Source organism: Mesorhizobium sp. B2-4-3 (genome assembly GCF_006442815.1).
Classification (GTDB): domain Bacteria; phylum Pseudomonadota; class Alphaproteobacteria; order Rhizobiales; family Rhizobiaceae; genus Mesorhizobium.
The window spans coordinates 1-54,324 of record NZ_VFVL01000033.1 but is presented as its reverse complement, the minus strand read 5'-3'; the positions used below and the strand labels follow the sequence as shown (position 1 = coordinate 54,324).

Annotated in this window: 62 protein-coding genes, 2 pseudogenes and 1 riboswitch (1 of these 65 only partly in view); of the genes and pseudogenes, 35 read left to right on the top strand and 29 right to left on the bottom strand. The window is 64.0% G+C overall.

The window, feature by feature from the left end; translation table 11 throughout:
• The 6 genes from FJ956_RS30905 to FJ956_RS25150 all read right to left on the bottom strand — a co-directional run.
• Window positions 1-1,507, bottom strand: partial view of an alpha/beta hydrolase gene (locus FJ956_RS30905; RefSeq protein WP_246672162.1) — the 5' portion only. It extends 44 nt beyond the left edge of the window; the window shows 1,507 of its 1,551 coding nt (coding positions 1-1,507); the start codon lies at window positions 1,505-1,507; its stop codon lies off the left edge, out of view.
• Window positions 1,508-1,697: 190 nt separating this feature from the next.
• Window positions 1,698-2,654 (bottom strand): EamA family transporter, encoded by a 957-nt coding sequence (locus FJ956_RS25170; protein ID WP_140681378.1) that lies wholly within the window; start codon window positions 2,652-2,654, stop codon window positions 1,698-1,700.
• 101 nt (window positions 2,655-2,755) lie between these two features.
• Entirely contained in the window at window positions 2,756-3,037 is a 282-nt protein-coding gene (locus FJ956_RS25165; RefSeq protein WP_140681376.1) for a hypothetical protein, read from the bottom strand.
• A gap of 209 nt (window positions 3,038-3,246) precedes the next feature.
• The gene (locus tag FJ956_RS25160) at window positions 3,247-4,398 is read right to left on the bottom strand and encodes an FAD-dependent oxidoreductase (protein ID WP_140681374.1); all 1,152 of its coding nucleotides are present in this window, start codon (window positions 4,396-4,398) and stop codon (window positions 3,247-3,249) included.
• Window positions 4,399-4,415: 17 nt separating this feature from the next.
• The gene (locus tag FJ956_RS25155) at window positions 4,416-5,735 is read right to left on the bottom strand and encodes an aspartate aminotransferase family protein (protein WP_140681372.1); all 1,320 of its coding nucleotides are present in this window, start codon (window positions 5,733-5,735) and stop codon (window positions 4,416-4,418) included.
• 125 nt (window positions 5,736-5,860) lie between these two features.
• A complete protein-coding gene (locus FJ956_RS25150; RefSeq protein WP_140681370.1) occupies window positions 5,861-6,838 on the bottom strand; it encodes a GlxA family transcriptional regulator in 978 nt (325 codons plus the stop codon).
• A gap of 209 nt (window positions 6,839-7,047) precedes the next feature.
• On the opposite strand from FJ956_RS25150, the gene FJ956_RS25145 reads away from it, so the two are divergent.
• The 8 genes from FJ956_RS25145 to FJ956_RS25110 all read left to right on the top strand — a co-directional run bounded on the left by FJ956_RS25145 (window position 7,048) and on the right by FJ956_RS25110 (window position 15,909).
• Window positions 7,048-7,584: a DUF1629 domain-containing protein gene (locus tag FJ956_RS25145; protein ID WP_140681368.1), complete on the top strand. Its 537-nt coding sequence runs from the start codon at window positions 7,048-7,050 to the stop codon at window positions 7,582-7,584.
• A gap of 299 nt (window positions 7,585-7,883) precedes the next feature.
• Complete coding sequence (locus tag FJ956_RS25140) at window positions 7,884-8,744, top strand: xanthine dehydrogenase family protein subunit M (RefSeq protein WP_140681366.1); 861 nt, start codon at window positions 7,884-7,886, stop codon at window positions 8,742-8,744.
• Complete coding sequence (locus FJ956_RS25135) at window positions 8,744-9,220, top strand: (2Fe-2S)-binding protein (protein ID WP_140681364.1); 477 nt, start codon at window positions 8,744-8,746, stop codon at window positions 9,218-9,220. The genes FJ956_RS25140 and FJ956_RS25135 overlap by 1 nt, the downstream gene beginning before the upstream one ends.
• 1 nt (window position 9,221) lies before the next feature.
• Complete coding sequence (locus tag FJ956_RS25130) at window positions 9,222-11,486, top strand: xanthine dehydrogenase family protein molybdopterin-binding subunit (protein ID WP_140681362.1); 2,265 nt, start codon at window positions 9,222-9,224, stop codon at window positions 11,484-11,486.
• 173 nt (window positions 11,487-11,659) lie between these two features.
• Entirely contained in the window at window positions 11,660-11,905 is a 246-nt protein-coding gene (locus FJ956_RS25125; protein ID WP_140681360.1) for a MoaD/ThiS family protein, read from the top strand.
• 200 nt (window positions 11,906-12,105) lie between these two features.
• Window positions 12,106-14,109 (top strand): AAA family ATPase, encoded by a 2,004-nt coding sequence (locus tag FJ956_RS25120; protein WP_140681358.1) that lies wholly within the window; start codon window positions 12,106-12,108, stop codon window positions 14,107-14,109.
• Window positions 14,110-14,114: 5 nt separating this feature from the next.
• The gene (locus FJ956_RS25115) at window positions 14,115-14,813 is read left to right on the top strand and encodes a hypothetical protein (protein ID WP_140681356.1); all 699 of its coding nucleotides are present in this window, start codon (window positions 14,115-14,117) and stop codon (window positions 14,811-14,813) included.
• A complete protein-coding gene (locus tag FJ956_RS25110; RefSeq protein ID WP_140681354.1) occupies window positions 14,803-15,909 on the top strand; it encodes a hypothetical protein in 1,107 nt (368 codons plus the stop codon). Before FJ956_RS25115 ends, FJ956_RS25110 begins: the two co-directional genes overlap by 11 nt.
• Here FJ956_RS25110 and FJ956_RS25105 read toward each other — a convergent pair.
• From FJ956_RS25105 to FJ956_RS25085, 5 genes are all read right to left on the bottom strand, one after another.
• On the bottom strand, window positions 15,906-17,195 hold the full coding sequence (locus tag FJ956_RS25105; RefSeq protein ID WP_140681352.1) for a site-specific DNA-methyltransferase: 1,290 nt from the start codon (window positions 17,193-17,195) through the stop codon (window positions 15,906-15,908). The genes FJ956_RS25110 and FJ956_RS25105 overlap by 4 nt on opposite strands.
• Before the next feature lie 457 nt (window positions 17,196-17,652).
• On the bottom strand, window positions 17,653-18,075 hold the full coding sequence (locus FJ956_RS25100) for a DOPA 4,5-dioxygenase family protein (protein ID WP_140681350.1): 423 nt from the start codon (window positions 18,073-18,075) through the stop codon (window positions 17,653-17,655).
• A gap of 239 nt (window positions 18,076-18,314) precedes the next feature.
• The gene (locus tag FJ956_RS25095) at window positions 18,315-19,289 is read right to left on the bottom strand and encodes a nucleoside hydrolase (protein WP_140681348.1); all 975 of its coding nucleotides are present in this window, start codon (window positions 19,287-19,289) and stop codon (window positions 18,315-18,317) included.
• A 139-nt stretch (window positions 19,290-19,428) separates the two neighbouring features.
• Window positions 19,429-20,190, bottom strand: a complete 762-nt coding sequence (locus FJ956_RS25090) for a Stf0 family sulfotransferase (RefSeq protein ID WP_140681346.1) — start codon at window positions 20,188-20,190, stop codon at window positions 19,429-19,431.
• Between the two features lie 98 nt (window positions 20,191-20,288).
• Window positions 20,289-22,433 carry an ABC transporter ATP-binding protein/permease gene (locus FJ956_RS25085; protein ID WP_140681344.1) on the bottom strand — a complete coding sequence of 715 codons (2,145 nt, stop codon included), beginning with the start codon at window positions 22,431-22,433 and terminating at the stop codon, window positions 20,289-20,291.
• Between the two features lie 213 nt (window positions 22,434-22,646).
• Here FJ956_RS25085 and FJ956_RS25080 point away from each other — a divergent pair, with 213 nt between their 5' ends.
• The 4 genes from FJ956_RS25080 (at window position 22,647) to FJ956_RS25065 (ending at window position 24,960) form a co-directional block, all read left to right on the top strand.
• Window positions 22,647-23,795 carry an amidohydrolase gene (locus tag FJ956_RS25080; RefSeq protein ID WP_140681342.1) on the top strand — a complete coding sequence of 383 codons (1,149 nt, stop codon included), beginning with the start codon at window positions 22,647-22,649 and terminating at the stop codon, window positions 23,793-23,795.
• Window positions 23,796-23,837: 42 nt separating this feature from the next.
• Window positions 23,838-24,395, top strand: coding sequence for a DNA-3-methyladenine glycosylase (locus tag FJ956_RS25075; RefSeq protein ID WP_140681340.1), 558 nt, complete (start codon window positions 23,838-23,840; stop codon window positions 24,393-24,395).
• 78 nt (window positions 24,396-24,473) lie between these two features.
• The gene (locus tag FJ956_RS25070; protein WP_140681338.1) at window positions 24,474-24,773 is read left to right on the top strand and encodes a DUF2934 domain-containing protein; all 300 of its coding nucleotides are present in this window, start codon (window positions 24,474-24,476) and stop codon (window positions 24,771-24,773) included.
• Between the two features lie 7 nt (window positions 24,774-24,780).
• Entirely contained in the window at window positions 24,781-24,960 is a 180-nt protein-coding gene (locus FJ956_RS25065; RefSeq protein WP_140681336.1) for a hypothetical protein, read from the top strand.
• 55 nt (window positions 24,961-25,015) lie between these two features.
• Here FJ956_RS25065 and FJ956_RS25060 read toward each other — a convergent pair whose 3' ends face one another.
• Entirely contained in the window at window positions 25,016-25,444 is a 429-nt protein-coding gene (locus FJ956_RS25060) for an EthD family reductase (protein ID WP_246672161.1), read from the bottom strand.
• Window positions 25,445-25,534: 90 nt separating this feature from the next.
• Here FJ956_RS25060 and FJ956_RS25055 point away from each other — a divergent pair, with 90 nt between their 5' ends.
• Complete coding sequence (locus FJ956_RS25055; RefSeq protein ID WP_140681334.1) at window positions 25,535-25,894, top strand: hypothetical protein; 360 nt, start codon at window positions 25,535-25,537, stop codon at window positions 25,892-25,894.
• 22 nt (window positions 25,895-25,916) lie between these two features.
• On the opposite strand, the gene FJ956_RS25050 is transcribed toward FJ956_RS25055, so the two are convergent.
• From FJ956_RS25050 to FJ956_RS25035, 4 genes and pseudogenes are all read right to left on the bottom strand, one after another.
• Window positions 25,917-26,528: a dihydrofolate reductase family protein gene (locus FJ956_RS25050; protein WP_140681332.1), complete on the bottom strand. Its 612-nt coding sequence runs from the start codon at window positions 26,526-26,528 to the stop codon at window positions 25,917-25,919.
• Between the two features lies 1 nt (window position 26,529).
• The gene (locus FJ956_RS25045) at window positions 26,530-27,060 is read right to left on the bottom strand and encodes a cupin (RefSeq protein WP_140681330.1); all 531 of its coding nucleotides are present in this window, start codon (window positions 27,058-27,060) and stop codon (window positions 26,530-26,532) included.
• A 56-nt stretch (window positions 27,061-27,116) separates the two neighbouring features.
• A complete protein-coding gene (locus FJ956_RS25040) occupies window positions 27,117-27,560 on the bottom strand; it encodes a hypothetical protein (protein WP_140681328.1) in 444 nt (147 codons plus the stop codon).
• 207 nt (window positions 27,561-27,767) lie between these two features.
• Window positions 27,768-28,064, bottom strand: a pseudogene (locus FJ956_RS25035) (metalloregulator ArsR/SmtB family transcription factor); the annotation flags it as partial.
• 157 nt (window positions 28,065-28,221) lie between these two features.
• Here FJ956_RS25035 and FJ956_RS25030 point away from each other — a divergent pair.
• The 3 genes from FJ956_RS25030 to FJ956_RS25020 are packed head-to-tail and all read left to right on the top strand — an operon-like array spanning window position 28,222 to window position 29,735.
• The gene (locus tag FJ956_RS25030; RefSeq protein WP_140681326.1) at window positions 28,222-28,734 is read left to right on the top strand and encodes a hypothetical protein; all 513 of its coding nucleotides are present in this window, start codon (window positions 28,222-28,224) and stop codon (window positions 28,732-28,734) included.
• Between the two features lie 12 nt (window positions 28,735-28,746).
• On the top strand, window positions 28,747-29,304 hold the full coding sequence (locus FJ956_RS25025; RefSeq protein ID WP_140681324.1) for a hypothetical protein: 558 nt from the start codon (window positions 28,747-28,749) through the stop codon (window positions 29,302-29,304).
• Between the two features lie 20 nt (window positions 29,305-29,324).
• Window positions 29,325-29,735 (top strand): hypothetical protein, encoded by a 411-nt coding sequence (locus FJ956_RS25020; protein ID WP_140681322.1) that lies wholly within the window; start codon window positions 29,325-29,327, stop codon window positions 29,733-29,735.
• A 160-nt stretch (window positions 29,736-29,895) separates the two neighbouring features.
• On the opposite strand, the gene FJ956_RS25015 is transcribed toward FJ956_RS25020, so the two are convergent.
• A complete protein-coding gene (locus FJ956_RS25015; RefSeq protein ID WP_140681320.1) occupies window positions 29,896-30,258 on the bottom strand; it encodes a hypothetical protein in 363 nt (120 codons plus the stop codon).
• A 208-nt stretch (window positions 30,259-30,466) separates the two neighbouring features.
• Between FJ956_RS25015 and FJ956_RS25010 the strand changes: the two genes are divergently transcribed.
• The 4 genes from FJ956_RS25010 (at window position 30,467) to FJ956_RS24995 (ending at window position 34,152) form a co-directional block, all read left to right on the top strand.
• Entirely contained in the window at window positions 30,467-31,045 is a 579-nt protein-coding gene (locus FJ956_RS25010) for a TetR/AcrR family transcriptional regulator (RefSeq protein WP_140681318.1), read from the top strand.
• A gap of 38 nt (window positions 31,046-31,083) precedes the next feature.
• On the top strand, window positions 31,084-32,376 hold the full coding sequence (gene fabF / locus FJ956_RS25005; RefSeq protein ID WP_140681316.1) for a beta-ketoacyl-ACP synthase II: 1,293 nt from the start codon (window positions 31,084-31,086) through the stop codon (window positions 32,374-32,376).
• Window positions 32,377-32,433: 57 nt separating this feature from the next.
• Window positions 32,434-33,249 carry an oxidoreductase gene (locus FJ956_RS25000; RefSeq protein WP_140681314.1) on the top strand — a complete coding sequence of 272 codons (816 nt, stop codon included), beginning with the start codon at window positions 32,434-32,436 and terminating at the stop codon, window positions 33,247-33,249.
• 144 nt (window positions 33,250-33,393) lie between these two features.
• Window positions 33,394-34,152 (top strand): sulfotransferase, encoded by a 759-nt coding sequence (locus FJ956_RS24995; protein WP_348641096.1) that lies wholly within the window; start codon window positions 33,394-33,396, stop codon window positions 34,150-34,152.
• Between the two features lie 25 nt (window positions 34,153-34,177).
• On the opposite strand, the gene FJ956_RS24990 is transcribed toward FJ956_RS24995, so the two are convergent.
• The 3 genes from FJ956_RS24990 to FJ956_RS24980 all read right to left on the bottom strand — a co-directional run bounded on the left by FJ956_RS24990 (window position 34,178) and on the right by FJ956_RS24980 (window position 35,908).
• On the bottom strand, window positions 34,178-34,510 hold the full coding sequence (locus FJ956_RS24990) for a hypothetical protein (protein WP_140681310.1): 333 nt from the start codon (window positions 34,508-34,510) through the stop codon (window positions 34,178-34,180).
• A gap of 156 nt (window positions 34,511-34,666) precedes the next feature.
• A complete protein-coding gene (locus tag FJ956_RS24985) occupies window positions 34,667-35,413 on the bottom strand; it encodes an SDR family oxidoreductase (RefSeq protein WP_140681308.1) in 747 nt (248 codons plus the stop codon).
• 33 nt (window positions 35,414-35,446) lie between these two features.
• The gene (locus tag FJ956_RS24980) at window positions 35,447-35,908 is read right to left on the bottom strand and encodes a VOC family protein (RefSeq protein WP_140681305.1); all 462 of its coding nucleotides are present in this window, start codon (window positions 35,906-35,908) and stop codon (window positions 35,447-35,449) included.
• Window positions 35,909-36,041: 133 nt separating this feature from the next.
• Between FJ956_RS24980 and FJ956_RS24975 the strand changes: the two genes are divergently transcribed.
• The 10 genes from FJ956_RS24975 to FJ956_RS24930 all read left to right on the top strand — a co-directional run bounded on the left by FJ956_RS24975 (window position 36,042) and on the right by FJ956_RS24930 (window position 44,905).
• Window positions 36,042-36,929 (top strand): transcriptional regulator GcvA, encoded by an 888-nt coding sequence (locus FJ956_RS24975; RefSeq protein WP_140681298.1) that lies wholly within the window; start codon window positions 36,042-36,044, stop codon window positions 36,927-36,929.
• A 64-nt stretch (window positions 36,930-36,993) separates the two neighbouring features.
• Entirely contained in the window at window positions 36,994-37,221 is a 228-nt protein-coding gene (locus tag FJ956_RS24970) for a hypothetical protein (protein ID WP_140541733.1), read from the top strand.
• Window positions 37,222-37,538: 317 nt separating this feature from the next.
• On the top strand, window positions 37,539-38,537 hold the full coding sequence (locus FJ956_RS24965) for a L,D-transpeptidase (protein ID WP_140681290.1): 999 nt from the start codon (window positions 37,539-37,541) through the stop codon (window positions 38,535-38,537).
• 150 nt (window positions 38,538-38,687) lie between these two features.
• On the top strand, window positions 38,688-41,126 hold the full coding sequence (locus FJ956_RS24960; RefSeq protein ID WP_140681283.1) for an FAD-dependent oxidoreductase: 2,439 nt from the start codon (window positions 38,688-38,690) through the stop codon (window positions 41,124-41,126).
• 56 nt (window positions 41,127-41,182) lie between these two features.
• Window positions 41,183-42,292 (top strand): mandelate racemase/muconate lactonizing enzyme family protein, encoded by a 1,110-nt coding sequence (locus tag FJ956_RS24955; RefSeq protein ID WP_140681276.1) that lies wholly within the window; start codon window positions 41,183-41,185, stop codon window positions 42,290-42,292.
• 205 nt (window positions 42,293-42,497) lie between these two features.
• Window positions 42,498-42,827 (top strand): DUF2934 domain-containing protein, encoded by a 330-nt coding sequence (locus FJ956_RS24950; protein WP_140681269.1) that lies wholly within the window; start codon window positions 42,498-42,500, stop codon window positions 42,825-42,827.
• A gap of 435 nt (window positions 42,828-43,262) precedes the next feature.
• Window positions 43,263-43,580 carry a metalloregulator ArsR/SmtB family transcription factor gene (locus FJ956_RS24945; protein WP_140681262.1) on the top strand — a complete coding sequence of 106 codons (318 nt, stop codon included), beginning with the start codon at window positions 43,263-43,265 and terminating at the stop codon, window positions 43,578-43,580.
• Window positions 43,577-44,062, top strand: a complete 486-nt coding sequence (locus FJ956_RS24940; protein ID WP_140681254.1) for an SRPBCC family protein — start codon at window positions 43,577-43,579, stop codon at window positions 44,060-44,062. The genes FJ956_RS24945 and FJ956_RS24940 overlap by 4 nt, the downstream gene beginning before the upstream one ends.
• A 62-nt stretch (window positions 44,063-44,124) precedes the next feature.
• Window positions 44,125-44,538: an MAPEG family protein gene (locus FJ956_RS24935; RefSeq protein ID WP_140681246.1), complete on the top strand. Its 414-nt coding sequence runs from the start codon at window positions 44,125-44,127 to the stop codon at window positions 44,536-44,538.
• Between the two features lie 82 nt (window positions 44,539-44,620).
• Window positions 44,621-44,905, top strand: a complete 285-nt coding sequence (locus FJ956_RS24930) for a PRC-barrel domain containing protein (RefSeq protein WP_140681239.1) — start codon at window positions 44,621-44,623, stop codon at window positions 44,903-44,905.
• Between the two features lie 148 nt (window positions 44,906-45,053).
• Here the strand turns inward: FJ956_RS24930 and FJ956_RS24925 are convergent, their stop codons facing one another.
• The 4 genes from FJ956_RS24925 to FJ956_RS24910 are packed head-to-tail and all read right to left on the bottom strand — an operon-like array spanning window position 45,054 to window position 47,729.
• Entirely contained in the window at window positions 45,054-46,241 is a 1,188-nt protein-coding gene (locus FJ956_RS24925; protein WP_140681232.1) for an MFS transporter, read from the bottom strand.
• Window positions 46,242-46,655 carry an arsenate reductase (glutaredoxin) gene (gene arsC / locus FJ956_RS24920; RefSeq protein WP_140681223.1) on the bottom strand — a complete coding sequence of 138 codons (414 nt, stop codon included), beginning with the start codon at window positions 46,653-46,655 and terminating at the stop codon, window positions 46,242-46,244.
• Window positions 46,652-47,344 (bottom strand): MIP/aquaporin family protein, encoded by a 693-nt coding sequence (locus FJ956_RS24915; protein ID WP_140681221.1) that lies wholly within the window; start codon window positions 47,342-47,344, stop codon window positions 46,652-46,654. Before FJ956_RS24915 ends, arsC begins: the two co-directional genes overlap by 4 nt.
• Before the next feature lie 34 nt (window positions 47,345-47,378).
• Window positions 47,379-47,729, bottom strand: a complete 351-nt coding sequence (locus tag FJ956_RS24910) for a metalloregulator ArsR/SmtB family transcription factor (RefSeq protein ID WP_140681220.1) — start codon at window positions 47,727-47,729, stop codon at window positions 47,379-47,381.
• A gap of 42 nt (window positions 47,730-47,771) precedes the next feature.
• Here FJ956_RS24910 and FJ956_RS24905 point away from each other — a divergent pair, with 42 nt between their 5' ends.
• Both FJ956_RS24905 and ade read left to right on the top strand, forming a co-directional pair.
• Window positions 47,772-48,311, top strand: coding sequence for a DUF6428 family protein (locus tag FJ956_RS24905; RefSeq protein ID WP_140681213.1), 540 nt, complete (start codon window positions 47,772-47,774; stop codon window positions 48,309-48,311).
• Between the two features lie 79 nt (window positions 48,312-48,390).
• Window positions 48,391-50,100: an adenine deaminase gene (gene ade / locus FJ956_RS24900; protein WP_140681205.1), complete on the top strand. Its 1,710-nt coding sequence runs from the start codon at window positions 48,391-48,393 to the stop codon at window positions 50,098-50,100.
• Between the two features lie 551 nt (window positions 50,101-50,651).
• On the opposite strand, the gene FJ956_RS24895 is transcribed toward ade, so the two are convergent.
• Together FJ956_RS24895 and FJ956_RS24890 are read right to left on the bottom strand one after the other, a co-directional pair.
• Window positions 50,652-50,924 (bottom strand): PilZ domain-containing protein, encoded by a 273-nt coding sequence (locus FJ956_RS24895; RefSeq protein ID WP_140681198.1) that lies wholly within the window; start codon window positions 50,922-50,924, stop codon window positions 50,652-50,654.
• Between the two features lie 150 nt (window positions 50,925-51,074).
• A complete protein-coding gene (locus tag FJ956_RS24890; protein WP_140681191.1) occupies window positions 51,075-51,647 on the bottom strand; it encodes a histidine phosphatase family protein in 573 nt (190 codons plus the stop codon).
• Window positions 51,648-51,732: 85 nt separating this feature from the next.
• Window positions 51,733-51,876, top strand: a riboswitch (adenosylcobalamin (AdoCbl) riboswitch).
• Between FJ956_RS24890 and FJ956_RS24885 the strand changes: the two genes are divergently transcribed.
• The 3 genes from FJ956_RS24885 to FJ956_RS24875 all read left to right on the top strand — a co-directional run bounded on the left by FJ956_RS24885 (window position 51,877) and on the right by FJ956_RS24875 (window position 53,566).
• A complete protein-coding gene (locus tag FJ956_RS24885) occupies window positions 51,877-52,086 on the top strand; it encodes a CbtB domain-containing protein (RefSeq protein WP_140681183.1) in 210 nt (69 codons plus the stop codon).
• Window positions 52,087-52,192: 106 nt separating this feature from the next.
• Complete coding sequence (locus tag FJ956_RS24880; protein WP_140681176.1) at window positions 52,193-52,933, top strand: CbtA family protein; 741 nt, start codon at window positions 52,193-52,195, stop codon at window positions 52,931-52,933.
• Between the two features lie 6 nt (window positions 52,934-52,939).
• Window positions 52,940-53,566, top strand: coding sequence for a hypothetical protein (locus tag FJ956_RS24875; RefSeq protein ID WP_140681168.1), 627 nt, complete (start codon window positions 52,940-52,942; stop codon window positions 53,564-53,566).
• A gap of 5 nt (window positions 53,567-53,571) precedes the next feature.
• On the opposite strand, the gene FJ956_RS31065 is transcribed toward FJ956_RS24875, so the two are convergent.
• From FJ956_RS31065 to FJ956_RS30640, 3 genes and pseudogenes are all read right to left on the bottom strand, one after another.
• Entirely contained in the window at window positions 53,572-53,706 is a 135-nt protein-coding gene (locus FJ956_RS31065) for a hypothetical protein (protein ID WP_281405634.1), read from the bottom strand.
• 5 nt (window positions 53,707-53,711) lie between these two features.
• The gene (locus FJ956_RS24870; RefSeq protein ID WP_181170304.1) at window positions 53,712-53,873 is read right to left on the bottom strand and encodes a hypothetical protein; all 162 of its coding nucleotides are present in this window, start codon (window positions 53,871-53,873) and stop codon (window positions 53,712-53,714) included.
• A gap of 110 nt (window positions 53,874-53,983) precedes the next feature.
• A pseudogene (locus tag FJ956_RS30640) lies at window positions 53,984-54,324 on the bottom strand (hypothetical protein); the annotation flags it as partial.

The window sequence follows — 54,324 nt, the reverse complement described above, 5'->3', positions numbered from 1 at the left end:
TGAACTCCTCGAAGGCGGGCTCGCCTTCGAGGAGGATGTGGTTCTGGCTCTCGAGCTCGATGAAGCGCGCGCCGGGAATGCCGGCGGCCATGGTGCGCCCGGATTCGACGGGAGCGACGTTGTCGTCCCGCGCGTGCAGCACCAGCGTCGGCACGCGCACCTTCTCCAGCAAGTCGCTGACATCGATCACGGAAAAGGCGCTCTGCAGGCGCCAGGCATCGTCAGGCGAGACGGTGCGCAGCATCAGATCGTCCATCCAGGCGAAATGCTCGTGCGTGGCGCCGGGGATGAACATGGAGCAGAACGCCTGGCGGAACATCGGGTTCGGCTTGCCCCAGCTCTCGCGCATCAGCGTCGCGGCGGCCTCGCGCGTCGCGATCTCGCCCGCGTCGCCACGCGCCCGCCAGCCTTTGACGTAGCCGCCATAAAGGATCATGCCCGAGACGCGCTCGGGATGCCGGATGGCGTAGGCGATCGAAACCGCGCAGCTCTGCGACAGGCCGAGCAAGGTGAAGCGATCGAGCGCCGTTGCCTCGACCACGCATTCGAGGTCCGACAGCATGGTCTCGAACGAGATATCGACGACATGCCTTTGCGACAGGCCGTTGCAGCGCTCGTCATAGCGCACCAGCCGGTTCCGGCGCGACAGTTCCCGCATCCAGTGCCGCCAGATCGGGCTGTCCCAGTCGAAGGTGAGATGCGACATCCAGTGCGCGGCGCGCAGGATCGCAGGGCCGCTGCCGGTGCTGGCATGGGCGAGCCTGGTGCCATCGCGAGCACGGCAGAATTGCACGGCGCGGCCGGGATCCTGCGATGACGCGGATTTCAACGGGACTTGCGGCGGCCGGGCGGAACCGGACTGCGATGCGCGACCCGTGGCTTGAGCAGCGGCCGACCGGACCCTGTCCTCCAGCGCCTCGGTCTCGGCGGCGAGCCTCGTATCGTCGGGCACGAGGCTGCGCAGGCGCTGGGCAAAGGGCAGCGCCCGCCGCGGCTGGTCCGCCAGGCGCTCGACCAGCTCGCGCAGGATGCCGAGCTCGACGATCTCCACCTCGCTGGCGATGGCCTGCCGCCAGGCTTCATAGTCGAAGCAGCGCTCGAGCGAGAGGTCGGCAAGAAAGCCGCCACGGATCGAGGCCAGGACGGCTTCGAGTTCCTCGGTCGAGCGGGAGGAAAGGTCGGCCTTCACCAGCGGCGCCAGCCGCGCGTAATCCGTCGCGACATTGAGCGCGACCGCGTTGCGATCGGCGGCAAGGGCTGTTTCAACACCGCCCAGGACCTGGCGGATCTTGGACAAGCTCCAGCGCAAGGCACCGCGCGGATCGTCGGGGACGTCCCAGAATATCTCGCACAACCGTTCGCGCTGGTGCTGCCTGGCGGTGACGGCAAGGTAGGCGAGCAGCGCCCGCGTCTTGCGCGACGGCGGCAGGTCAAGCGGCTGGCCGTCGCGCATAACCTGAAAATCGCCAAGCACGCGCAGTTCCAGCATGTGCTGATCGCCGTTCATGCGTCCACGCGCTTGTCGATCGCCATGATCCCCCTTCGGCCTTGGCCGGCGCCGCCAAAGGCAGCCGCTCGCCATAGCAAAATCGGCTAATTTAGGGAAGCGTGGTCCGGACGGCTCACGGCCCGAGGAACCAAATCTACTTGGCGGCGCGGACAGCCGCTTATGTCAATCAAGAGATGTGGCCGCTCGTTCACGCCTTTGCCGGAACCGGCCTCGACTTGATCGCTGTCGCCAGCACGACCCCGGCGACGATGAAGGCCGCGCCGAGCAGATCGTAGTCGTGCAGGCTCTCGCCGAGCAGCAGATAGGCAAGCACCGCGACGAACAGCGTCTGCAGGTAGAGCAGCATGCTCGCCCGGCTTGCACCCAGCGCCTCCACGCTTTTATTGTAGAGATAATACATCAGCGACCCGCCTGGCCCCGCCAGATAGGCGAGCGCGAGCAGGCCATTGCCGTTCAGGGCAGAGCGCTCGTCGTTGAAGATTTCCCACAGGTGGAACGGCAGCGCGACCAGCGCGCCGGCGCCGAGCAAAAGCACGACCAGCGGCAAGAGCTCAAGGCCGAACTTGGAGCGGCGCAACAGCACCGTATAGAGCGCCCAGCAGAAGGCGCTGCCGACGATCCACAATTCGCCGATGTTGAACCGCAGTTGCACCAGCGCATCCAGCTTGCCATGCGCGACGATCACCAGCATGCCGGCAAGTGCCGCAACCGCGCCGAGCGACTTCCAGAGTCCGAGCGGCTCGCCAAGCACCAAGCGCGCCAGCACCATGGTCATGATCGGCGACATCGCCATGATGATGCCGGCCGTGGTGGCGTCGGTGTCGTTCAGGCCATGGTAGATCATGCCCTGGCAGAGCGTGAGGCCGATCGCCCCCACGGCGACGATCTCCAAGGGCCGGGATTTGAGAAGCGCAATCATCGCGCCGTGATGGCGGTGCACGATCGGCAAAAGGATGGCGCAGGCCAGCAAGAGCCGCCAGAAACACAACCCCCATGGCGGCATTTCCGGCGCCACCCATTTGGCCGCGATGTAGACGCCGGCCGAGAGCAGCCAGCACAGCACGGCGGTGGGATAGCCGCCCAGGGATGATACCGCGGCGATGGCCGGCGGTTCCGGCTGATGGACTATCGGTATCGCCTGCATCGCATGCCCCCCGTTCGATGAACGTCAGCCCAGACGTAGCCGGTATTCTACCTCATCCTGGGGGTGTTACATACGGCTCCGACAAAGCCGTCCGGCAGAGATCAATGCGGCGTGTCGCTGGCCATATGCAGGTGCTCCCAGGCCGAGCCGACGCGACCATGGAACTGTGATGCGAATCGTTCGGCTTCGATGTCTTCGAGGCCGTCCTCGACAAGGGCCTCGATGCTCCGCCGCAGCAAGGCGAGCTGCATCTGCCGCGCATGCCTTGCGTCGGTTTCACGCATGATGGCCGTGACGTGATAGGCCACGACCGGCTGGCCAAGGCAGGACAGAAGCGCGCTCGACCCGGCTGTCGCTGCAGTGACCGCTTCCTCGATGTTCATTACGGCGCTCCCTCATCTAAGATGCTGGGCGCCTCCCGGCAGACGGCGACGGTATCCGCCGCTCTTTTCTAATTTTTGGCAGTCGCGAGATCATCGCTCGCGGCCAAAATCAGTATCCTCCAGAACCCTATTAAAGGCGACCGGATAGTTAATTGATGGTTAACGGCAAAGCTCGCATCTTAGGCATCCGAGCCGGCTTGGCGCATCGGTCAGTGACCGGGGATATTTCGCTCGGCAGACGGCGCGAGGCTTTGCGAACCGGGCACCGAAATCGGCGCGCCGTGAAGCACCCAGTCCGCCGCGATTTGCCCTATCACCGGGGCGAGCTGTATGCCGTAGCCACCGGCGCCGGCGGCCGTGATCAGCGCCGGCTCCGAGGCTTCGATCGGCCCGACGAAGGGGCGATGATCGGCGGTGACGGGATAAAGGCCCGCCCAGCCCCGGCCGAGCCGCGCGCCCGGCAGATCGGGCACGCGTTCCAAAAGCAGCTCGGCCAGGTCGACCTTCGACTGCTCCTCGCACTGGTCGTTGTAGTTGTCGGGATCCTCGGGCGCGATCGACTTCACCTTGTGGATCTCGGCGATCAGCTCGCCCGGCTTTTCGTGGCGGAAGTTGAGCCCGCTGCCTTCGCCGTTCACGAGGTCCATGACCATCGGCATGGTGTAGCCGAGCGGCTCGTCGAGATGGATGACGACGGCTTCGTGGCGCTCGGGCCAGATGTGCAGGCGCTGGCCCAAAAGCGCGGCGACCTGCGGCGCCCAGGCGCCGCCGGCATTGACCACGGCATCGCAATTGACCGCATCGCCATTGGTTTCCAGCGTATAGCCGCCCGGCCGCCGCTTTACGCTGAGCAGCTTGCGGTACTGGCGGATTGCGCCGCCCTTGTCGCGGACGATATCGGCCAGGAAATTGCACATCTCGTGCGGGTCGAGGAAGCCGTTGTCGGGCCCGAACAACCCGCCTTCGAGGCCGTCGGGGTTGATGTGCGGCACGAGATCCCTGAGTTCGCCGGCGCGGATCAGGCGCGACCTCAGCCCCGCTTCGCCCTGGATCTCGACCGATCTCGCGAACAGCTCCATCTGGGCGGGCGTGCGCGCCAGGCGCAGATAGCCGATATGGTTGAAGCGAAGCCCCTCGCCCTCCCATTGGCGGAACCGGCGCAGTGAATGGACGCGCAGCATGATCTCGAACGGGTCGGTCAGTTGCGATCCGACGACGCCGACCGACCGGCCGCTCGACCCAGAAGCGATCGACTGGGCTTCGAGCACCGTGACGCGCGCGCCCTGCTCGACAAGGTTGAGCGCCGTGCACATGCCGAGCGTGCCGGCGCCGATCACCACGACATGAGGAGCAGCTGTCATCTGTGGCCCGCCTGCTTTCACGACTGCGCGGCGACGTCGCCCAAGGTCTCGTCGATCGCTTGAAGAATGGCGCCGGCATCCGCTGCGGTCATCGGCGTCGACAGCGCGAACAGGCCATAGCTGGCGGAGAGCACGCCACGGCCAAGCAGGCCCTTGTGGAAGGCGTCGAATTTTTTCCGCTCAGCCTGGCCGGGATAGATGGAGCGGTAATCCGTGACCGGATGCGACGTGAAATGAACCTTGAACAGCGAGCCCAGGCCGACGCATTGGCCGGCAAGACCATGCTTTTCGAACGAGTCGGTGACCCCTTCGCGCAAGGATGCGCCGAGACGGTCGAGATGGGCGAAGCTCTCTTTCGTCAGCGCCCGCATCGAGGCAAGGCCGGCGCGCATGGTGACCGGATTGGCGGTGAAGGTGCCGCCATGCGGAAGCGCTGGTTTGCCGGCGGTCGGATCGAACACCGCCATGACATCGGCGCGCCCGCCCACGGCGCCGACAGGAAAACCGCCGCCGATGATTTTTCCGAGCGCCGTCAGGTCGGGCTCGATGCCCCACAGCCCTTGCGCGCCCGACCATCCGAGGCGAAACGAGATGACCTCGTCGAAGATGACCAGCGCGCCCGCTGCGTGGGCGATCTCCACCATGGCGTGAAGGTAGTCCCGGCGCGCCGGGATCAATCCCGCGCGGTTGGGCATCGGGTCGATCAGCACCGCCGCGATGCCGTCGCCCTCGGCGGCGAAGACGGCGCGCAGCGCCTCGGTGTCGTTGAAGGGCACGGCGATCACGTCGTCCAGCACGCCGCGCGGCGTGCCCTTGGCATAGGGCGTGGACCTCGGCAGATCGCCCCAGTTGGCGGGCGAGGAATCCAGGCTCACTTCGGCGAAATCGTAGGAGCCGTGATAGGCGCCCTCGATCTTGACGATCTTCGGCCGCCCGGTGAAGGCGCGCGCGGCCTTGATCGCCATCATCACGCCTTCGGTGCCGGAATTGGTGAAGCGGACCTGGTCGACCGAGGGCAGCCGCTCGACCAGGAGTTCTGCAAGCTCGATCTCGCTCAGCGTCGGGGCGCCGAAGGCCGTGCCGGAGGGCAATTGCCCGGCTACTGCCGCGATGACGTCCGGATGCGCGTAGCCGTGGATCATCGAGGTGAAATTGTTGATGCAGTCGTAATAGGAATTGCCGTCGACATCCCAGACCCTGCACCCCTCGCCGCGCGCGGCGTAGATCGGAAACGGATCGACGAAGACCGTGGTGCGCGTGTTGCCGCCCGGCATCACCTTCCTGGCGCGCTCGAACAGGGTTTTCGATCCGGGCATGGCGTCGGGATAATGCGGCATGGCTCTCCGAGGGCGATTCGACTGTTGAACGGCGGCGCAACACCGCTCGTCACGAAGCTACGGTTCGTTCCCGCGCCGGCGCAATCGGCCAGGCCGGGCATGCGACCCGACCAGGGGCATCCCGATCATTTCGCGGCGGCTGCAGCCGCGCGGTTCGGGTGCCTGAGATTGGTCGGCGTGATGCCGGCCTGCTGGCGGAAGACGCGGCTGAAATGGCCGGCATTGGCAAAGCCGCAGCGATAGGCGATCTCGCCGATCGCGAGATCGCTGCCTTCCAGCAGCGACCTGGCGTAATGAACCCGCAGCGCCAGATAGGCGGCCATCGGGCCGATGCCGAGCTCGGCGCCGAACAGGCGCTCGAGCTGGCGGCGCGAGCAGTTCTGCCTGGCGGCGATCTCGGCCACGGGGATCGGCTCCTGCAGATTGCTTTCCATCAGGAGCAGCGCCCGCTTCACCGCGCGGCTCGCGGCGGCGGGGAAAAGGTCGCCGACCGGCTGCACGTCGCGGCTGGAGCGGATACGGTCGAGCACCAGGATCTTGGCCGCCTTCTCCGCCGCCTTCCGGCCGATGAACTGCGAGACGAAATAGCCGGCGAGGTCGGCCGCACCGGTACCGCCGGCGCAGGTGGCGCGGCCGCGGTCGACGGAATAGAGGCTATCGGCATGGGCGTTCACATCGGGGAACTCGGCGCGAAAATCCTTGATGTGGAACCAGCTGACCGCGGCGCTGTAGCCGTCGAGCAGGCCGTAGCGCGCCAGCGCGAAGCTGCCGGTGCAGAGCGCGGTGAGCGGCACGCCTTTCGCGGCGGCGCGCAGCAGGAACGCTTCCTTTTCCGAACTCAGCTTGCGGCTGGTGTCGAGCAGGCCGCCGACCACCACGACATTGTCGAAATCCTCCGGATTGCCCATCGCCCTGGTCGGCAGCAATTCGACGCCGCAGCTGGCGCGGATCGGCAGGCCGCGCTCGCCGACGATCTCCCAGTCGAACTCGATCCTGCGGCTCCGGTCGCCCTCGTCGCCGGCAAGCCGCAGCGTGTCGATGAACAGCGACAGCGGCGACAAGGTGAAATCGCGCACCAGCAGAAATGCGAACTTCTTGGCCATGCTTTTGGGGCCGCCCTCTCATTTTGCCGTCCAGGACCGCCAGCCGCGACGTTTAGCAACAGCGAGCGGACTGGATAGCGCATGCCCTTGAATAGAGGTTTAGACCGTTGCATGATTCCTCGCGCGCTCTCGGCGACCGCCGGGCGTCGCAATCCGGCACGGTGCCGTCATCGCCGGACCTTCATCGAAAGCCGCGGAGCCATGGGGCGATGACGACCATCCATCAATTCGCTGTGTCGGAAGGGCAGGAATGGGTGCTGCCGGTCGATGACGACCATTACGAGGAGTTCTTCGGCCTCGACGGACGCTCGCTGGCGGGCTGGGAACCGCCGGTGATGCGGCGCGTCGAGGAAGGCGAGCGGCTCTATTCGGATTTCCCGTGGCTCGGCGAGCACGCGCCGCTCTTGCGCCGGCCGGCCGTCGACGCGTTGGCGGCGGCGCTCGCCCCCTATGGCGAGTTGGTCGCGCTGCGCGGCGAGAAGGTGTGGCTGCTTAATGTCACCAATGTGATCGACGCGCTGGACGAGGCGCGCTCGCAGATCGTCCGCTTCGACGACGGCGACATATTGGCGATCGAGCGCTACGCCTTCGATGCGGAGAAGATCGGGACGGCGGAAGTGTTCAAGCTGCCGATGCGGGCGTCCCCGGTCTTCGTCAATGAGGTGTTCGTCGAACGGGTCCGCAAGGCCGGGTTGCGCAACGTGTCGTTCGAGCCGGTATGGAGATCGGGAACGGCAATCGCCTGACGAATAACAGTTATTCCAATCATTGAGGTGGCGTCGTCCCTCATCCGCCTGCCCGCGCCTTCTCCAGGGCAATCGCATGGGTGGTTCCCCCACTCCGTCGCTGCTTCGCAGCGCCGAGATGGAGTGGGAGGAACCCTCTAGGCGATTTGCCGCATCCCGCTGTGCCGCCGCCCCTGGCCCGCCCGCTGGGCGCATCTGGAGCATCGCTCTGGCCCAACCCGGACATGCACGAACGGGATGGCCATTATAACCAGACGCTTTATAACGGGCGATCCGATTATGACCACCAAGGGGAGACGATGCGTTACATACGTCCGCTTTCAATCGAAGATGCCGTTGGCGAGCTCGCCAAGGCAGTAGGCCCGGCCGCGATCCTGGCCGGGGGCAGCGACCTTTTGGTGAGGATGAAGGGCGGCTTCATCGAGCCCGAGCTGATCGTCGACATCAAGGCAATCGGCGGCCTGGCCGACATTACCGAAACGGCCGACGGGTTTCGGATCGGCGCTGCCGTGCCCTGCGCGGTGCTAGGCGAGAACAAGGCGCTCAAGCAGGCATGGCCGGGCGTGGTCGAGGCCGCCAATCTGATCGGCTCCAAGCAGGTGCAGGGCCGCTGCACCATCACCGGCAATCTGTGCAACGCCTCGCCCGCCGCCGACAGCGTGCCGGCGCTGGTCGCGGCCGCGGCACAAGCGGTCGTCGCCGGGCCTTCGGGCAAGCGCACGATTGCCGTGGAAGCCGTGCCGACCGGACCGGGCCGCACGTCGCTGGCCAAGGGCGAGATCATCGAAGCGATCCTGCTGGAGAAGCGCCCTGAGCATGCGGGCGACGCCTATCTGCGCTTCATTCCGCGCACCGAGATGGATATCGCGGTGGTGAGCGCCGGCGTGAACCTGACGCTGGACGAGAAGGGCGCGATCAAGACCGCCCGCGTGGCGCTGGGCGCCGCGGCGCCCACGGTGCTTCTGGTAGAGGAAGCAGGCCAGGTGCTGGTCGGCTCGAAGCTCGACGAAGAGACGCTGGAGCGGCTGGCCAAGATCTGCGCCGGCGCCTGCCGCCCGATCGACGACAAGCGCGGCACCATCGAATTCAGACGGAAAGTCGCGGGCGTGCTGGCGCAAAGGGCCGCCGCCATCGCCTACAAGCGTGCGGGAGACAAATAATGGCCGGTGTAGCTGTATCAACCACGATCAACGGCGACGCCGTCGAATATCTGTGCCAGCCCGACGAGACGCTGCTGGACGTGCTGCGCGATCGCCTCGGCCTCACCGGCGCCAAGGAAGGCTGCGGCACCGGCGACTGCGGCGCCTGCAGCGTCATCGTCGATGGCCGCCTGGTCTGCTCCTGCCTGGTGCTGGGCGCGGAAGCCGAGGGCCGCAAGGTCGAGACCATCGAAGGCATGGCGCATGGCGACCAGTTGCACCCGCTGCAGCAGAAATTCCTCGAGCACGCGGCCTTGCAATGCGGCATCTGCACGCCGGGCTTCCTGATCGCGGCCAAGGACCTGCTGGAGAAGAACCCCTCGCCCACCGAGGAGGAAATCCGCTTTGGGCTCGCCGGCAATCTCTGCCGCTGCACCGGCTATGACAAGATCGTGCGCGCCGTCGAGGACGCGGCAAACGTGATGAAGGGAGCCTGAGATGAATTTCGATCCGCGCTACTCCGGACGCAATTTCTCTTCCGTCGGCACGCGGCCGATCCGCCCCGACGGCGTCGATAAGGTGACGGGACGCGCCCGCTACGGCGCCGACTTCAACATGGCTGGACAGCTGGTCGGCCGCGTGCTGCGCAGCCCGCACGCGCACGCCATCATCAAGAAGATCGACACCTCGAAGGCGGAAAAGCTCGCCGGCGTGAAGGCGGTGATCACGGCGAAGGACCTGCCCGACCTCACCGACGGCGATGCCGCCATGTACGACATCCTCGACAATTCGATGGCGCGCAAGAAGGCGCTCTATGACGGCCACGCGGTGGCCGCGGTGGCGGCGATCGACGCCCGCATCGCCCGCCAGGCGCTGAAGCTGATCGAGGTCGACTATGAGGTGCTGCCGCATGTGACCGATGTCGACGAAGCGGCGCAGCATCACGCGCCGCTGATCAACGACCAGGTCTTCACCGAGGGGCTGGAGGAAAAGCCGGCAAAGCCCTCCAACGTCACCAAGCGCACGCAGTTCGGCCATGGCGATGTCCACAAGGGTTTTGCCGAGGCCGATTTCGTTGTCGAGCGCTCGTTCAAGACCGAGCAGACGCATCAGGGCTATATCGAGCCGCATGCCTGCGTGGCGAGCGTCAACCCGGACGGCACGGCGGAGCTGTGGGTCTGCACGCAAGGCCATTTCGTCTACCGCCAGCATTGCGCGCAGCTGCTCGGGCTGGAAGCCTCGAAGCTGCGCGTCACCTCGTCCGAGATCGGCGGCGGTTTCGGCGGCAAGACCCATGTCTGGGCCGAACCGGTGGCGCTGGCGCTGTCGCGCAAGGCCGGCCGTCCCGTAAAACTGGTAATGACCCGCGACGAGGTTTTTCGCGCCTCAGGGCCAACCAGCGCCACCTCGATCGACGTCAGGATCGGCGCCAGGAAGGACGGCACCATTACCGCGGCGGAGGCGACGCTGCGCTATAGCTGCGGCCCCTATGCCGGCTCCTGGGCCGAGATCGGCGCGATGACGGCGTTCGCCTGCTACAGGCTCGAAAACGTCAAGACCGTCGGCTACGAAGTGCTGGTCAACCGGCCGAAGACCGCGGCCTATCGCGCGCCCTCCGCACCCATGGCGGCCTTCGCGGTGGAAAGCTCGATCGACGAGCTCGCCAAGGAACTCGGAATGGACGCGGTGGACTTCCGCATCAAGAACGCCGCGCAGGAAGGCACCCGCGCCTCCTACGGCCCGGTCTACGGGCCGATCGGCATCGGGCCGACGCTGGAGGCGGTGAAGAAGCACCCGCACATGAAGGCGCCGCTGAAAGCCAACCAGGGGCGCGGCATGGCCTGTGGCTTCTGGTTCAATTTCGGCGGCCAGACCTGCACGGATTTGAACATCGGCATGGACGGCACGGTGTCGCTGGCCGTCGGCACCGTCGACGTCGGCGGCTCCCGCGCCTCGCTGTCGCTGGTGGCGGCGGAGGAGCTCGGCATCGACTACGGCAACGTCAAGGCGATCGTCGCCGACACGTCTTCGCTGGGCTACAACGACATGACCGACGGCAGCCGCGGCACCTTCTCCTCCTCGATGGCGACCATCTCGGCCGCCCGCAACGCGATCAAGATCCTGAAGGATCGCGCCGCGCAGATGTGGGACATCCCGGTGGAGGACGTTACCTGGGAAAAGGGCCACGCCATCGCCAAGGGCGAGAAATACGGCAACCTCTCGCCGCTGTCGCTGAAGGACATCGCGGCCAAGTCGGGCACCACCGGCGGCCCGATCGCCGGCCATAGCGAGCTCGTCGCCGACGGCGCCGGCGTCTCCTTCGCCACCCATATCTGCGACATCGAGGTCGACCCCGAGACCGGCGCGACCAGGGTGATCCGCTACACGGTGGTGCAGGATGCCGGCAAGGCGGTGCACCCGACCTATGTCGAGGGCCAGTACCAGGGCGGTGCGGCGCAAGGCATCGGCTGGGCGCTCAACGAGGAGTATATCTACGGCAAGGACGGGCGGCTGCAGAACGCCGGCTTCCTCGACTACCGCATCCCGGTCTGCTCCGACCTGCCGATGATCGACACGCAGATCCTGGAAATCCCCAACCCCAACCACCCCTATGGCGTGCGCGGCGTGGGCGAGACCTCGATCGTGCCGCCGCTGGCGGCGATCGCCAACGCGGTGTCGAACGCGGTGGGCGTGCGCATGACCCACATCCCGATGTCGCCGCCGCGGATTCTCGCGGCGCTGGAGGCGGAGCGGGAAGGCTGAGAGGCATCCCAAGCTAGGGTAAGGTGTGTTGAGATTCAGGTCAGGCCGAGCCGAGAATGACGGCTTCCGAGAACCGGAGCGGAGCGTACTTGAAGTACGTGAGCACCGGAAGCGCAGGAAGCCGTCGTTCGCAGGCCGGCCTCACCTGAATATCAACGCACCTTGAGGCGATAATGGTCGCCGTCACCCTCTGGGGCTCGCTCAGCGCCGTCGCCGGCGGCAAGGCCAAGCACGAGATCGAGGCCAAGGACATCAGGGAGCTGTTCCGCAAGCTGGCGGAACAGTATCCCGGGATCGAGCCGTGGATCGACCGCGGGATCGCGGTGGCGATCGACGGGGTGATTTATCGCGATACCTGGGGGAAGGAATTGCCGGAGGGGGCGGAGATTTTTCTGCTGCCGCGGTTGGCGGGGGGGTGATGGCGAGAGAAGTTCACGGCACAAAGACTTGGCGATCTGGGCAATATTGGACTGCCTGTGATTGAATCACCTCCCCTATGTCCGTTTGAGGTCAAAAAGTGATATGCTGATCGACGGCGCCAGAACCGGCAAGCTATATTTTAGGTATTAGGCTGCATCGCGACTATCGCGAATGGTGAGAACTATAGTAGCGTCTGTATATGACCACGCTTCCGATACTAACCGCCTTTGAGATACGAGGATTTGCCCTATTTCCAGGTGGAGATGGCACCTCGGGAATATCGCGCCCCGTCGACAAAGGTGTAACGTTGATCGCCGGCATAAATGGTCTTGGCAAAACAACGTTGCTTATCGCGCTTCTGCGTCTGCTAACCGGCCCGAACGATCTCACCAGCGCAGGCCTTCCCGTCGTCGGATCCACCCTGCCCGAAAAGGCGCCGAGCCTTTCGCGCGAGGCGCTGCGTTTCTTTGCGCAACGCGTAGCGGATGATGCGAAAGATGCAACGGCGTCGCTTAAAGCTCAATTTGGCTCTCACCAGTTGTTTGTAAAACGGCGATTGCAGAACCTGCAAATTCTGGAAGCCACGGTTGACGGAATCCCTCTCGCAGTAATTGACGAGGCAAACTACCAGACCACGATGTGCCAGTTGATGCAGCTATCGTCGTTTGTCGATGTTCTGCTAGTACTGCATCACACGATTTTCTTTCCCGAAGGTCGCCCAGGGGCGCTGTGGGATCGCAATGCACAGCGCCAACTTCTGAGAGCAATATTGCTGCCCCCGCCGCTAGCAGCAAAGATATCGGAGCTAGAGAGACAGGTCGGCAGTGCCGACAGCGCTGCACGCAACCTCAATAGTGTCCTCGCGCCCCAACGGCGCCGATTGGAAGAGGCCAAGGCCGCTCAAGTGGCAGCGCCCGCAGTACGGGCAACTGTGAAGTCCAAACAAATGCTGCTAACTGCCGCAGAAGCACGGCGATCTACATTGGATGAGCAGCGTGAGACAGTACAAGCAGAGCGTAGGGCAGTCCAACTGGACTATGAGCGCGCTAAAATCGAAAGGGAGGAAAGTGCTCGAGCTGTTGAGCGACTTAAGTATGAGTCGCTGTCTCGCGTGTTTCCGAAGCTTGAAGATGCCGCTCTACTGACAGTGCTAACACTTCTTGCTAAGGGCGACTGCCTTGTATGTGGCGCACATGCTGAAGCGACCCGAGCCCACATGGAAGCGGAGCTTGCCGTCGGCATATGTCCCATATGCCACTCGCCGCCCTCGGAGCAGACTAATGTTGTCGCCGCGCACGAGGTGGAATCTTCCCGGTTAGAAAGACTTCGACAGCGTGCTGGCCAGGCAATCGATGAAGAAACGTCTTTGTCACGTAGGTTCACAGAACTTAATACAGAATACGACGATATTTTGACTCAGATTAAAGCCATGAGTTCGGAGATATCTGACTTGGAATCAGATTTGCGAACGCTTGATTCGCAGCTGCCGAGGCCAACAAAAGAGATTCAAGCCTTGGAGATGCAAGTCAAATCGATGGAGGAAACACTGGCGAGCCACCGCGCTAGGCGCGCTGAGCGCGCTGCCGAGCTGCGTGAAGCGCACAAGCTTGTTCAGGCTGCTGCCATCGAAAAGACGGAAATTCTCGAAGATGCCTTCGCTCGTTACGCTCGCAGCCTCCTGTCGGAGGACGCCGTCTTGGTCCGCGATAATATTGATGCCGGTATCGCGCAGGCGGAAGAGCAGTTCGAAGTCCCATCCTTTTATGCCGACATGACTTCAGCAGGACGACCTGGCATGTCGCGACGACGCAGCCAAGACGATGTTTCCGAATCACAACGCGAGCTCATTGACCTTGCGTTCCGCTTCGCTCTCGTGGACGCAGCTGAGGCCGCTGGCAGCTCCACGTTGGTCATGGAAACTCCAGAGGCCAGTTTGGACGAACTGGCTATGGAGCGCGTCGGTCGTTCCCTTCACGATTTTGCAGCTATGGGAGACAACCGTTTGGTCGCTACCAGCAATCTCACCAACGCTGGTATGATTTCTTGGCTATTTGGCGGGCCGACAAAAAGGAAAGCTGAAGTGAAGGTCCGTTACAATCGGACAATCAACCTCCTTGCGCTGAGTGCAAAGAATCGGGCGCTGCGTGACGATGTTGCTGGGCGATATCCAGCTCTTTTAGACAAAGCGTTGAGGGGTGGCTGATGTCCATGGCTGACACGCTGGCACCTCAAATCACGGACGAAGAACTTCAGCTCCTCCGTCAGCGAGGCCGCGTTCTTCTGTTGCTTGACGCAGCCGAGCGCGCTTCCGTCGCACCCCTTTCGACAGACAGATTGCACGCTCTTGCATATCTGGCCGACGTGCTGAGTCCTGTCTGGCATCTACCAGCCTTCGATCAGGTGGTAATGAAGTCAAGTGGCGGTCCATTCTTCCCAGAACTGCAACGTGAAATGGATCGCCTCGTAGCGGCGGGCCTTCTAGAGGTCTCTAATATTCGGTACGTCCCGCGCCCACGAGGGGGCGCCCGCATCGAAGGCTGCTATGGTCTTCGCTTCGGATCCCCCCACCTGGAGGATTTGCTCGGACGTCTCGGGGCTCGCGGATCCGATGCTGCTCTTGATCCACGCGACGTTCAGATCCACGCTTTTTTGATCGAACTCGCGGGTGCTCTGGCTCGCTTGCCGGGCGATGAACTTAGTCGCGCGGCAACCTCGGACGTCACGTACTCGGATAGGCGAGTCGACAACAACAACTTGATCTACATCACGCCAGCATCGATGCCGAACCGTAGCGTGGAGACGGCCGAACGGTTTGCCACCTTTATTCCTGAAGGCGCTAGCCTGTCCCCGGGCGAGAAGTTGTATCTTTATGCCACCTATTTGGGGCGGCGCGTCCATGGCGGATGAAGTCGCGAGTCAAATCGCAGATGTGTCAGATGCGGAACTTGCCTCGGTAACGCAAACGCTCGTCTTTCAGCCCGACGTTAGCGCAGATGACCGCGACAGATTCTTTGGTCAGGTCCAGGCTTTGGTGGAGGATCGCGCCCGTCGCGAGTGGCCAGGTGAAGACGGGAGCGGCATCTCTATATTTGTTCGCGCGGACTACCCTCGACAGGCTGCCTCGGCGCTGGCTGGCACCAAACCATCAGCAGATATGGTTGGCACTGACGAACCGTTAATGGGGCGCCTCTTCCTGCTTGACCGCAATGCATCTCAAGGCTGGTCAGGCGATCTGCCCTTTGCAGACTCTGGAGAGCTAATCGAATGGCTAACCACTTTACCTTTTGGCAGCAGCCAAGTGATATTAGTCTATCGTAGCACATCGCTTATGATCGAACGCGCCAACGGCGCCCAAGGCGGCATGACTCGCAAGGAGTCGATCCGCGCCAAGTTGCCGCCGGTCACACGTGAAGGATTACTTGAGGCTTTGAACCATTTTCACATGCACAGTGTGCTGACGCCGCAGAACTGTCCCGACGGGCTCTGGCGCGTAGGGCATGCTGAAGCCTACCATACCGGGCCAACACCTGAGGTGTCGCTTCAAGCTCAACTCAGAACTTTCCTGACGGCTTGGTTTCGAGGGCAATTGCATGTGGACCGCGAGACCACAACTGAGATTGGACGCATCGATATTGCGCTACTCATTCCCCCGTCGGATTCATCTGGCGGCCTCACTTATTGGGGGGTGGTAGAACTAAAAGTGGTTAAATCTTTCCGATATTCAAAGAACGGTAACGCTCCTGTCAAGGTTGGCCTGCTCACCAACGCTCGTGATGTCGCCAAAGGCGTTCTGCAAGCTCACGCTTTTCGCACGAACCGCGGGTGCGCCTACGCTGTGGTTGAAGTTTACGATATGCGTGCAGACAAGAAGGTTGATCCTCGCGAACACGCCGAGGTGAAAAAGGTGCTTCCCACTTGCTCTCCAACACCTGACATCAGACTTACACCTCTTTTTGGCTCCGCCCAGCAAGCCCGTGAGGCCGGATACTTCCCGCCCCCCTAGACTCTGGCGAGCACAACTAGCGTCTCGGATAGTTCACGGCCGCCACCTTGTTGAGGTGAAGCTCTCATGGACCTAAACGGCTCGGAACGAACCAGCTCGAATCCCCAACTCTCAGCTTGTTCGGCAAGTATCGCCGCCACAGGAACGTCTATGCCGGCATAACGGCTATCGCCGACTACCATATATACTCGGCCGCGCTCGCGAAGCCGCGATGACAGCCCCTTGAGAATGTCGCCGACGTCGTCAAAGTAGGCGGCGATCATTGGCGGAATATTTTGATCCCATAGAGCGGCTCTGACCTCTTCTAGCGATTTCAACGTCTGCTCCAGCAGCGAGCCTGAGGCCGGGCGTGCAGCACTCAAGTCGCGCTTTATCTGAACATGGCTTCGCAAAGTTGACTTGCGAAGCTCGCGGTTTTCTTTGGCGCTATTGAGATAGCCCATCATCCACAGCTCAATATTGTAAACATCGGTGTAGTCGAATGAATTCGGGTACGGAGGTGAAAAAATAGCTATGTCTGCCGGCTCAACCTCGGTCAGACGAATTCTGGCATCACCGCGCAAAACCTCATAGTCGCAGCAGCGACGCGCTTCAAAACGGCGCAAATCGAAAAGTGCGCTCAACACGCCTTGCTCGAACATTGTGTCGATAACATCAGGATTAATTGGAGCCTCTTTCCATCGGCGGCGGTATCGCCGGCCTTTGCCACTGACCAAAGCATTGCTGGCCGGCACGGCAGTTGCCCCTAAAAGTACACCCAGCAATCGGCGTGTTGCCAAATCTTCTACCGTTCCAATCGCACTCCGATAGGCACAGAAACGTGCCGCCACATCTTTGGAGAATAGATAACGGCCAGCGACTCCGGGCTCAATAAATGTTGGAGGCGCGTGCAGAAGTAATTCCGCAGGATCACGGCTCTTTCCGTATGCCTTGTCGACTACGGCGGTGAAGCCGCTTACGACCTTGTCGATCTCATATCGACAAATCTTGGCTTCGATCAGGTCTGCCAGAAATGGGTTCACTTCGATAGTTGAAGGCCGGGCCCCCAAAAATTGCGCTGCCAGCGCAGTGGTACCGGATCCTCCAAAAGGATCGATGACTTTCTGGACATTGCCGACCTCTTCAATCGCCATTCGCACCAACTCGGGAGCGAACGCCTCTTTGAAGCGCCTCCATCCTTGAAAGGGCAAAGTTGGCGCGCCGGTATTAGTGCCAAGCGTCGGCACATCCCTGCGACCTGTCCATTCCTCAAATCGAACATAAGCAGTTGATGTAGTTCCAGCCACGGCAACCTCGCTGAGCGGATACTCGTGGCAAAGGCCCTTCCGCATTGCTACCAGTTATGCCAGTATTCTGAAACTATGCAAGGCCGCCCGCATTCGCTTGATCAATTGGCAACAGCCCTTAACCGGGTATTCCGCGCACGGCTCGCGACTCAGATGGACATTTCTGTGGCTTTGGGAGTTTCCCAAAGCACCGTTTCGAAGGCAAAACGCCGAGTTCTGAAGCGAGAGACTCCAGATACTCGCGCACTTCAAAAATATGCTGATAGTCTTATTTTACAGCGCGATCTGCCCCAAGCGGTTCGTGAAGCCGCCGAGGGATTTTTCAGTGCTGGAGGAAGCGAGGCCGAACTTGTCGAAGCTATTGCGATGACAACTCGGCTGGTGAGGGGCCGAAGGACAGCCTAATCGCCAGCTCCGCGCACGCGCCCGCGTCCCACCGTTTCGGGGCCATCCCCCCTCACACCCCCAGCGTCGGTTCCGTATTCACCTCCAGCGCCTCTTCCGCCTCGTCCTCCTCGCCAAGCACCTCGCCATGAACACCCAGCGCGCGGCCGATCCAGACCGGGTCGATCAGATGGTCGCGCTTGGGGTTGGTGGTGTTGGGGTGGATGAGGATGCTGAGGCCCCCATGGTTCAGCATCAGCCAGGGGACGAGCGTGGCGAAGATTTCGGTGGCGAAGGAGACCTGGTACATGGCCTGCTCGTGCGGGCCGACCGGCTCGTCGCGCCAGTTGCCGAGGCGCACGCGAAAACGCTCGCCGATGCGCTGGCGCAGCCATTCGGCATGCCGGCGCTGCGCCTCATCGCCGTAATAGATGTGGGCGTGATAGCTGGCGATTTCCGAAAGCGGTCTCGGATCGTGCGGCCTGGCTTCGTTCATCGCGCTGCTCCCCTCCCCGATGGTTCCGGTCGGTCGTGCGGAACTCTAGGCGGTTGTTCGTTTCATGGAAACGGCGAGCCGCTCTACAGATTGTTTAGTGTGGGCTTGTTGGGCGCGTAATCGCAGACGCCGGCTCCGCCCCCGCTCCGTCTCGGCGCTGCGCGCCGATCCACCTCTACCCCCACTTTGTGGGGGAGAGGAAATGCCAATTTCCGAGGCCGCGGCCTTCATCGGGCGGCTCACGCCTTCTTGCCGCTCAGCCGCTCGACCGCGTCGACGATCAGGTCGCAGAATTTTTGATGGTCGAGCTTCATCGCCACGGAGTGGCGGAAGTTCACCTGCTCGCTCGCGGTGCCGCCGAAATGGCGCATGCCGCCCATCTTCTCGAAATTGCAGACTGTCATGCCCTTGGTCCAGCGCCCGGCGGTCTCGACGCGGATGTCGGCCTTCTGCGTGGTGAAGACGCTGGCGTCGATCATGGCCGCGACGCAGCAGGCGTCATGCACGGCAGGATATTCGATCTGTAAGAGGCCGCCATGCGTGGTTGCGATGAATTCCCAGATATCGAGGATGAATTTGGCGATCGGGCCGCCGACGGCGCGCACCCTGTCCTGCAGCTCAGGGGTGGCCAAGGCCTGGTGCGTGAGGTCGAGCCCCACCATGGTGACGTCCCAGTCGGCGCGGAACACCACGTCCGCCGCCTCCGGGTCGGCATAGACGTTGAATTCGGCCGCCGGCGTGATGTTGCCGCGCGTGAAGCTGCCGCCCATCGCGACGACCCGCTTCACCCGGCCGATGATGCGCGGGTCCTTGCGGGACGCGAGCGCGATGTTGGTGTAGGGACCGACCGGCACCAGCGTGACGGTGTTGGGCTCATGCGCCATGACGGTGTCGATGATGAAGTCGACGGCATGCCGCCTGTCGAGCTCGAACGAGGCCGGCGGCAGCTCGGGGCCGTCGAGCCCGGTCTCGCCATGGATCTCGATCGCCAGCACCTGATCGCCGACCAAAGGGCCGGGCGAGCCCTTCGCCACCGGCACCTCGATGCCATAGGCCGTGCAGGTGGCCAGCGCGTTGCGCGTGGTGTTCTCGACATTGTGGTTGCCGGACACCGTGGTGATGCCGAGAAGGTCGATGTTGGGGTTGCCGGCCGCAAGCAGGATGGCGATGGCGTCGTCGTGCCCCGGGTCGCAGTCCAGGATAATCTTTTCCATGGGTGGCGTCCTCCTCCTGTCGGCCTGGGGCGATTACAGACCAGGCAGTAGGCAAGTAGGCAATAGGCAATAAATGTCCCTTTGGGGTGCACTCCACTTTTGCCTACTGCCTACTGCCTACTGCACATTGCCTACCGCATCAGAAGCGCCTTCGGCTGAGCGGCCGCTTCGTCGCGAAGCGGGCCAGATTGTCGAGCGTGCGCGGCACCGGCGCGTCCCCGATCGCATCGATGGCGCCTTTGTGCCCGGCTTCCTGCCGAAAGCGCCTCGCCCACTCCTCGGTGACGTCGTCGCGCTGGATCCTGAGTTGAGAGACCGGCACCGTGGCCGGGGCCGGAACATCGAGCAATTCGGCGACGGCGTCGAGATAGGGTTGCGGGTCCGCCAGCAGATCCTCGTAGACGAAATGGCGGTAGGGCAATTCCGAAAGGTTGAGATAGGCCCGCCAGAACGCGTAACTCTGCTCGACCTGGAAGAAAGCCTGGCTGATGCCGGCAAAGCTGTATGGAACGCCGGAGCCGGCATCTTTCTGCCGGCTCGTCCACAACCGCGAAACGCTGGCGCGGTAGAAGGAAATCGCCTGCCTGAGCCGGTCGCGGCGTTCAAGCAGGATGAAGCCCAGATCCTTGTCCTTGCGGATCTCCAAGAGGAAATCCTTGCCGCATTTTTCCTTCGACCAGATCAGGTGGCGTGGAAAGACCTTGACGGCGAAGCGGCCGTTTTCGGTCGAGGATTTGCGCATGACCGCTTCCTCGAGCGCAGCATAGGCGCGCGGCTCCGAACCCAGATAGGCCGGTTTGAGCCATTCGGCCGAACGGCCCATGGTGCCTGTGGCATTGGTAAGGCTTCCCAGCCAGTTCGAGCCGCTTCTTCCCTCGGTTAAAACCGCGACACCTTTCAAAATGATCCCCTTTAAAGTGCTTTCTAATAAAGCGGCAAAAGCGCCGGGGCTCAACACCTCATTCCCGCCGCCGCACTCGTTCCATTGTGCCAGCATCCTCATTTCGCAGTTCCGCCATTCCCGCCGCTGCCCCAAAGCGCGCGCTGCAGCAGGCCGCGCGCGCGCTTCTTCGGCGCGAGCTCGACATCGCTGACCAGCCGCGCGCCGCCCTGGCGCCGTTCCAGCGTGATCTTTCGCGTGTGGAAGGCTTCCAGCTCGGCCCGGTGCGCGACGCTGATGATGGTGACCTGCGGCAGCTCCTCAATCACCGTCCGCATCATCTTGTCCTGGCTCTTCTCGTCCAGCGCCGAGGTCGCTTCGTCCAGCACCACGATATCCGGCGCGTGCAGCAGCAGGCGGGCGAAGGCAAGGCGCTGCTTCTCGCCGCCCGACAGCGTCTGGTCCCAGGGCGCCTCTTCCTCCAGCCGTTGCTTCAGATAGGAGAGGCCGACCTTGTCGAGGGCGGCGTTGATCTCGGCCTTCTTCCAGTTGTCGGCGGCGGCGGGATAGGCGGTGGCGCGGCGCAGCGTGCCGGACGGGATGTAGGGGCGCTGCGGCAGCATGAAGAGGCGCTTGCCCGGGTGGAAATCGACGCTGCCGCTGCCCCAGGGCCAGAGACCGGCGATGGCGCGCACGAGCGTCGACTTGCCCGTGCCGGACTCGCCCGAGACCAGCACGCGCTCGCCGGGCTCGATCATCACCTCGGTTTCCTTGACCACGGAAGTGCCGTCGTCGAGCGTCACGGAAAGATCGTTGAGGCTGAGCATCGCCCCGTCCTCGGTCTCGCCGCGCTGGATGCGGCCCAGCGTGTCGTTCTCCTCGGCGCGCTCCAGCCCGTCCAGCGACATCATCAGCGAGGCTATGCGGTGGGCCGAGGCGTTCCAGTCGGCCAGGCGCGGATAATTGTCGACCAGCCAGCCGAAGGCGCCCTGCACGATGGCGAAGGCGGAGGCCGCCTGCATCACCTGGCCCAGCGTCATCGAGCCGTCGAGGAACTTCGGCGCGCACAGAAGCACCGGCACCACCGGCGCGAACAGGCTGGAGCCTTGCGAGACAAGCGCCGTGCGCATGTGCTGGCCGGTGAGCCGCGCCCAGCGGCCGAGCACGCCGGCGAAGGTGCGGTCGATGCCGGCGTTCTCCTCCTCCTCGCCGCCGAGCAGCGCGATGCTCTCGCCGTTTTCGCGCACGCGCGTCAGCACGTAGCGGAACTCGGCCTCGGCCTGGTTCTTGTCCTCGGAAAGCTGGACGAAGCGGCGGCCGATGGCGAACATCGAGGTCGAGGTGATCGCCGCGTAGATGACCGCGGTGACGACGAGGAAGCCGGGCACGGTGACGACCGAGCCGCCGAGGGTAAAACTCAGCGCGCCGCCGATGGTCCACAGCACGACGATGAAGGTCGAGGCCGACAGGAAGGCGTTGAGGACGCCGGCGATGAAATCGACGGGCGATTCGGTGGCGATGCGCAGGTCCTCGGTCAGCCGGGCCTCCGGGTTGGCGTGGTCGCCCTTGACGAGGTTGAGCTGATAGTAGCGGCCGCTGGCCAGCCAGCGCTGGATGACCGCCGTGGTCAGCCAGGAGCGCCAGCGGCGCTGCATGGTCATGCGCAGGTACACCTGCGCGACCACCAGGCTGATGCTGCCGGCGACCAGCGGCAGGAAGATGGCGCTCAACCAGTAGACGGTGTGCGCGTCGCGCTGCTCGATGGCGTCGAAGATCGCGCGGTTCCAGCGGTTGATGCCGTATTGAAAACCGACATTGACGCAGATCAGCGTGAGCAGCCCGATCGTCAGCGGCCAGGCGAGCTTGTCGCCGCGCAAACCCCAATAGCCGCGACCGCTGATCCAGAAGCGCCGCAAAAGGTATTTCTTGCGCGCCCGCTCGGCTTCCTCCGGCGAAAGCGCGGGACCCGGCTCGGCGGCCTCCGGCGGCGGCGACCCGGCATGGCCGATGGCTTCCGGCGCTGCTTCGGCGGGCGCCTTTTCCTCAGCCTCGCCGGCCTGTGGCTTGCGTTGCCGCGCCTTGTCCTCTTTCAGCCGGTCTTCCTGCGGTTTGTCTTCCCGCGCCCTCTCCGCGCGCGGCTTCGGGGCGCTGCGCGGTTTCGATTGGCGCGGCTTGTCCTGGCGCAGCGGCGCCGAACGCGGCTTGCTTGCACCGCGCCGCGTGGCGCTGTCGGCCGGTTTCGGTTTGTGCTTGGCCGGGGGCATCGCGCGACAACGGCCCAAAAATCAAAAGGTTTCACGCTGCCGGCTTCGACGAGACGCCTCTCTGGTGCGAGGAAACCGGCGGATTTGCCTGCGGCACCCGACACATAGGCTCGGGAATTCGCCGATGGACCATTTGAATCGCTCGGCATGGCACAGCGCGAGAAAAACCCTATCGTGTTCGTGTGACCCGCAAGCCGATCGGAGCCCCAACCCATGACCCTCACCAATCGAGACATCGTCGAGCTGACCGAATGGCGCCGCAAGCTGCATCGGCGGCCGGAAATCTCCAACGAGGAGGAGAAGACGGCGAGCGAGGTCGTCTCCTTCCTCGCCGATACGCGACCGGACAAGGTGCTGACCGGGCTCGGCGGCCACGGCGTGGCGGCGGTCTATGACAGCGGGCAGGCCGGCCCGACGGTGCTGTTCCGCTCGGAGCTCGACGCGCTGCCGATCGAGGAGCTTTCGGGTGTCGAGCATAGCTCTCAGGTGTCGGGCAAGTCGCATATGTGCGGGCATGACGGGCACACCGCGATCCTGGCGGCGCTCGGCCGCCAGTTTGGACGCGAAAGGCCGGCACGCGGCCGCGTCGTCTTGATGTTCCAGCCGGCCGAGGAAACCGGCAACGGCGCGGCCGGGGTCGTCGCCGATCCGCGCTTTGGCGAGATCCAGCCGGACTTTGCGTTTTCGCTGCACAACCTGCCGGGCGTGCCGTTCGGCGAGGTGCGGCTGAAGGCCGGCACCGTCAACTGCGCCTCGCGCGGCATGCGCATCGTGCTCGAGGGCAAGACAGCGCATTCCTCGATGCCGGAGACAGGCGTATCGCCCATGCCGGCGGTGAGCGAGCTGATGCCGGCGCTTCCAGCGCTGGGGCGCGGGACCTTCACTGATGAGGATTTCGGCATGGTCACCGTCACCCATTGCGCGATGGGCGAAGCCGTGTTCGGCATCGCGCCCGGCTATGCGGAAGTGTGGGCGACGCTGCGCACCCGCCGCGACGAGCGCATGGCCGAGCAGGTCGCGGCCGCGGAAGCGCTTGCCGCGAAGATCGCCGCCAGGCACGGTCTCTCGGTGCGCTTCGACTATCACGAAATCTTCCTCGCCAGCGTCAATGCGCCGGACGCGGTGGAGCATCTCAACCGCGCGCTCGACGAGGAAGGCGTTTTACGCAGCGAGGAGACGCTGCCGATGCGCGCCTCGGAGGATTTCGGCATTTTCGGCCACAATGCGAGGTCGGCGATGTTCTTCCTCGGCGCTGGCGAACGCACCCCCTCGCTGCACAACCCCGACTATGATTTCCCCGACGACCTGATCCCGATCGGCTCGCGCATCTTCATGCGCACGGCGCGCAATCTTTTGGGCTGAGCGGCGCGCTAAAGATGGCCTGCCCGAACGACGCCGATCGCCATGCCGCCTAGTGTCGGGCCCGATTTCTTTGCCCGCGACGCGGTTATCGTCGCACGCGCGCTGATCGGCGCCAGCCTTGGTCTCGCCGGTGTCGGCGGCATCATCGTCGAGACCGAGGCGTATCGGCCCGACGACCCCGCATCGCACAGCTTTCGCGGCCGCACGCCGCGCAACGCGCCGATGTATGGCGTGCCCGGCACGGCTTACGTGTATCGCTCCTACGGACTGCATTGGTGCCTGAACGCGGTGTGCCTGCCGGGCAGCGCCGTGCTGATCCGGGCAATCCAACCGCAATCCGGGATCGCCGAAATGCGCGCGCGGCGCGGAATGGATGACGAGCGGCTGCTCTGCTCAGGCCCCGGCAAGCTTTGCCAGGCGCTGGGCATCGACGGCTCGCACAACCGGCTGCCGCTGAGCGCGCCACCTTTCGAATTCGCCCGTTCCGAAGCCGACCCGGCGGCGATCCTCGCCGGTCGCCGGATCGGCCTCACCAAAGGCGTGGAAGCCGAGTGGCGCTTCGGTCTCGGCGGATCGGCCTATCTCAGCCGCAGGTTCTGAGCCGCACCCTTCCCTGTTCCCGTCATGGATCATTCGCGGCCAGCGCGCGTTTGAAGGCAGATGACGGAGGATCAGACAATGGCGACCGACAAATACGAACGCATCAAGCGCCGTGCCTATGAGATCTGGCAACGCAGCGGCGAAGCGAATGGCCAGGAGGAGGAGCACTGGCATCAGGCTCGCGAGGAAATCGAGCGCGAGGACAACGGCTTGGGCGAACAGCCGGGTGCTGCGATGCCCGGCGCGGTCACGATACCGGCCGGCCAGCCGGACCCCTTGGCGGCCGAGGCGCTGGCGCGCAAGGCCATAGAAAATCGCTCCGACGAACCCGCCGCCGCCGACCCGGCGCTAAAGAAGCGCAGCCGGCGCAAAGGCTGACCCGGTCATGGTCAAAGATGTCGAACAGGCATTGGACGACGCGTTGCTGGCCATGCGCATGCTGCGCAAGTCGATCGTCGATCACGGCCATCTGGAAGCGATGGCCGATCTGGATGCCGTGATGGAAACCGCGATCGCCGCGGCGGAGCAAAAACGCACCGACATCGAGCGGAAAAAGTCGACATGAGCAGCGATCCGGCCGCAGTTCTCGGCGGACGGATCGTCCTGTCTCAGCCGCAGGCTCAAACCTCTCTGCTGTCGAAGAGGAACATCTGGACGCCTGACTCGTCAGGTGCGTAAAGCCGACGATCAGCGCCCGCCGCCTTTCCTTCTGGGCTCGCGAAACCCTCCTTCATGGCGTCGAGGTCGTCGAAATGCAGCATCCCGATCAGGTAGACGTCGGCTGCTCCGGCCACTACCGTGATCGGCCCCTGGCTGACCTCGTATTTCCTGAGACCCGGTATCTTCTTGGCCAGCGGTATGTGCGTCTCGAAATAATGCTTGTCGAACGCTTTCGCGTCAGCCGGCTGTTTGTAGATAACGACCATTCCAGCCATTGCGGTTCTCCTTTTTCGCGGTGGACGAAGCAAGGACGAAACCGCGGGTGGAAACGGAACGACGCGCTGAAAAGAATCCGGGAACAGCAGATCGAGGACGGCGATGGCGGCCATCCGGTCCTTCCATCCGCTTTCGAGACCGCCTCGCTTGTGCGGAGACGCGTTCCGTGTAGTCTCCGCCCTAAATTAGCAGAGACTCAAACGATGAAAATTGCGGTGATTGTCGCGCTGAGCGCGGCAGCGGCTGGCTGCGTATCCTCCCCAGTCGACTATGGCGCCTCGCTTTCGCAGCAGGATCCGAAATGGGCGTCGCCGGAATGCCAGCAGGCCCGCACGGCGGCCTCGGATTACGCCGCCCGCGAGAAGCAGAACCCCGGCTGGGGCTTCGGCGTGCTGGTTGGCCCTTACAGCATGGGGCTCGTCGCGGCCGCCAAGGAGCACGAGCAGCAGCAGCGACGGCTGCTCGCCCGCCAGATACATCTGCAATGCTCGAGCCAGGCGCTGCCGAAGGAACTGGATTTCGATCCGTCGACCTACGCGCCGAAGAAGATACATTATCCGTAGGCGGTGGGCCGCGGCCCGGTTTCTACCGCGGCCGATCCGCCGCGCCCTCCCCGTCGAACGCGTAGGTGAGGATCGCCACGCCCGTCGCGGTCGATACCAGGTCCGACAGCTTCAGCGCCGACGGTGCCTGCCCCGGCTCAAAAAGGCGCGAGCCTGCGCCCAGCACCAGCGGGTGGACCATCAGCACCAGCTCATCCACAAGCCCGTGTCGCATCAGCGCGCGCAGCAGCTTGCCGCTGCCGAACATGATCAGCGCCTTGTCGTGACCTTGCTTGAGCGCGCGCACCGTCTCCCCGGCATCGCCGGCAAGCAGCGTCGAATTCTCCCAGCGCGGTTCGTAGCCGGCGTCATGCGAGGCGACGAATTTCTGCGCGCCGGTCAGCGCCCTGGTCATCGGACTGGCCGGCTGACGGACAGCCCAGGCTTCGTGAAGATCCTCATAGGTCGTCCGGCCGGCGAGCAGCGACCAGCCGCCGGCCGTGGCGCGTCCGACGACCTCCTGCATCTGCGCGTCGCTGCCCGCAATGCCCCAGCCGCCATGCGCAAAACCGTTGCGCGTGTCTTCGTCGGCGCGCGCCGGCGCCTGGAAGACACCGTCCAGCGTCAGATGCTCTATGGCGACGATCCTTGCCATTTCAGCCTTCGCTCCATGCTTTCAGCAGCGGCCCATCGCCGCCAAGGACCGGATCCTTGTCCGGCCGGCCGACAGCCGGGACCGTGCGCAGCGCCTCGGCGTGCTGCTCCGCGCTCCGGCACAGATCATATTTGCCGAAAGGCGGATAGGCGCCGACCACCAGAAGATCGGCCGAGGCAGACAGGCGCTGATGACCCGTGCCGGCCGGCAGCAGCGCCACGTCACCCGCTTTCACCTCCAGCACCTTGCCCTTGTCGCCGCCGAAGCGGACCTCGGCGGTGCCGCGCGCGATGCCCAGCACCTCGTGAATACGCGAGTGATAGTGGACGAAGCCGTAGATGCCGTTGCGCCAGCTGTCGCCCCAGCCATTGGCGCCGAAAATATCCTCGAAGACGGCCGCCGGATCGGCGTCGTCTGGCAATCGCACCGCGCCGGGATAGACGAGCATCGGCCAGCGCGGATGGTTGGGCACAAGGCCGTCATCGGCAAAGCGGAAGGCGAGAGGCTCGACCGGGTTGACGTGCTTTTTCACCTTCCCGCTCCTTCGAGGTCAGTGCCTGTTAAACGCCCTTCCGCGGATTTGGCTCCTTATTGCTCATGGCAGCGCTGGAAGGTTTCCGGAGTCTCGGCCGTCCAAAAGAACCCGTGCAGCGACACGCTGATCCTGTCCGGCTCCGAGCGGGAGAGCTCGACCTCGCCTGCGGTCATCGGGCTGCCGCCCTTGTAGCATTGAGCGGCGATGCGCAATGTTTTCCCGCCGGCCTTCGGTTCGTCGAATTCGCAGCCGATCTCATAGAAGGCCAGGCCGTCCGGCAGGACCTCGAGCATATCCACCTCGCCGTTCACCTGCTCGCAGCGCGCCGGGTCGGTCGACCATTTGCCGAGGAAATCGGCCGGCATCTTGGCTTGCGCGCCAGCGGGCAGGAACGAAGCCAGTAGAACAAGGCCCGCAAGCGGCCGCTTTCCCTTGGCGGCGCGATTCCGGTCCCGGCCGGATTGGTTTTGCGGCATGGCCGATCTGGTCGTAAGCATGGTTTTCTCCTTCCTGCCCCGCCCCTTCGCCACCGGCCCCACCCAGGGGTCCGGCGGCAACAATCAAGCCATGTTTTGCGCCTTCACCTTTATGGCCCTCGTCCTGGCGGTCTTTGCAGCGGTTTTTGCTGCGGTGGCCCCGGCTACCTTCGGCTTGGCGGCCGGCACCTTCGCCTTTCCGCCCTTGGCGCCTTGCGCCTTTTTCGCAAGCGCCTTGCTCTCGCGGCGGATCGGCCGGCCGACCGGGCAGATCTCCTGCACGAAGCCGGTCAGCGTCGAGGCCAGCGTATCGGGCATCTGCCGGTAATAGACGAACTTGCCGCGCTTCTCGCTGCGCACCAGGCCGGCATGTTCGAGCAATTGCAGGTGCTGCGAGATCGAGGGCTTCGACATGTCGAAACGCGCGGCGATCTCGCCCGCGCTCAATTCGTGATGCGCGACATAGGCGAGGATCTTGCGACGTACCGGCGAGGACAGCGCCTCGAAGATCAATTGGATCGACATGCGGCAATGCTACACGATATGAAGTCGATTAGGCAATCAATTAATTGTTGACGTGTAGACGATAAGCTGATTACCTAAATGACGAAACCAACTCGAACGGGGCGAAGGGGCTTGAGACAAGGTCGTCTGCCGATGGCGGACGGCAAAGGAGGACCAGATGCGCCCGGTCTTGATAACCCTGTTCAAAGTCTGCTTCGACATCGTCGCCACAGTCGCGTTCTTCTACCTGGCCCTGCTCTCAGTCCCCTATGCGGTGGGCTTTCCCGCCGCCGGCCTTGTCCATCTCATCTCGTTCGTGCCTGGATTGTCCGGAGATTTCGCCCGGCATGAGGGCCAATCCCTCCTGACGGGCGCCCTGCTCTACACTTTGAGCACGGTTTATCTGATGCTGTTCTTCGCCATCGGCATCGAGATCGTGCGGCGGCTGGTCGGATCCAAATCGATCTGGCTCTATGTCGTCGGCGCCTTCGTCACTATGGCCGTCTATATCAGCCCGGCATCCACCGCGACAGGCCCGGCGAAGGCATTCGCCATGGCGCTGCCGCTGATGATGGCCGCTGCCGCGGGCGCCGGTTACTGGCTGGTGACGATCCGTCTGCGCGCCGCGCTCATCCAATCCGCAAGACGCTTGATATGCGGCCCCGACGCCAAATCCTGCCTGTTTTCCTAAAAGGAGGTTGAAATGACTGTGTTCCGCTTTTCGACGCTCGGATTCATCGCGATGTCGGCATTCGCGTTGCTTGCCTTCGCCGCCGGCACGGCCGCGACTGCAACGGCAAAGGCCGCGCCTGCGACGGCTGAAGCCGCGCCTGCGGAAGACCTCTACAAGCTCTGCCGGCAGGTGAAGAACGACGACACGGTGCGTCCTTATTCGCACGCGCTTTACGCCGGCACGGTCAAGGCGTTCAAAAAGCTCTTTCCGGACGCCAAGTCGGCGCCAGAGGAATCCGAACTTCAGACCGAAGCCAACTATCGCTGCATGAACGGCAAGGTGCTGACCTGCTTCATCGGCGCCAATTTGCCCTGCGCCAAGATCAATGCCGAGCGTAACAATCCCGGCGCGGCCGACTACTGCAAAACGGCGAAGAACGGCGACATCCCGCCGATGGCGGCGACCGGCCACGATGCCCTCTATGCCTATACTTGCCAGAACGGAAAGGCGGTGGTCAGCGGCACGGTGTGGGCGCTCGACAAGCGCGGCTTCGCCAAAAAACTGTGGGCCGAGGTGCCTCAGCACTGAGGCGCGGCGAGAGACCTGGCGTGATGACCGCGGCCGGTGACCATGGCGCGGGCCGCGAAGCCCTCACCATCTATATCCTGCTCGCCGTGGCGCTGATGGCGGTCGGCGTCTTCACCGTGCCGATCGCCGCCGTGATGGCCTGCCTCGGCCTGTTCCGACGCGATACGCCGTCATGGCTTCGCAGCCATTACGGGTTTCAGCTGCGCAGCATACTGATATTCCTGCTCTCGCTCGCCGCGATCTTCACAATGCTGCCGGGTGCCGCCGGCGGAGTGGCATGGGCCAGCTATGTCATGCTGGTGGGTGTGGCCGACCTTGGCTGCTTCCTCGCACGCTGTATCTGGGGTCTTGCGATCCTTTATCGCCGGAACGGTCGCGGCGGAAGCTTCCTGCGCGGGATTGGCAAATGTGGCGAATGCCGTCGCCGCTGACACCGCGATCGCCCCTGAACCCGCGATCAGGATCGCGCCTACGATAATGACCCGTCTCTTTTTCATGCCCATCGCCTCATGTCGAAATACATTGCGTTCCCATTCCACGCTGTGGTCCTGCGCTCCTGCCGGCGCGGCAGATTGCGATCAGTCGGACCGGTCAGTCCGGTAGCGCGTCGGCGCGCGGATGCATGTGCGTCCCGGTCGACACCGTCACCTCTTCGCCGGACCTCGAGAATGCGTAGAGCGAGCCCTTGTAGCCCGGCATGGAGAAGGCCACGGAGTCGCGGTCGGCGAGGCCCATGACGACGCGCTGCGGATCGCCTCCGCCCTTCGGCGCGAAGGTGGCAGCGACCTCCAGGAGGTCGCCGTCGATCGGGACGTAATAGACCACCATGTCGAGGCGTCCCGTGTGCAGGCTGCCTGCTTCGATGGGACGTCCGACGGTGGCTTCCTCGGCAAGGGCCGGCGTCGCCATGAACAGCGCGGCCAGAAGCGATGCACTCAGGGTTCTGCGTATCATTGTCGTATCTCCTTTCTGATAGATTATGATCGAACTCTATACCATTTAGATTTCATACGCAATCTAAAAAGAAACGCACTCGGCCCGCGGCAAGCCGCCGCACCGATCACGTGGCGAGCCGCCCGTTTCGCATCCCCTCTTGATAGATTGCGTTCGGTCTCTAACTGAGATATAGATTTCAGACGCAATCTAAATATGGAGATCGACGATGCGTGTGAGCCGCATTCAGGCTGAGCAGAACCGGCAGACCGTGATCGATGTCGCAAGCCGGCTTTTTCGGGAGCACGGCTTCGACGGTATCGGCCTTAAGGATCTGATGAAGGGCGCCGGGCTGACCCAAGGCGCTTTCTACAAACAGTTCGCATCAAAGGAGGACCTTGCGGCGCAAGCTTCCAGGCGTGCGATGGAGAGCGCTGCCGACAGATGGACGGCGGCGACCGCAGCGAATCCTGGCGATCCGCTTGGGGCGGTCATCGAGTTCTACCTCAGCATGGACCATCGCGAGGAAAGGATGGACGGCTGCCCGGTCGCGGCGCTCGGCTCGGATGCTGCCAGACAGGGGGCCGAGGTGAAAGCGTCGTTCGAAGTCGGGATCAAAGCATATCTTGAAGTCCTCGGCAGCATGATTGCCAGGACTGACAGCGCGGAAATCAATGAAAAAGCCATGGCCGTCCTCTCGACGATGGTCGGTGCGGTGGTTCTCTCGCGCATCGTCAATGATCCCGACCTCGCCCAGGCCTTTCTGGATGCAGCGGCCGAGCAGGTTCGCGACACCGTCACCGTTTGACCGCCGCGGGCTGGCTACTCAGATCGACAGGAGAATAGATGCGACGGATTGTTGTTACGGGCATGGGCGCGGTCACGCCCCTTGCCGCAAATATCGAGACGTCGTGGTCGCGCCTCCTGGCCGGCCGCTCGGGCATCCGCCGGCTTCCCGACGAAATGGTGGAAACCCTGCCGACAAAGGTCGGCGGAACGGTTCTTTCCCTGGAGGAGGATCCCGAAGCGGGCCTCGATGCCAATGCCTTCCTGGCGCCGAAGGATCAGCGCAAAATCGATCGCTTTATCCTTTTCGCGCTGGCGGCGGCGGAAGAGGCGCTTGCCCAGGCGGAGTGGAAGCCGGACTCGGAAAGGGATCGGCTCCGCACCGCGACGATCATTGCTTCAGGTATCGGAGGGTTCCCCGCCATAACCGAGGCGGTGCGGACCGTCGACCAGCGCGGCGTTCGGCGTCTTTCGCCGTTCACGGTGCCGTCTTTCCTGGTGAACCTCGCCGCGGGCCACATCACGATCCGTTACGGCTTCAAGGGCCACATCGGCGCGCCGGTAACGGCGTGCGCCGCCGGCATCCAGGCAATCGGCGATGCGGCGCGCATCATCCGCGCCGATGAAGCCGACATCGCCGTGTGCGGCGGCACCGAAGCATGCATGAATGTCGTCAGTCTGGGCGGCTTCGCGGCGGCACGCTCGCTTTCAACGTCCTTCAATCACCGTCCCGATCAGGCCTCGCGTCCGTTCGATACGTCGCGGGACGGTTTCGTCATGGGCGAAGGCGCCGGCATCCTGGTCATCGAGGAATTGGGCCATGCGCTGGCGCGCGGCGCGAAGCCGCTCGCCGAGCTCGTCGGCTACGGCACGACGGCGGATGCGCATCACGTCACGTCCGGTCCCGAGGACGGGAATGGCGCGCGCCGCGCCATGGAGATCGCGATCGCCCAAGCCGGCATCTCGCCGCGTGAGGTCCGCCATCTCAACGCGCACGCGACCTCCACGCCGGTGGGCGATCTGGGAGAAATCGAAGCGATCAAAACGGTCTTCGGCACGGATTTCTCGATCGCCGTCAGCGGAACGAAGTCGGCGACCGGACACCTGCTCGGAGCCGCCGGCGGGATTGGCGCGATCTTCACCATCCTGGCGCTCAGGGACCAGGTGGCGCCGCCGACCCTCAACTTGAGCGCCCCCGATCCGGCTGGCGACGGAATAGACTTTGTCGCAAACCGGGCCCGGCCGATGGAGATGGACTACGCGATCGCCAACGGCTTCGGCTTCGGCGGCGTCAACGCCAGCGCGCTGTTCCGGCGCTGGGACGGCGTACGCGGTCGAGCCGTTCGTGATTGACGCTTTTTGCTTCGGCCTTTCCTGCTTTTCCAGTCCAACCCAAAGAAAGTGATCTCCATGAATAGGACCAATCCTGGCGTCGCCATCGTCACAGGGGCATCCAGCGGAATCGGGCACGCAACGGCCAAGGCCCTGCAGAGCGCCGGCTTTCGCGTGTTCGGAACGAGCCGTCGCGCGGTCTCCAAGAAAACCGACGGCATTACCATGCTGACCTGCGACGTGACCGATGACGCATCCGTAGCGAAGCTGGTCGATCAGGTGCTGGCCGATGCCGGGTGCATCGACCTGCTGGTCAACAATGCCGGCATGGGTCTGCTCGGCGGCGCGGAGGAATCCTCGACTGCGCAGGCCCAGGCTCTGTTCGACGTGAACGTCTTCGGTGTCATCCGGATGATCAACGCGGTGCTGCCGATCATGCGACGTCAAGGAAAGGGCAGGATCGTCAACTTGAGCTCCGTGCAGGGGTTCATCCCCGCCCCCTATTTCGCGCTTTATTCGTCGACCAAACATGCCGTTGAAGGTTATTCCGAATCGCTTGATCACGAACTGCGGTCGTTCGGAATTCGCGTCGCGTTGGTCGAGCCGGCCTATACCCGGACTTTGTTCGAGGACAATCTCGCCAGGCCGGACCAGGTGCTTGATATCTATGACGCCGCGCGCGCCGGCATGACCACAGCCGTGCGGAAGGCGATGGAAAAAGGCGATACGCCCGAAGTGGTGGCCAACACAGTTTTGGCGGCCGCGACCGATCCCACTCCGAAGCGGCGCTATGCAGCGGGAAAGATGGCGCGCCAAGTCAGTTTCCTGCGCCGTTTCGTCCCCGCATCGGCATTCGACAAGAGCCTGCGAAAGCAGCTCGGGCTGCCGGCCTGACGACAGAGCCTTCCACTCCAGCCGCCTCGCCTCCAGGTCATAGCCGCCAGCAATTAGCTGTTCGCTACTGACCGCATATAAGCATTTCCTGTTGCAATCCCCGGAAGAAGAAGGTTCATTAAAATTTCCGGGGAGAATAAAATCGTGCATCGGGGTGTGGTGCGGCTTCTTCCGAAGCCCAAGGTTTCTATATTCATTTGCGGTTGTGGGCATACGGGATCGACCTTGCTCGCGCGGATACTGGCTGCCCATCCGGATGTCTTCGCCATTCGACGCGAGACAAGCGCTTTTGTCTCCCCAAATGGCGCGCGATGGGCCAAGCTAAGCCTGGTTTTATTGCAGGCGGCCATTTCACGCCGCACAGTCTGGGTCGAAAAGACTCCGAACCATATCCACTACACAAGGCAGATCGTCGAGACGATCCCAGGCGCGCGCTTTATCGTCGTCACGCGCGACGGCAGGGATGTCGTGGCTTCGCTCGGACAGCGTTACGAGGGCGATTTCGACAAAGCTTTCCAAAGATGGATCGCCGACAGCAAGGCCTCGATGCTGCGCGTCGAAAAGGGCGAAAGCATCCTGTGGCGCTATGAGGACTTCATCGAAGCGCCGGCGCTTTCCATCGAACGGCTGTGCCGCTTCATCGGCGTTGCCTTCGATCCGGGCATTCTGAACTATCATCGACAGCCCGTCGTGTGGGGGCGGGAAAAGGCGGTTCGCACGGCGCATTCCGCCCGCCGGCACGCGCAGGTGAACCAGCCGATCACCGACTACAGAGGCAACTGGCGGTCCAGCCTGCCAACGGAAGTGGCTTGCCGCTTCACGGCCGGCGAAGCGCGGGAAATCATGGACTATTTCGGATACGCGCAGGCCGAACATTCGGGTGATGTCGATCACCACGCCTAGGCTTAGTCGAGAACCGACCGTTTGATTAGCGCGGGAGCAGCCGAGAGACCTTGAGCCGTGGCGCGAAGAAGCAGCGCAGATAGGGCTGGTTGGTTATGACGTAATGGTTCTCGCAGATATGGTATCGGCCGTCCGGCGATTCCTGCACGCGCTCTGGCGGGATGTTGAAACCATCGGGAAGATAGACATAGCTGCCGTCGGCCCCGGATTGCACGGCAGACTCAGCGATGGGGCGGCAATCCGTGCCGCCGCAACATTTGAAATTGGTTACCGGGTCGACCTTGTTTTCGTACCAGTCATGGGCGTTGGCGCCTGTCGCGGCGGCAATCCACATGGCTGTGACGATGACCCTTCGCATGGCATTCCTCGACGAGGCGGAGGCATTGCTCATCGGGTGTAATGTATATTGGCTTCCCGCCGGAAGCGCCATGTTTAGCGAGGCAAGCGACGTTCAGCACCGATGGACGGCAAGGGTGACACCGAAGCTTCGAACCGGGGCTCCGGCCTTGCCCGATCACACCAGTCTTTGCCCACCGTCGATATGGACGGTCTCGCCGGTCATGAATTCGTTCTGCATCAAATAGAGATAGGCGGGCGCGACGTCGGCGGGCCTGGCGATCCTGCCAGCCGGGATGCGCGCGCCCATCTGCTCGAAATAGCCTGCCTTGGCCGCGCCGACGATCTCGTCCCACATTTCCGTATCGACCCAACCGGGCGAGACGATGTTGACGCGGATCGGCGCGAGCTCCAGCGCCAGCGCGCGGGCGAAATAGCTGAAGGAACCGGCGACCGCCGCGACCACCGAGCCGCCCGGGATCGGCGGGCGGTCCTTGTTGATGCCGGAGGTGAAGATCATCGAGCCGCCCTTGTTCAGCGTGCGCACGGCATGCTTGGCCAGCATCACCGCGCCGATCAACTTGCTGTCGACGAAGCCGCGCACGAAATCCATGTCGGTCTCGCCGATCGGATCGTTCGGCGGCGGCGTGCCGGCCGTCGCCACCAGATGGTCGAAGGAGCCGGCCGCATCGAAGAGGCGGGCGACGTCCGCCTCGTTCGCCATATCGGCGGCAATGGCCGTCACGCGCCCTGCCCCGTCGAGCCGCTTTTCGGCGGCCTTCAGTTTTTCCTCGGAGCGGCCGACGATCACGACTTCGGCGCCGTTTTCCAGCGCCGCGGCCGCGACGCCGTAGCCGATGCCGGAGCTGCCGCCGACGACAATGATCTTCTTTCCATTGAGCGAAGTCATGGGGAGACTGGTCATGGGTCTTCTCCGTCTTTCCGTGATGGAATGAAATCAGGCGCGGCCGGCGTGGGCGGCCGCGATGTCGGCGAGGATGATCTTCTTCATCGAATACATCGCCTGCCGCGCCCGGTCGGCCTTTTCGCGGTCCGGGTCGTTCATCAGCCGCAGGGCTTCGCTGGGAATGACCTGCCAATAGACGCCGAACTTGTCCTTCAGCCAGCCGCAGGGCTGCTCCGAGCCGCCGCCGGCGGTCAGCGCGTTCCAGAAATAGTCGGTCTCGGCCTGGTCTTCGGTCTCGATGTAGAGCGAGATGCGCTCGTTGAAGGGCGGCACGCCGCCGGCGTTGAGCGCGGTGAAGCGCTGGCCTTCCAGTTCGAAGTCGAAGATCGCGTGCGGCTTGTCGGTGAACTCGATGGTCTGCAGCGCGCGACTGTTCCTGAAAACGGACAGATAGAAGTCGCGCGCGGCTTCGGCGTCCAGGTTGAACCAGAGGAAGGGGTGAACGGTGGCCATGATGTCCTCGCAGGTTTGATCTTAAGTGAGCATTGATCACAAATTCTGTGAGGATTTTTGGCTGGAAAAAGCTCGACGGACAAACCAAAGTTTGGCAAGGATTTGTTACCAACACTCACAAATCGATCTGACCATGACCCGCAGACTGCCGCCGCTCAATGCCCTCCCGGCCTTCGAGGCTGCCGCCCGGCACCTGAATTTTTCCAGGGCCGCGGACGAGCTCAATCTCACCCATGGCGCCGTCAGCCGGGCGATAAAACATCTGGAGGAGCAGCTCGGCGTGCAGCTCTTCGAACGCGCCACGCGCTCGGTGCGGCTCACACCCGTCGGCGAGCCCTATGCGCTGGCCGTGCGCGAAGTGCTCGATCAGTTGGCTGTGGCCACAGCCACAGCGACGTCACGCCATTCGAACGCGACCTTGAACGTCAGCACCTCGGACGGCTTTGCCGGCAAGTGGCTCGTGCCGAGGCTCTACCGTTTCCACCGCGCGCATGGCGACATCGACGTGCGCGTCTCGACCACCGGCAAGCTGACCAATTTCCTTGGCGACGGCATCGACGTCGCCATCCGTTATGGCGGCGGGCATTATCATGGGCTGACGTCGGAATTCCTCACCGGCGAGGAGGTGTTTCCCGTCTGCAGCCCGAAGCTCTTGGAGGGTCCGCATCCGCTGAAGCTGCCCGAGGACCTCAAGCACCACACGCTGATCCGCGACGGCTACCGCATCGACTGGGCGGCATGGCTTGCCAGCGCCGGCGTCAAGGGCATCGACCCGAACAGCGGACTGACCTTCGATTCCGCCACCTTCGCGGTGGAGTCGGCGGTGCAGGGCGAAGGCGTGGTGCTCGGCCGCACCATGCTGGTTTCCGCCGACCTCGCCACTGGCCGGCTGGTACGGCCGTTCGACCATGCGCTGAAAGCGGTCTCCAGCTTTTATCTCGTCTACCCGCCGGAGGCGATCCGCCAGCGCAAGGTGAAGGCGTTTCGCGATTGGCTGTTCGAGGAGATCGGGCCGGGCTGAAGCAACGGCTTGCCAAAATCCTCAGCCTTGCGAAGACGTGCCGATTGCGCGATGCTGCGCAACCATGGCTGGCGAGTATCTGGACCACAAATTGGAATGCCCGTTTTGCGGCACCATCCGTTTGCAAATTCCGGCCGATGCTCAACCCGAAACGGCGATCCATTGCGCCGAGTGCGGCAAATATCTCGGCTCATGGGATGAGCTTCAAACCGATTTCGAGCTCCAAGGCGGCACGGACGGCGTGTTCCGGCTGGATAAGGGGCGTATCCAGAAGCTTAATTCCAGCCGATGACCAGCCGCTGCTGACGGAGCCCATGGGGCTCAGACCGGAACGCGCCCAACAGGGCAACCGACGGCATGGGCGGGGGGCGTTGGGGAGCCGCCGGTTACCAGAACGAGGGGCCATGGAATGAGAAAAATGCGCAGGCCCTGATACAATAATGCCAGTTCTCCGCGTTCATGGAAACTGGTTTCCAGCTTAAAATTCAAATGTATATGGGGGAAAGCGCACGCTCGCGATGATCTTCGTGCGGCTCCCCGCGACAGGAACCACATCGGCCGTGCCGCGTCATAGAGACAGGCTCTTGTCGCGATCCTGGAGTGACGTCGGTGGTCAGGTTGCTTGTTGTCGTTGCATTGGCGCTCGCACTCGCGTGCGGCGGGACGCTGGCAGCCAAGCTCGACCTCGCTGCCGTCAACCAGGCGCAATTCAGCGAGGGCGAGCCGAAGGGCGTCGATCCGATGGTGCTCAGAGCGCAGATCCTTCTCGATCGCGCCCGCTTCTCCCCCGGTCTGATCGACGGCCGCCTTTCGAACAATTTTTCCAAGGCCGTCACGGCCTTCCAGGCGGCGAACGGACTGCCCTCCGACGGCAAGCTCACCCGGGAGACCTGGGACAAGCTCGCGGCGACTTTTTCCGGCCCGGTGCTGATAAACTACGAGGTCGCGGCCAAGGATGTGCGCGGGCCGTTCACCAGGCGCATTCCCGCCCGCATGGAGCGGATGGCGCATCTGAAGCGGCTCGGCTATCGCAACGCGCGGGAAAAACTGGCGGAGCGTTTCCATGTCAGCGAACAGGTGCTGAGGCTGCTCAATCCCAAAACCGGTTTCAGAACGGCCGACACCACGCTGGTGGTGCCTGATGTCGGCCGCGGCGATCCTCCCGCGACCGTCGCCAGCGTCGAGGTCGACAAAGGCGCCCGCCAGGTGCGCGCGCTCGATGCGTCAGGCAAGGCGCTCGCGGTCTATCCCGCCTCGATCGGCAGCGAGGAAAAGCCGGCGCCGAGCGGCGCGGCGGAGATCAAGCGCGTCGTCCACAATCCGACCTATCATTACAATCCGAAGTTCGCCTTCAAGGGGGTGAGGAGCAAGCGGCCCTTCACCATCGCCGCGGGGCCGAACAATCCGGTCGGGGTCGTCTGGATCGATCTCTCGGTCGAAAGCTACGGCATCCACGGCACGCCCGATCCGGGCAAGATCGGCACGACCTTCTCGCATGGCTGCATCCGGCTGACCAACTGGGACGCCGAAGACCTCGCCGCCATGGTCAAGCCCGGCACCAAAGTCGACTTCGAGCAGGAGACGGCGCAAGACGGGCAGGCGCAGTGAGATGCCGGCGGGTCGCGAGCCCGCCAAGCTGTAACCTGCTGCATAAATCCAGCTTATCATAACCCCCAGTTTTTGAAGACGTTACACGGGCTTTCCCCGCCTGTAGCTTCGGCGGCGCTCGTTCAACAATGATACGGTTTCGGCGGTTTGATGAAGACACATGCGCGGGTGGTGATCGTTGGCGGCGGATGCGTCGGCGCCGGTATCCTCTATGGCCTGGCCAAGCGCGGCTGGACCGATGTCGCGCTGCTGGAGCGCACCCAGCTCACCGCCGGCTCGACCTGGCATGCGGCCGGGCTGATCCCGTCCTATGCCCGCAACATCAATGTCGGGCGGATGATCAACAAGACCATCGAGATCTATGAAGGGCTCGAGGCCGAGACCGGGCAGCCGGTCGGCTGGCACAAATGCGGACAGCTGCGCATCGCCAATTCCAGGGACCGCCTCGACGAATACAAGAGCTATATGAGCGTCGCCGAGGTGCAGGGCATGCGGGCGCAGTTGCTGACGCCGGACGAAGCCCGCAAGCTTTGGCCGCTGCTCGACAACAAGGAAATGCTCGCCGCGCTCTACCATCCCGACGACGGCCATATCGCGCCGGCCGACGTGACGCATGCCATGGCCAAGGGCGCGCGCGATCTCGGCGCCAAGGTCTATCTCAACACCGAGGTGACCGGCTTCAGGCGAACGCCGGGCGGCGAGTGGCTGGTCGAGACCAACAAGGGCGACATCACCTGCGAGCACGTGATCACGGCCACCGGCAATTACGCGCGCCAGACCGGCGCGCTGCTCGGCCTCGACATCCCGGCGATCCCAATCCTGCACCAGTACTGGATCACCGAGGCGGTGCCGGAGGTGGTGGAACGCAAGCGCTCGGGGCGGCCCGAAATGCCGATCCTGCGCGACGAGGGTTTCGAGGGCTACCTGCGCGAAGAAGGCGACGGACTGATGTTCGGGCCTTACGAACGCACCGCCAATCTGAAGCTGTTCGCCGAGGACGGCGTTCCCGACTGGTTCGGCGCCGATCTACTCGAAGAGGATTTCGAGGCGGTGTCATGGAACTGGGAGCAAGCGCTGCAACTGGTGCCGGCGCTCGGACGCGTCGGCATCAAGGCCAATGTGCGCGGCCCGTTCCAGATGACGGCGGACGAGCTGCCCTTGATGGGTCCGGCTTGGGGCCTGCCCAATGTGTGGCTGGCCGAGGGCGTGCCGGGCGGCATCCTATGGGGTGGCACGATCGGCTATTATCTGTCGGAGCGGATCGTCGAGGGCGCCAACAGTATCGACACCTCCGACCTCGACCCGCGCCGCTTCGGCGACTACGCCAACAAGGAATGGACGCGCGCGAAGGTGCGCGAGGCCTGGGGCACGCATGCCGAGCAGAAATATCCCGGACAGGACATGCCCGCCGCCCGCCCGCAGAAGACCGCTCCATCCTATGACAGGCTGACGGAACTGGGTGCCGTCTGGGGCGTGCTCAATGGCTGGGAGATGCCCAACTGGTTCGCCCGCGACGGGGTCGAGGCCAGGGACCAGCATAGCTGGCGCTGGACGCCGAAGGGCAACCTCGTCGGCGAGGAGGTGCTGGCGGTGCGCAACGCCGCCGGCCTGGTCGAGATGACGCCGATGACCAAGTTCGAAGTGTCGGGACGGGGCGCGGTCGCCTGGCTGGACGGGATCATCGCCAACCGCCTGCCGGCGGTCGGCAAGGTGACGCTGGCGCATCAGCTTACCGCCAACGGTGGCGTCCAGGCGGAATATATGGTGGCGCGCCTCGGCGAGGACCTGTTCTACCTGATCTCGACGCCGCGCGCCGAGCGCTGGAATTTCGACGATCTGTCCAGGCTGCTGCCCGCCGACGACAGCGTGTCCTTGAAGAACGTCACCAACGATCGCGGCTGTTTTACCGTGGTCGGGCCAAAGGCCCGCGAGGTGTTGCAGCCGTTGACTGAGATCGACCTTTCCAACGAAAGTTTTCCGTGGTTCGGCGTGAAGACCGGCAATGTGGCTCTGGCCAGCGACGTGCGGCTGCTGCGCGTCAACTATGAAGGCGAGCTCGGCTGGGAACTCTACCATCCCCTCGCCTACCAGCGTCAATTGCTCGACGCGATCCTGAAGCAAGGCGAGAAGCACGGCATGCGGCTGGTCGGGCTGCATGCGCTGGAGTCACTGAGGCTCGAGAAATCCTATCGCGCCATGTACCGCGACATGAACCCCGAGCTCAACGCGCTGGAGAGCGGGCTGGAGCGCTTCATCCGCCTCGACAAGGGCGACTTCGTCGGGCGCGAGGCGGTGTTGAAATACAAGGAGCGCAACGACCAGCGCCGCTCGGTGACGCTCAGGATCGACACCGAAGGTGCAAGCTCCCTTGCTAATGAAGGGCTCTACAGCGATGGCGCGCTGGTCGGGCGCATCACGTCGGGCGGCTATGGCTATGCGCTCGGGCATGACGTGGCGCTGGCACTGCTGCCCGAGCGTTTTTCCAAACCCGGCACGAAGCTCGACGTCGCGATCCTGGGCGAATGGAAGACGGCGCAAGTGATCGCGGATTCGCCTTACGATCCGACCTCGGCCAGGGCGCGGATGTAATAGGCGGGGCCTGCAAAGGCCCCCGTTGCCGACGTGTCCTTCCGAGGGAAGCCCGTATGCGTATCGATCGGATCAACGTCTATTCGGCGCAACTGCCTGTCAAAGGCGGTGTCTACCGCATGGCCAGCGCCGACGTGGAAGCGCTGGACTCCACGCTAGTCGAAATCGTCAGCGATGATGGTTTTGCCGGCTGGGGCGAGACCTGTCCGATCGGCCCGGTCTACCAACCGCATCATGCGCTTGGCGCCCGCGCCGCGATCGCCGAGATCGCGCCGGGCCTGATCGGCTCGGAGGTCGCCTCGATCAGGCTGCTGGCGAAACAGATGGACGAGCGGCTCAACGGCCACGGCTACGCCAAGGCCGCATTCGACATGGCGTTCCTGGACCTGCTCGGCCAAAAGCTCGGCGTGCCGGTCTCGACGCTTTTGGGCGGCGCGCTGACCGACCGCGTGCCGGCCTATTATTCGCTGATCGTCGGGGCGCCGGACGAGACAGCGAGGATCGCGGCCGACAAGGTGAAGGCCGGTTACCCGCGCCTGCAGGTCAAGATCGGCGGGCGCAACCTCGAAGAGGATGTCGCCGTCGTCCACAAGGTCTGGGAAGCGGTCGCCTACAAGGCTCGGCTAGCGGTCGACGGCAATCGCGGCCTGACGGTGGCCGCCGCGATCCATCTCGACCGACTCTGCCAGCAAATCCCCTTCGTCTTCGAACAGCCCTGCAACACGATGGACGAGATCGCGACGCTGAAAGGCCGCGTCACGCACCCGGTCTATCTCGACGAAAGCACCGAGGACCAGAACGCGGTGCTGCGTGCGATCTCGCTCGGCATCGCCGACGGCTTCGGCTTCAAGGTGACGCGACTCGGCGGCCTCACCAAGATGACGACGGTGCGCGACCTCTGCGCCATCCGCTCGCTGCCGCACAGCTGCGACGACGCCTGGGGTGGCGACATCATCGCGGCGGCCTGCGTGCATCTTGCCGCCACGGTCGAGCCGCGCCGCATGGAAGGCGCCTGGATCGCGCAGGAATACATCAAGGGGCACTTCGACCAGAAGCACCCGGTCGTCATCAAGCAAGGTCACATCGCCGTGCCGCAACGGCCGGGGCTGGGCGTGAAACCGGAGCCCGGCATGTTCGGCAAAGCGGTGGCGATATACGGGCCGTAAGGGGCAAGCGGCGGGCAGCCAGGCTTACGATTCGGATCGGAATGGCCGCGGACGTGGCCGATAATTTTCAGCGCCGTCCCCCGCCTGCGCGATTGTCGCCACGCCCGGCATGTTGACCGGCAGCACAGCAGCCGATCACTTCGCCGACGGAACGGATCGTTCCGCCCCGTCCAGCGTTCTTGTGACACGCAAGGAGGAAGCGGCCATGGATGACGATCGGATCGAGAAGATCAGACAGCGTGCCTATGAGATCTTTCAGCGCGAGGGCAGCATCCTCGGCAATCAAGAGCGACACTGGCATCAGGCGGAGATGGAGATCGACCGGGAGGCCGCCCTGCCGCTCACGGCAGGCGACGCGCTGCCGGAAACGCGCGAGGTCGACAGCACGGATGTGCTGACGGTGGAGGCGCTCGCCATGCGCACCGGCATTTCGGGCGACGAGGCGCAGGAACTGCTCGACAGGCTGGGCAACGACCGCGCGGCGATCGAGCAGGCGGCGCGAGATCTGCGAGCACGCAAGCGCGGTGTCGATTAGTGGCGCTGCATAGGGATTTTGACCGGTCGGCTCCGTTTGCATTGGCAGGTGGCATGCGTTGGAGATTGGCCGAAACGCCCATCGCGATCGTCATTCCAGGGCGGAGCAGGAGCGAAGCTCCGTCGCGAAGACCCTGGAATCCATGCCGTCACCTTCGCCAAGGCGTGCAACGGAGCAGAATTCTGCACTGTGGCGGCGCTTCCAAGTCACGGAATGGATTCTATGGTCTGCGCCGCGTCGCTTCGCTCCTTGCTCCGCCATAGAATGACGACGTTGGGGGGCGGCTTCAAGCAACCCCCGGCGTTTGCGCTGATTTCACGCAAATGAACGGAAAATCTTGCACCAAGAGGCGGTTGGCCAGCCAATCGGACCGGCCACAGGTGGCACTCTCCGCCCGGTTGACAGGGCAAGCGCCTCGCCCTAGTTTTCGCGTTAGTGGCCACTAACGCGAAATACTGGACAGCGCTCGGCGATCCGACGCGACGCACGATCTTCGAACTGCTGGTCGACCGCCCCAGCTCGGTCAGCGGGCTCGCCAATGCACTGCCCGTGACGCGGCCGGCGGTCTCGCAGCATCTGAAGGTTCTCAAGGATGCCGGGCTGGTGGCCGACACGCGCTCGGGCAAGGAACGCATCTACCGGATCGACCCGGACGGCCTCGCGGCCTTCCGGGCGGAGATCGACCAGTTCTGGGTGAAGACGCTCGCGGCCTACGCGCAGCTTGTCGAGCAACCGACGGAGGACGAAACATGATCAAGCAGCCGGCACCGGCGCCCGTGAAACATTCCGTCGTCGTCGCGGCGCCGATCGCACGCGCCTTCAAGGTGTTCACCGAGGATTTCGGCAGCTTCAAACCGCGCGAGCACAACCTGCTTGCCGTCCCGATCGCGGAAACGATCTTCGAGCCGCGGGTCGGCGGCCATATCTATGATCGTGGCGTCGATGGCTCGGAGTGCCGCTTCGCCCGCGTGCTCGCCTACGATCCGCCGAACCGGCTGCTTCTAAGCTGGGACATCAGCCCGCGCTGGCAGATCGAAACCGACCTCGCCCGCACGAGCGAGTGGGAAGTCCGCTTCACGGCCGAAGCGGAAAACCGAACCCGGGTCGAAATCGAGCACCGCCATATCGAACGGCATGGCCAAGGCTGGGAAAGCGTGCGCGGCGGGGTCGACGGCGATCAGGGTTGGCCGCTTTATCTTCAGCGGTACCAGGACCTCTTTTCCCGGGCAGCCTGACAGGGCCACCCGGTACCGCAGGGCATGGCCCCATACGACAGCGATTGAAAGGAGCGCGGAAAATGGAAGCCTATTGGTTGAGCACCCTCGGCGTGCTTGCGCTCTGCCTCCTGTCGGTGGCGCTGGCGGTCTTTTCCGGCTCGTCCAAGGGATTTGCCGGCAAGCTTTCAGGTCCGGTCGTCCCGGCGGACGACGACAACCGGCTCTACCGGATCGACCGCGTCCACATGAACTCGGTCGAGGCGCTGGCCCCCTTCGTCGTGCCCGTGATGCTGGCGATGATGGTCGGCGTCGGGCCGGCGACGCTCGCCGTGCTTGTCTGGGTTCACCTGGCGATACGCCTCGTCCATATGGTCATCTACCTGCGTGGCGGAAACGCCGCCAAGGGCGGCAGCGTCAGGACGATCCTCTATGTCTCGGGCGCGCTGGTCACGCTTGTCCTCATCCTCGTGACGGGATGGGCGGCGCTTCGCTGAGCAGCGCTGGCTTTTCGCTTCGTCGGCGGAACCCTCGCCCCGATCAGAGGTTCATCCCCTGTACAACCATAGGAGATGCGCCATGGACCACACCAGCCACGTAAGACTGACCAATGCCGAGCTCACGCCCGACATCCTCGAAGGCGCGGCCATCTACGGCCCCGATGACGAGAAGATCGGCTCGGTCGACCACCTGCACGGCAGCCAGATCGTCATCGATGTCGGCGGCTTTCTCGGCATCGGCGCCAAGCCGGTGGCCGTCACCGCCAGCCAGCTCGATTTCATGCGCGACGAGGACGGCGACGTGCATGCCGTCACCAATTGGACGAAGGACCAGTTGAAGGCGATGCCGGAGCATCGCGACTGAACAGGAACGCTTCGCAACTGTGAATCAATCAAGAGAATCCGGCCGGGTCGGGTCGGGTTTTTTTGCGCGGCGCGGTAAATTGGCGCTCGGCGGCCTGCACCTGGCCGCCGTGCTCAACGAGACGCTGGCGGCGGACAAGTAGGCTTGACTATCGGCGCCCGGCCGCGACGAGACCGGCGCAGAGACCCACATTGATGGTGGCGGCAGCCGCAAGCGTGGTCAGGACGAGGTTGCCGCCGCCCATACCCAAAAGCAGCGCTCCGATCGAGGGCGCCGCCGCCTGGACGATGAGGCTGGGCGTCGCGAGCTTGCCCATCAGTACCGCGTATTGCTGCGGGTCGAACAGCACCAGCGGCAGCGCGCCGCGCGCGATCGTATGGATGCCATTGCCGGCGCCATAAAGGATCAAGGCGAGAGCAACGAAAGTCTGGCTCGCCAGGAGCAGCCAGATTCCGGCGGCAAGCAGCGTTACGGATGTCAGCATCGTCCAGATCGGATGGTGCCGGTTGCGGCCGATCAGCAGCTCCGCCACCCTAGCGCCGACTTGCGACGGGCCGACCAGCGCGCCAAGTCCGACGGCGGCTGCCAGGCTCGCGCCGCGCAATTGCAGCAGCGTCAGCAGATGGACGGAGAGCATGGACGCGACCAGTGCGGCCAAGGTCTGAATGGAGGCCAGCAGAATGAAGCGCGCCCGCGCCCTGCCGGTGGTCGATGCCTCTTTCGACCTGTCTTTGACCGGCGCAGGCGCGGCAGCCGGAGGCGACGGTATTATCCACAGATGGAGCGGCAAGCAGATTGCCAAATGGATCGCGGCATAGGCAAGGCAGGCCGTGCGCCAGCCGCCATGCTCGACAAGGAAGGCGCTGAGCGGCCAGCAGACGGTGCTGGCAAAGCCGCCGAAAAGCGTCAGGTTGGTGATGGCGCCGCGCGCGCCCTGTCCATAAAGGCGGCCGAGCGTGGCGAAGCCGGCATCGTAGAGGCCGCCCGACATACCCAGACCCATGAGCAGCCAGGCAATCAGGTAAAGGGGATAGTCGGTCGCCGTCGCCAGCAGCGAATGCGCGGCCGCCAGCAGCAGCGAGCCGGCGGCAAGCACCGGCCGCCCACCGTGGCGCTGGATCAGCCGCCCGGTGACGGGGGACACCAGCCCGGCAAGCAGGAGCCCGCAGGACAGGCCGGCAACGACGGAGGCGAGCGACCAACCGGTATCCCTGGCAATCGGCGCGGCAAGCACCGCGGGCAAGTAGTAGGACGATCCCCAGGCGAGGATCTGCGTGACGCCAAGAGCCGTAACGAGGACGCGGCGGTTGTGTGCGATGGGCGCGGTGGCTTCCAATCAGGCTTGCCCCGGCGCATAGGCGACCTTCTCGCCATCCTCCTTGACGAACTCGCGCACCGGATTGTCGAGCAGCGGCAGCACCGCTTCCGAAGGCCGGCATAGTTTTGTCCCTTTCGGCGTCTCGACGATGGGCCGGTTGATGAGGATCGGATGGGCGAGCATGAAATCGACCAGCTCGTCGTCGCTCCATTTCGGGTCGGCAAGGCCGAGCGCGTCGTAAGGCGTTCCCTTCTCCCGCAGAAGCGCGCGCGGGGCGATGCCCATCGCCCCGATCAGTTCGAGCAGCCTTTCGCGAGCCGGCGGCGTCTTCAGATATTCGATCACGACGGGGTCTTCGCCGCTGGCCAGGATCATGGCGAGCGTGTTGCGGGAGGTGCCGCAGTCGGGGTTGTGATAGATGGTGACCGTCATGGCCCTGCTTTCGAAGGTTGCTGGATGTTGCCGGGCCGCAGCAGCCAGCCCATCAACGCCAGCGCGATCAAGGCGCCGAGCAGTTCGGCGACGACGAAGCCAGGCAGATCGAGCGGCCTGATGCCGGAAAAAGTGTTGGTCATCGAACGTGCCAGCGCTACGGCCGGATTGGCGAAGGATGTCGAAGCGGTGAACCAGTAGGCGGCGGTAATGTAGAGGCCGACCAGCCAGGGCACGGCCTTGAGATCGAAACGCAGTCCGGCAAGGATGACGGCGACCAGCCCAAATGTCGCGACGCCTTCGGAGAACCACTGTGCCGGCCCGGCACGCATCTTGGTTGCGACCTCCAGCATCGGCAGGGCAAACATGAGATGCGCCGCGATCGTGCCGGCAATGCCGCCGGCGACCTGGGCGATGAGATAGGCGGGAAGATCGCGGGCGGGCAGCGACCGGTTGAGGCAGAGCACCAGCGAAACGGCCGGATTGAAATGCGCGCCGGAGATCGGCCCGAGGATGGTTATCAGAACCACCAGCATGGCGCCGGTCGCCAGGGTGTTTCCGAGCAGCGCCAGCGCGGTGTCATGCGTCAGCGCCTCGGCCATGATGCCGGAGCCGACGACCGTCGCCACCAGCAGGCCGGTGCCCAGGGCTTCGGCGGCGAACCGGCGCGGCAGATCGAAGGCATTCATCGGCTGGCCTTGGGCTGGGCGATGGGCGCGGCGGTCATTGGCGGGTCCCCTCGCCCGGCTGGCAGCAAGGTGCTGCAAGCGCCGGCACGCAGATTTCCGGAAGGCCCGAGCAGCAATCCTCCATCAGGAACCGGATCAGTCCGGACAGCGCGTCGTACTCGGCGCTGTAGACGATCGAGCGGGCATCACGCCGCGCGGTCACGAGGCCGGACCGTTCCAGTTCCTTGAGATGGAAGCTGACATTGGACGGCGAGACCTCGACCTGTTCGGCGAGCGAGCCGGCGGCGATGCCTTCCGGTCCGGCGACGACCAGCAAGCGCAGCAGGCGCAGGCGTGTTTCCTGCGACAGGGCGCCAAAGGCAATCAGGGCTTGACGTTCATCCACGTTTCAATAATCCTTGAAATATTGAAACGAGGAATAGCCGACATGCTCTCTTCTGACAATCGGAAAATCGATTCCGTCCCGCCGATGGATCCCTCCGACCTGACCATCGGCGATCTGTTGGTAGCGCTGGCCGATCATAAGGACAGGCCACTGGTGTTCCGCTATGACGGGCGGCCGGTGAAGCCGGGCTATCATGTCACCGAGGTGAAAGCGGGACAGTTCTCGGCACTGGATTGCGAGGCGAACCCGGAATCCTGGTCGGAGATCTTCGTCCAGCTATGGGACGTGGACGAAGGCGGGCCGGTCCATATGCCGGCCGGCAAGTTCGCGGCGATCATCCGCAAGGTGGCGGACCATGTGGCGCTCGATCAGACGGCGAAGCTGACCTTCGAGGTCAGTGACGGCATGCGCCCCATCGAACTGCACCGGGCAGCCCAGCCGAGCCTTGTTGGCGGGACCGTCGAGGTCGAGCTGTCGCCACGGCCGTCAAGCTGCAAGCCGCGCGACCGCTGGCTGGAAGAACAGAAGGCAGCGAGCAACGCGTCACGTTGCTCGCCCGCGGGCGAGGCCTGCTGCAGCTGAGCCGACCGAACCAAGGTCCGTCCTCTTGACCGCCCCCTCGCATGGGACGAGCATGAAAGCTGCCTGAGATGGAGCTTTTATGGATTCAAGCGAGCTTTTGACCCGCATGATCCGCGCCGGCGCCGGCGAAATCCCCGCCGATGTCGTGGTCCGTAACGTGCGGCTGCTCGATGTCGTCACCGGCACGGTGACGGAGACCGACATCGCCATCGTCGGCGACCGCATCGTCGGCACGCATGCCCGCTACGAGGCTGAACGGGTGATCGACGGGCGCGGCCGCTTCGCGGTGCCCGGCTTCATCGACACGCACCTGCATATCGAATCCTCGCTGGTCAGTCCGCTCGAATTCGACCGTTGCGTCCTGCCGTACGGCATCACCACCGTGCTTTGCGATCCGCACGAGATCGCCAATGTGCTGGGCGCCGAAGGCATACGCTATTTCCTCGACTGCGCCGAGCAGACCATCATGGATGTGCGCGTCAACCTTTCGTCCGGCGTGCCCGCGACCGAGTTCGAGACTTCCGGCGCGAGGCTCGAGGCGGCCGACCTTTTGCCGTTCCGCGCCCATCCCAAGGTGGTCGGGCTCGCCGAGGTCATGAACTTCCCGGGCGTGCTAGCGGGCGAGGCCGGCATGATCGCCAAGCTCGACGCCTTTGCCGACGGTCATATCGACGGCCATGCGCCGCTGCTCAACGGCCAGCGGCTCAACGGTTATCTCGCCGCCCGCATCCGCACCGACCACGAGACCACGACCGCGGCCGAGGCGCGCGAAAAGCTGGCCAAGGGCATGGCCATCCTGATCCGCGAGGGCTCCGCCTCGAAGGATCTCAACGCGCTGGCCGAGATCCTCGACGCCGACACGTCGAGCTTCGTGGCGCTGTGCACCGACGACCGCAATCCGCTCGACATCGCCGAGGAAGGCCATCTCGATTCCTCGATCCGGCGGCTGATCGCCAAGGGCTGCCCGCCGCACCATGTGTACCGCGCCGCCAGCCATTCGGCGGCGCGCATCTTCGGCCTCACCGATCGTGGCCTGGTGGCGCCCGGCTGGCGCGCCGACATCGTCCTGCTCGACCATCTCGAGGACTGCCGGGTGAGCGAGGTGCTTGCTGCCGGGCGGCTGGTGACGCCGGAACTTTTCGAGACGCGAAAGGCTGTCAGGCCGGTCGGCCTGTCGTCAGTCAAGGCCAAGCCGGTGACGCCGCAAGCCTTCCGCGTCGAGGCAAGGTCCGACCGCAACCAGACGCCGGTGATCGTCGTCAAGCCCGGCCTGCTCATCAGCTTCCGCGAGGACGCAGCGCTCCCCGTCGCCGAGAACTGCCTGCAGCCGGATATCGAGGCCGACATCCTCAAGGCGGCGGTGGTCGAGCGGCACGGCAAGAACGGCAATATCGGCAAGAGCTTCGTCAAGGGCATCGGGCTGAAACGCGGCGCGATCGCCTCCTCGATCGGCCATGACTGCCACAATATCACCGTGGTCGGCGCCACCGACGCCGACATGGCGCTGGTGGTCAATCGGCTGATCGAGATGGGCGGCGGCATGGCGGTGGCGGACGATGGCGTAATCACGGCGGAGTTGTCGCTGCCGCTGGCCGGACTGATGAGCCTCGAACCCTTCGAGACGGTGACGCATGCGATGCACGAATTGCGCGAGGCGACGCGGGCAATCGGCTGCACCATCCCCGAGCCGTTCCTGCAGGTGGCGTTCCTGGCGCTCCCCGTCATCCCGCATCTCAAGCTCACCGACATGGGCCTGTTCGATGTCGACAAGTTCGGGTTCGTCGAGTGAGATTTCGAGGATCGGACGAGCGCGTCTCATTCGTTGAGTTCGCCGGTCGCCGCGATCGCCCCTGAGACGATTTCGAGCACATTGGCGTCGGTCTCGTCCGGTGGTCCCTGAGCGCGACACGGTCTGCAAGCTGCAAGCCGCGTGTGACCGCCGACTGAACGAACAGAGGTGGGCTGCAGGCAGTTCGTGCTGGGGAGCGAGCCGTTTGCCGTTGACCCTGCGAACGGTCGCGCGGCGCCTTAAAGCGCGTCGCGCTGAAGCGGATTCAGGCGACGCGCTTTAGGGCTTTGCTTTCATGCATGTCGTTATCGCAAAACCGCTGCACACTTTTGCGCGACATGCATTAGAATCTGATCATGCCATTGGCCTGCAACAAATAGAGGCCCACGAGAACGATGGCGATCAGCGCCAGCCAAACGGCTGTCCTGCTCATTCGCGAAATCCCTGCTGGTCCGGCAATGAACGCGCTCGCGGCGGTTGCGTTCGATGCGTGCTGGGTTGCACGTCGCCCAGGGCAGGACCAAGTGACGAATTGGTGGAACGGCCGCGCGTCAGTCCTTCGGCGCGTTGCTGTAGAGCGCCACGCCGACGCGGTCGTTGCGCCGCCACCGCACCAAAGCGCGATAGGCCATATCGTCGGCCGGAACCTCGAGCAGGAAGCGGTCCGGGATCTCGACATCGGCGCCGACGCGCAATTCCGCGCCCTGCTCGTGCTGATTTCTGACCGAGCAGCCGATCCTGACGCCGGCGGCGGTGATCGTGGCTTCCTTGAGCACGAATTCGCGCGCATGACGACGGCGTTCGGTCTCGGGATAATCGGCCATATCCGGCAGCTCCTCAGGCAAGGTTCTCCTTGCCCCGGGGCAGCACCATAGCAGCGAGGCGTTTCCGTTCCGTTAGCGATCACTGAAACGGTGGTGTGCCTGTTTGATATGCCGGCCGGGTCCACGGATGGAGCGTTCACGCCTGAGCGTTCAGCCGGCGACAACGACACCGCTCGCATGCAGCACCCAGCGGCGGCCGTCGCTGCGGAACTCGGTGAGCGACAGCGGCTCGATGTCGATCTTCCAGACCGAGGAAAGCGGCGCGCCCAGAACATGCAGCATGGCCGCGCGGATCGGCACGGCATGCGTCACCGCGATGGTGTGACCGCTCTCGCCGGCCAGGCGCTCCATCAGCGCAGCGCCGCGCCGGGCGACGGCGGCAAGCGATTCGCCGCCATGGGGCGCCGCGTCCGCATCGGCGAACCAGGCCGCCATGCCTTCCGGATCCTCTGCCTGCACCTCTTCGAAGCCTTTGCCGGCCCAGCGCCCGAAATCCTGCTCACCAAGCAGCGGCTCGACCGTCGCCTCGAGGCCGAGCGCCTCGGCCGTCTGCCGCGCGGCAAGCGCCGGGCTCGTCCAGACGCGGTCGGCGCGGCGCAGCGAAACGGCCAGCGCGCCGGCGCGATCGAGGGCGCGCGGCTCCAGCCCCTCGTCACTCGGAAAACGCCCCTTGCGCATGGCCTGCGTCGCGCCGCTTGCGATCATCGTCAGGCGGGCGAGCATCCCAAAACTCCGTGGTTCAGTGAAATTTCGGCCGCGCGAAGCCGCGTTGGCCATTACATGTCGTTGACAGGCGAACGAAGTGCTGACAAGTGTTTTAGCGCTATACGGGATTGGAAGCCGGTGCGAGTCCGGCACGGTCGCGCCACTGTGATCGGCACCAGCCGAAAGTCAGGCCTTATTCCGCAGCATTGTTCGATCAACGGGACGCAGTATCCCACGGGAGGTCAATATGTCCGACACCACCTTCGCCCCCAGCTACGGTCCGGTTGCGATTCCGGTTCGTGAGCTTCTGCCTTGGGCCATCTTCGCCGGCCTGCTCCTGATGCTGATGATCTATTTCGTCGGGGCGGAAGAAGGCGCGACGTCGCTGATCCGCGGCACGATGGTGCACGAGTTCGTGCATGACGGCCGCCACTTGCTCGGCTTCCCCTGCCACTAAAGCGGTTCAGCATCGCTGAACTCGCTTTCGATTCTGGCTTAACGCAATTCCGGACGGAAAACCGCCAATCATTTTTCCCTGGAATTGCCGTAAGGGATAAACTGACATGGTCGGAAAACTTTTGCTGCGCGGCATGCTTGTCGGGCTGGTTGCGGGGATTCTGGCGTTCGCCTTTGCCCGCGTCTATGGCGAGCCGCAGGTCGACAAGGCGATCGCCTTCGAGGAACAGCAGGCCCAGGCGGCCGGCGAGGCGCCGGAGCCCGAGATGGTCAGCCGCGTCACGCAGGCCGGCATCGGCCTGGCAACCGGCGTGCTCGTCTACGGCGCCGCCCTCGGTGGGCTGTTCTCGCTGGTCTTCGCCTATGCCTATGGCCGTCTGGGTTCGCTTGGGCCCCGCGGCACTTCGGCGCTCATCGCCCTGCTCGGCTTCCTGGCCGTGATCGTGGTGCCCAGCCTCAAATACCCGGCCAACCCACCCGCGGTCGGCAATGCTGAGACGATCGGCTACCGCACCGAGCTGTTCTTCATCATGATCGTGATCTCGATCGCGGCGATGGTGGCGGCGGTCGGCTTGGCGCAACGGCTGTGGACCCGGCTCGGCGCCTGGAACGCCTCGATCGTGGCTGGGCTCGCCTTCCTGGTGGTCTTCGCGCTGGTGAAGGCAGCCCTGCCCGACATCAACGAAGTGCCGGAGAACTTCTCGGCGACGGTGCTGTGGCAGTTCCGTGTCGCCTCGCTCGGCATCCAGCTCGTGCTATGGACCGTCGTCGGGCTCGGCTTCGGCGCGGTTGCCGAGCGCGTCGTCGCGGTGCGCGACCAGCGCGGCCCTGCCCGCCGCTACGCCTGAAATCCCATGCGTCGGCCGCCGCGGTTCCTTGCCCTGGCGGCCATTTTCTTTTTGGCGATCTGGCAGTCACTTCTGATCGCCATCCCGGCCGAGGCGCATAGCGGGTCTTCCGCCCCGCCTCCTCCGGGCATCCAGATCCCGGGCCTAACCCACGGCCAGATGGCCGTGATCGCCCGCTATCGCGGCGAGATACTCGAGCTCGCCCAGCGCCAGACAGCGACCGATCCGACCTTCCGGCGGCTCTACAATCACGGCAACCTGCAATACACCTACTGTCTCTGGGGCCTGATGCCGGGAAGCCTCGGCGACGAGGAGAGCCCGTTCAACGAATGCAGCCACGCTTATCTTGCCACCGCCAAGGCGCTGCTGACCCATATGGCGACGATGCCCTCAGCCGAACGCAACGCGAAAGCACTGATCTCCGACATCGATGCCGACATGGTGCGCAGCGGCGCGTCCTGGATCCTATGCCAATATAGCGGCGAGGCCTTCAGTACTGGCGCGGTCGTCGAGCCCAGATGGCGCGACATGGTTTTCCACCTGCCGAGCCTCAGCGTGCTGCTTGCCACGATAGCGGCGCTCGTCGCCGTCGCATGGTCGATCTTCGGCACACCGCGCGCCCGCACGGCCTAGGTGTTTCACTGTTTCACGGAACGGCGAAGCGCGCTCGGCCAGGCGATCGGCACCCTTTTGGCGCGGCCGGCCATGGCCGCCGGCGTCGAGCCGTTCAGCGCCATGGCGCTGCGCTCGGGCCTCGCCGTGATCCTGTTCATCGCGCTCACGGCGATGCCGTTCGGCGGGGCAAGCGGAGGCCGTCCAGTTCGGCACCGTCGGGCTGGCCGTGCCTTTCGCCTTCGTCGGCACCTCGCTCGGCATGATGGCCGCTGCGCAACGGCAATGCCGGCATCATCTCGACGCTGTCCTTGATGACGACGGTCATCATCCTGCCGATGGTGTGGCTGCGTAGCGGGCAAAGGCCGGCCGCCTGGGCCGGCGCGCTGCTGGCCATCGCCGGCACAGCGCTGATCAGTTTGAGGTAAACCCGCCCTGCTACCCGAAGGCCTGATGCAATGCAGCGCCAACCAAAATCAATCCGGTCCCGATCTCCAGAAAGGCTGCTACACCGGCTGCGCTCGACCCAAACCGTTCGAGCATAGCCACCGACCCGCTGCGGAACAGCACCGCCAGCAGAACGACAATGCCGAGCGTGATCGCCACGCCGGCCATCATTGCGGCGGCGAAGACCAAGCCCGCCCAGGGCACGCCGCGCGCGATGGCGAAGGCCATGACGAACAGCGTGAGCGGGCAAGGGATTGTATGGACTGGGGACATCGCGAACAGGTGTGCGAAGACATCGCGAACAGTTTCCCATGCTAGCGCTGGAACTGGTT

Coding starts and splice junctions, on each gene's coding strand:
- FJ956_RS25170 (WP_140681378.1), bottom strand. CDS start 2,654: ATGCAGGCGATACCGATAGTCCATCAGCCGGAACCGCCGGCCATCGCC.
- FJ956_RS25165 (WP_140681376.1), bottom strand. CDS start 3,037: ATGAACATCGAGGAAGCGGTCACTGCAGCGACAGCCGGGTCGAGCGCG.
- FJ956_RS25160 (WP_140681374.1), bottom strand. CDS start 4,398: ATGACAGCTGCTCCTCATGTCGTGGTGATCGGCGCCGGCACGCTCGGC.
- FJ956_RS25155 (WP_140681372.1), bottom strand. CDS start 5,735: ATGCCGCATTATCCCGACGCCATGCCCGGATCGAAAACCCTGTTCGAG.
- FJ956_RS25150 (WP_140681370.1), bottom strand. CDS start 6,838: ATGGCCAAGAAGTTCGCATTTCTGCTGGTGCGCGATTTCACCTTGTCG.
- FJ956_RS25145 (WP_140681368.1), top strand. CDS start 7,048: ATGACGACCATCCATCAATTCGCTGTGTCGGAAGGGCAGGAATGGGTG.
- FJ956_RS25140 (WP_140681366.1), top strand. CDS start 7,884: ATGCGTTACATACGTCCGCTTTCAATCGAAGATGCCGTTGGCGAGCTC.
- FJ956_RS25135 (WP_140681364.1), top strand. CDS start 8,744: ATGGCCGGTGTAGCTGTATCAACCACGATCAACGGCGACGCCGTCGAA.
- FJ956_RS25130 (WP_140681362.1), top strand. CDS start 9,222: ATGAATTTCGATCCGCGCTACTCCGGACGCAATTTCTCTTCCGTCGGC.
- FJ956_RS25125 (WP_140681360.1), top strand. CDS start 11,660: ATGGTCGCCGTCACCCTCTGGGGCTCGCTCAGCGCCGTCGCCGGCGGC.
- FJ956_RS25120 (WP_140681358.1), top strand. CDS start 12,106: ATGACCACGCTTCCGATACTAACCGCCTTTGAGATACGAGGATTTGCC.
- FJ956_RS25115 (WP_140681356.1), top strand. CDS start 14,115: ATGGCTGACACGCTGGCACCTCAAATCACGGACGAAGAACTTCAGCTC.
- FJ956_RS25110 (WP_140681354.1), top strand. CDS start 14,803: ATGGCGGATGAAGTCGCGAGTCAAATCGCAGATGTGTCAGATGCGGAA.
- FJ956_RS25100 (WP_140681350.1), bottom strand. CDS start 18,075: ATGAACGAAGCCAGGCCGCACGATCCGAGACCGCTTTCGGAAATCGCC.
- FJ956_RS25095 (WP_140681348.1), bottom strand. CDS start 19,289: ATGGAAAAGATTATCCTGGACTGCGACCCGGGGCACGACGACGCCATC.
- FJ956_RS25085 (WP_140681344.1), bottom strand. CDS start 22,433: ATGCCCCCGGCCAAGCACAAACCGAAACCGGCCGACAGCGCCACGCGG.
- FJ956_RS25080 (WP_140681342.1), top strand. CDS start 22,647: ATGACCCTCACCAATCGAGACATCGTCGAGCTGACCGAATGGCGCCGC.
- FJ956_RS25075 (WP_140681340.1), top strand. CDS start 23,838: ATGCCGCCTAGTGTCGGGCCCGATTTCTTTGCCCGCGACGCGGTTATC.
- FJ956_RS25070 (WP_140681338.1), top strand. CDS start 24,474: ATGGCGACCGACAAATACGAACGCATCAAGCGCCGTGCCTATGAGATC.
- FJ956_RS25065 (WP_140681336.1), top strand. CDS start 24,781: ATGGTCAAAGATGTCGAACAGGCATTGGACGACGCGTTGCTGGCCATG.
- FJ956_RS25060 (WP_246672161.1), bottom strand. CDS start 25,444: ATGGCCGCCATCGCCGTCCTCGATCTGCTGTTCCCGGATTCTTTTCAG.
- FJ956_RS25055 (WP_140681334.1), top strand. CDS start 25,535: ATGAAAATTGCGGTGATTGTCGCGCTGAGCGCGGCAGCGGCTGGCTGC.
- FJ956_RS25050 (WP_140681332.1), bottom strand. CDS start 26,528: ATGGCAAGGATCGTCGCCATAGAGCATCTGACGCTGGACGGTGTCTTC.
- FJ956_RS25040 (WP_140681328.1), bottom strand. CDS start 27,560: ATGCTTACGACCAGATCGGCCATGCCGCAAAACCAATCCGGCCGGGAC.
- FJ956_RS25030 (WP_140681326.1), top strand. CDS start 28,222: ATGCGCCCGGTCTTGATAACCCTGTTCAAAGTCTGCTTCGACATCGTC.
- FJ956_RS25025 (WP_140681324.1), top strand. CDS start 28,747: ATGACTGTGTTCCGCTTTTCGACGCTCGGATTCATCGCGATGTCGGCA.
- FJ956_RS25015 (WP_140681320.1), bottom strand. CDS start 30,258: ATGATACGCAGAACCCTGAGTGCATCGCTTCTGGCCGCGCTGTTCATG.
- FJ956_RS25010 (WP_140681318.1), top strand. CDS start 30,467: ATGCGTGTGAGCCGCATTCAGGCTGAGCAGAACCGGCAGACCGTGATC.
- fabF (WP_140681316.1), top strand. CDS start 31,084: ATGCGACGGATTGTTGTTACGGGCATGGGCGCGGTCACGCCCCTTGCC.
- FJ956_RS25000 (WP_140681314.1), top strand. CDS start 32,434: ATGAATAGGACCAATCCTGGCGTCGCCATCGTCACAGGGGCATCCAGC.
- FJ956_RS24990 (WP_140681310.1), bottom strand. CDS start 34,510: ATGCGAAGGGTCATCGTCACAGCCATGTGGATTGCCGCCGCGACAGGC.
- FJ956_RS24985 (WP_140681308.1), bottom strand. CDS start 35,413: ATGACCAGTCTCCCCATGACTTCGCTCAATGGAAAGAAGATCATTGTC.
- FJ956_RS24980 (WP_140681305.1), bottom strand. CDS start 35,908: ATGGCCACCGTTCACCCCTTCCTCTGGTTCAACCTGGACGCCGAAGCC.
- FJ956_RS24975 (WP_140681298.1), top strand. CDS start 36,042: ATGACCCGCAGACTGCCGCCGCTCAATGCCCTCCCGGCCTTCGAGGCT.
- FJ956_RS24970 (WP_140541733.1), top strand. CDS start 36,994: ATGGCTGGCGAGTATCTGGACCACAAATTGGAATGCCCGTTTTGCGGC.
- FJ956_RS24960 (WP_140681283.1), top strand. CDS start 38,688: ATGAAGACACATGCGCGGGTGGTGATCGTTGGCGGCGGATGCGTCGGC.
- FJ956_RS24955 (WP_140681276.1), top strand. CDS start 41,183: ATGCGTATCGATCGGATCAACGTCTATTCGGCGCAACTGCCTGTCAAA.
- FJ956_RS24950 (WP_140681269.1), top strand. CDS start 42,498: ATGGATGACGATCGGATCGAGAAGATCAGACAGCGTGCCTATGAGATC.
- FJ956_RS24940 (WP_140681254.1), top strand. CDS start 43,577: ATGATCAAGCAGCCGGCACCGGCGCCCGTGAAACATTCCGTCGTCGTC.
- FJ956_RS24935 (WP_140681246.1), top strand. CDS start 44,125: ATGGAAGCCTATTGGTTGAGCACCCTCGGCGTGCTTGCGCTCTGCCTC.
- FJ956_RS24930 (WP_140681239.1), top strand. CDS start 44,621: ATGGACCACACCAGCCACGTAAGACTGACCAATGCCGAGCTCACGCCC.
- arsC (WP_140681223.1), bottom strand. CDS start 46,655: ATGACGGTCACCATCTATCACAACCCCGACTGCGGCACCTCCCGCAAC.
- FJ956_RS24915 (WP_140681221.1), bottom strand. CDS start 47,344: ATGAATGCCTTCGATCTGCCGCGCCGGTTCGCCGCCGAAGCCCTGGGC.
- FJ956_RS24905 (WP_140681213.1), top strand. CDS start 47,772: ATGCTCTCTTCTGACAATCGGAAAATCGATTCCGTCCCGCCGATGGAT.
- ade (WP_140681205.1), top strand. CDS start 48,391: ATGGATTCAAGCGAGCTTTTGACCCGCATGATCCGCGCCGGCGCCGGC.
- FJ956_RS24895 (WP_140681198.1), bottom strand. CDS start 50,924: ATGGCCGATTATCCCGAGACCGAACGCCGTCGTCATGCGCGCGAATTC.
- FJ956_RS24890 (WP_140681191.1), bottom strand. CDS start 51,647: ATGCTCGCCCGCCTGACGATGATCGCAAGCGGCGCGACGCAGGCCATG.
- FJ956_RS24885 (WP_140681183.1), top strand. CDS start 51,877: ATGTCCGACACCACCTTCGCCCCCAGCTACGGTCCGGTTGCGATTCCG.
- FJ956_RS24880 (WP_140681176.1), top strand. CDS start 52,193: ATGGTCGGAAAACTTTTGCTGCGCGGCATGCTTGTCGGGCTGGTTGCG.
- FJ956_RS24875 (WP_140681168.1), top strand. CDS start 52,940: ATGCGTCGGCCGCCGCGGTTCCTTGCCCTGGCGGCCATTTTCTTTTTG.
- FJ956_RS31065 (WP_281405634.1), bottom strand. CDS start 53,706: ATGAACAGGATCACGGCGAGGCCCGAGCGCAGCGCCATGGCGCTGAAC.
- FJ956_RS24870 (WP_181170304.1), bottom strand. CDS start 53,873: ATGACCGTCGTCATCAAGGACAGCGTCGAGATGATGCCGGCATTGCCG.